A 45296-nucleotide genomic window follows, 5' to 3' on the forward strand; every position below is an offset into this window, starting at 1 on the left:
CGCGAAGAGACCTCCGAAGGCGCCGATGAAGCCGCGCAGCTCGTGGGTGAAGTGGGTGCCGAAGACGCCGGAGAGGACGCGGTCCACCACGGCCTGGGCGCCGTGCCACAGCCGCCCGCTCCGGGCGTGCCGCTCCGGGGCGAAGAGCGACACGATGCGGTCGTCCAGGAAGCGCGCCAGTCGGCCCGGGGCGTCCAGGAAGTCCAGCGCGTGCCGGCTGGGGGGCGTGTCGAGGAGGATGAGCTCGTAGCGGTGTTCGGAGAGGAAGGCGTCCAGGGCCTCGGCGGCGGCGTACTCCTGCACGCCCGCGACGAGTTCGGAGAGGAAGCGATAGAGGCGGTGTTCGACAATCGCGCGCGCGGCGTCGGGGGAGGGCGCGAGCCGGAACACCATGCGTTCGAAGACGGCGCGCGGGTCGAGCATCCACACGTCCAGTCGTCCCGGGCCTGGGGGCTCGTGGGGGAAGAGGCGCTCGGGAGGGACGGGGGTGGGCTTCGTGCCGCTCTCTTGCAGGCCCATGGTCTCCGCGAGCCTGCGCGCCGGGTCGATGGTGAGCACCAGCACCTTGCGGCCCGCGCGCGCGGCGGCGACACCCAGGGCCGCGGCCGTGGTCGTCTTGCCCACGCCGCCCGCGCCACACAGCACGATGACGCGTTTGGTGAGCAGCAATTGGCGCAAGTCTCCATCGCTCATGGCGTCTGCCTCGCGGAGGCACAGGGGTGCTCTCCTGGTTTGTGCGTGCCGCCCGAGTGAGTCAGTCCGCGGATGCGCGCATCCATCAACTCGCCCAGGCTCACGGCAGCGCCTCCTGCCACAGTGCATCCTCACGCCGTGGCGCGAAGGTCTCCGCGAGCGCCTCCGCCAGCGCCGGACCCGTAACGGACAGCTCCGGCAACGTCAGCAGCGGCGCGCGCAGCTCGCGGCGCAAGCGAACCGACGCGGCGTGCGCGCGGTCCAGCCGTGCCAGTGCATGCGCGCCCTGATGCGGCCCATGCACCGCGAGCAGCCGGTTCAGCGCGGCGCGCGACTCCACCGTGAAGGGGTCTTCCGGCATCCGGTTGAGGACCGCGACGGACAAGGGCAGCTCCAGTCGCCGCAGCTCCGAGGCCACATGGAGCGACTCGCTGACGGGCAGCGGCTCCGGCAGGCTCGTGAGCACCACGGCGGTGCGCACCGGGTCCTGGAGGAAGTCGAGCCCCTCACGCACATCACGCCCGATGGGCCCTCCGGGCATCAACGCCAGCACCCGCTGGGGCAGCGCCGCCAGCGCCAGCGCATGGCCCGTGGCGGGCAGGTCCACCACGGTCAGCGGGTGCGCATACCGCCCATCCGGCCGCGTGTGCCGCAGCAGCGTGAGCATCTGGTACATCAAGCCCATCTCCCGCAGCGCGGGGCCCGCCTCCAGGAAGCGGCGCAAAGCGCGGGTGCGCAGGGCGGCCTCGGCCAGCCACCGCGCGGGCAGGGCCTTCTCCAGGAAGTGCCGGTGGCCCTCGGCCGCGGACAGCCTCACGAAGTTCAACCCGGGCCGCACGCGCGTCACGCGGGGCCCCACATCGCGAGCGCCCACGAGCGCGGCGAGCGGCGACGGCCCGTCCTCCTCGGGCGACAGCTCCGCCAGCAGCACCGTGCGTCCTGCCCGGGCGGCGGCCACGGCGAGCGCCGCGGCCAGGGTGGTCTTCCCCACGCCGCCCTTGCCCGACACGAGCAGGACACGCTTCTCCCAGAGGGCTTCGAGCACCGGCCACCGTCCCATCGCAGCGCCGGCACCGCGCGCTGGTCTCAACACGGTGAGGAAGGCCCGGCCTGGGGACAACCGTGGCCCCGGTGGGGAGGCCACGGGAGCGCGTCCGCTCGCGTGCCTGGCCGGCGCGCCGGCCTACAGCGCCTCGATGACCTTCTTCACCCGCTCGAACGCCCAGTCGAGTTCCTCCTGCGTGACGACCAGCGGCGGCGTGAGCCGGATGACGAAGTCATGCGTCTCCTTGCAGAGCATGCCCTCCGCCATCAACGCCTCGCACGCGGGCCGGGCGGGAATGTCCAGCTCGATGCCCACCATCATCCCGCGCCCCCGCACCTCCACGATGTGCGGACTCTGGAGCGTCTTCAGCCGGGCGAGGAACGCCTGGCCCAGCGTGGCGGAGCGCTCCACCAGCTTCTCGTCGCGAAGCACGTCCAGCGCCGTGCGCGCCACCGCGCAGCCCAGCGGGTTGCCGCCGTACGTGCTGCCGTGTTCACCGGGCTGGAGTACGCCCATGACCTCGTCATCCGCCATCACCGCGGAGACAGGGTAGAAGCCGCCCGACAGCGCCTTGCCCACGACGATGGCGTCGGGCCGGACGTCCTCGTGCTGGAACGCGAACATCTTCCCCGTGCGCCCCAGGCCCGTCTGGATTTCGTCCACCATGAACAACACCTTGTTCTCACGGCAGAGCGCGGCCACCTGCTTCAGGTAGCCGTCCTTCGGAATCAGCACGCCGGCCTCGGCCTGGATGGGCTCCATCAGCACGGCGCAGGTGTTGGGCGTGATGGCGCGCCGCAGGGCCTCCACGTCGTCGTAGGGCACCACGGTGAAGCCCGGGGTGAAGGGGCCAAAGCCCTTCCGGTAGCGCGGCTCGCTGGAGAAGCTGATGAGGCTGATGGTGCGGCCGTGGAAGTTGTTCTCGAAGACGATGACCTCCGCGCGGTCCTCGGGGATGCCCTTCACCGTGTGGCCCCACTTGCGCGCCAGCTTGATGGCCGTCTCGCACGCCTCCGCGCCGGAGTTCATCGGCAGCGCGCGGCTCAAGCCGGAGATGTCCCGCAGCGCCTTGTACAGGTGCGGAAGCTGGTCGTTGCGGAAGGCGCGCGACGTCAACGTCACCTTCGCGGCCTGCTCGCGCAACGTCTCCAGGATGCGCGGGTGGCAGTGGCCCTGGTTCACCGCCGAGTACGCGCTCAGGCAGTCCATGTACTTGCGGCCCTCCACGTCATGCACCCAGACGCCCTCGCCACGTTCGATGACGAGGTCCAGCGGGTGGTAGTTGTGGGCGCCGTAGCGTTCCTCCAACTCGATGTACTCGCGGGTGGAGAGATGGGGCGTGGCGTGCTCGGCGCTCATGGCGGCCTCGGGGGCATGAGGTGGGCGCGACGGGGCGGGAGAGCCAGGCTCACCACACCCCGTGTATCGGAGTGACTGCGCGGCGTGCGCGAGTCCACGGGTCCGACACGGACGCGGACATCCGCGTCGCGATGATGGCCGCGTCACTCTCGATGATGTGCCCCACCATGTCCACGACTGGCTGGCCCTCGGCGGGCCTCCCACCAAGACGTGGCGCGTCATCCCGTTGCGGAGTGGACACACGCGCCACGCCCGCCGCACCGCGGCCGCACGCTCAGTGGACGGACCAGCGCTCGGCGATCTCCTCGCACGCGAGCACCACGTCGCTCAGCCGCCGGATGTGCGCGCGCGGCGCGGTGAAGACGGTGCCCGCGAACACGTCCACCACCTGGATGAGGCGGTGGTCGCACGGACCGAGCGGACACAGGTGTTGCTCCGTGAAGCGCTGGAGCAGCGTGCCGATGTATTGCCCCGAGCGCTCGTCCAGGGGCTGGTGCTTGGAGAAGTAGAGCTTCATCAGCCCCACGCGCGCGTTGCCATGTCTGTCCATGCGCTGGAGCACGACCTCCGGCCGCACGCTGATGGTGACACCCGCCACCTCCAGCACCGGGGGCTCGGCGCCCACGGCGCTGATGAGCGTCTCCTCCAAATCCAGCCAGGGCACCAGGTCCGCGAAGCGCTCCAGCGCCTCCGAACACAGTTGCAGCCGCTGCGCCTCGAACTCCGTCTGGGGCACGCTGCACGCGAAGCGGCGCTGATGCTCGCGGAGGATGGATACATCCAGTCCCCGGCAGAGGAAGTCCGTAATCGCATGCGACGCCTCCGGATAGCGCAGGTACTGCTGCTCCGGCGGGTGCTTCTGGTCATGGATGATGCGTTTGCGACGCGCGGGCGTGGCGGTGAGGTACTCCCCAGCTTGTTCACGGACACGCGCGGCAGTTCACGGATTTCCGCCATGGAATCGCTCCCCCTGGGTGCTGGCGAATGAGCACACAGTACAGAGGGGGGCTGACATGGAATGGGCCGCGTGAGTGCTTGAAATCAGGGAGACAACGGGCCGCGTAGGTCGGCACCGCGCGAGGTGACGTCTCGCGGTGGGTACGGGTTCCGGGATGGGCCGGGGCGGGGGCCGCTCGAAGCGTGTGAGGCTTTCGAAGCGGCCCCGCGCGCGCGCTCATTCCCTGCTGGGTTCGCCTTCGGGGTAGGCGCTCCAATAGGTCTCGGGAAGGGGGTTGGTGCCCGCGTCGCTGCGCGGTCCATCGCCGTCGCCAATCTCATCCAGGATGGCGCCCGGCGTGCGCTCCGTCGGGTCGATGGTGCGCATGTGCCCCGGGGACGCCTGTTCCTCGCTGTCCGCCGCGTTGCGTTCCTGTTCGTTCGTTTCCTGCTCCGGAGTGGGGTGCCGCGGTTCCTCCGTACGGCCGTAGTAATCCTCGGGTGGCTGGATGCCCGGCTGGTGCTGCTTGTCGCGCTGAGCCATGGTGGATTCCCTCCGTCAGGGTACGTTCGGGACGAGGAATGCTGGAGGCAACCCGCCTCGCGCGTCCGTATCTCCGGAAGGCGAGCAGGCAAGCGGGCGGACGGCATGGACCTTCCCGCCCGGATGCGCCAAGACTCCGGCGATGGCCGAGCCCACGCAGACCCGACAGCCGTCTTCCTCCCTGACGGAGCCGCTGCTCCACCTGGGATGCCAGTCCTGCGGCGCGCGCCTGGTGTTGGAGCCCGCGCTGCGGACCACCCGGTGCCCGTATTGCGCCGCGCCCGCGGTGGTGGAGCGCCCGCCCGTGGCCGGCGTGCCCGAGCCCGTCTTCGCCCTGGGCTTCGCGCTGACGCACACCACGGCGAAGGAGCATGTGTCGCGGTGGTTGCGTTCCCGCAGCCGCTTCACGCGGTCGGGCATCCGCTCCGCGTCACCGGGCGAGGTGAAAGGCGTGTACGTGCCCGCGTACCTCTACAGCGTGCTGGCGCAGGCGCGCTACCGGGCCTCCATTGGTGAGAACTACCAGGAGACGGAGACGTACACGGCGACGGAGAACGGGAAGACGGTGACCCGCACGCGCACGGTGACGCGCACCGAGTGGCGCCCGCTGGAGGGCGAGCTCTCCGGCTACGTGGCGGACGTGCTCGTCACCGCGTCGAAGGGGTTGCAGAACGCGGAGCTGGAGGCGCTGGAGCCCTTCGACCTGCGCGCCATGGCCCGCTACACGCCCGCGCTCATCTCCGGCTGGATGGCGGAGGAGCCCTCGCTCACCCTGGCGGAGTGTCAGGCGTTGGCCCGGAAGGAAGCGGTGGACCGCGTGGGCGTGAAGCTGACGCGCTTCATGCCAGGGGACTCGTATCGGGGATTGGAGCACCAGGCGCGCCTGGAGTGGGAAGCGCTCGACGTGTGCCTGCTGCCGGTCTGGGTGTTGGCGGTGAAGTACGCGGAGGACGCGCCGCCGCTGCGGGTGCTGGTGAATGGCCAGACGGGCGCGGTGCACGGCAAGGCGCCCAGCTCTCCCTGGAAGGTGCTCGTCGCGGTGTTGGGGGTGCTGTTGGTGCTGGCCATGGGGTGGCTGCTCACCTCGGGAGGTGGGTGATGAGCGTGCTGGCCGTGAAGGTGGAGCCCTGCCAGCGCTGCGACAGCGCCCTGGAGGTGGAGGACCTGCGCTGCCCGGTGTGTGGGCTGACGGCGCCGCCCCCGCCCCAGGTCGCGGTGGAGCGCGCGCGGGCCCGCGTGGTGCGGTGCGACAGTTGCGGCGCGGCGGTGGAGTACTCGGTGGAGGCGAAGGCGCCCCGGTGTGACTACTGCGGCTCCGTCACGCACGTGGAGACGACGGCGGACCCGGTGGAGCAGGCGCAGGCGTGGCTGCCCTTCACGGTGGACCCGGAGGCCGCGCGCGGCGCGCTGATGGGCTTCCTGGGGCGGGGTGGCTTCTTCCGGCCGTCGGGGCTGGCGCGGGAGGCCTCGCTGGAGTCGCTGCGTCCGGTGTGGTGGCCGGCGTGGATGTTCGACGCGGGCGTGGACGTGAGCTGGACGGCGGATTCGAATGCGGGCGCGCGGCGGTCGGAGTGGGCGCCGCACGCGGGGCGCACCCGCTTCGACTTCGAGGACATCCCCGTTCCGGCGTCGCGTGGGTTGAAGATGAAGGAGTGCGAGGCGCTCGCGCCCCATTACCAGCGCGGTTCGGCGCGGGACACGCAGGTGGGCCCCGAGGGCGCGCACGTCGAGCGCTTCGAGTCGACGCGTTCAGGCGCCCGGCGGAGCGTATTGGAAGCGGTGGAGCGGCTGTCCCTCGAGCGGCTCAAGCAGGGCGTCATTCCCGGTCGCATCTTCCGGAACATCCACGTGGCGGTGGCGCTGTCCAGCCTGCGCACCCGGCGGCTGGCGCTGCCTGTGTATGTGATGGCGTATCGCTACCGGGAGAAGCCGTACCGGGTGCTGGTGCACGGGCAGGACGCGCAGGTGGTGTTGGGCGAGGCGCCCATCTCCGCGTTGCGCGTGGCCGCCGTCGTGCTGGCCGTGGTGTTGGTGCTCGCGGGCCTGCTGTTCGCGGCGGAGATGCACTGAGCGCCCCGTGACGGAGGAGGCGTCACCGCAGGCCAGGTGGCTCCCCCTGCGCGGCGGAGGCGCTGGCGGGCCGTGACGGCGACGGGGCGGGCATCACGGAACGCTGGGTTTCCCCTGCGCGGCGGAGGCGCTGGCGGGCCGTGACGGCGACGGGGCGGGCATCACGGAACGCTGGGTTTCCCCTGCGCGGCGGAGGCGCTGGCGGGCTGTGACGGCGCCTCGGATGCTTCGTCGGCGGGGCGAGCCTGCTCGGGGGCAAGGGCGCGTGGCGGCGAGGTCCGTGCCTGCTCCGGCCCCGCGGCATGCGACTCCGTCAATGGCTGACGCGGTTGTGACTCAGGCTCCAGCCCGGCGGCACTCGAGTCCGCCAAGGGCTGAAGCGGCTGTGACTCAGGCTCCAGCCCAGCGGCACGCGGCTCCGTCAATGGCTGACGCGTCTGGGATTCCGACCCCAACGCCTCGGCACGCGAGTCCGTCATCGGCCGCCGCGCGTGGGCCTCGGTCTCCACCGCCTCGGCGCGCGGCATGGCCTCGGGCGGCTCCACCGTGAGCGTGAGTTTTGCCTCCAGCGTCAGCTCCGCGACCTGGGACAACCGAACGGCGGACCCCGCGTCTTCACCCTGTTCCGCCTCGAGCGCGGGCTCTCCGGCCAGCGCCGCCTCTTCCGCCGTCAGCCCCTCGGGCTGCAACCCTCCCTCGAGCAGCTCCGCCTGATTCCGCCGCACCGTCGCCTCCACGGCGGCGAACTCCACCTCCTCGGCGATGGCCTGCCGTCCCCGCTGAAGCCCTTGTCCCTCCAGCCACGCGCGCAGCGCCGCCGCCATCTCCGCGCCCGTCTGAAATCGCTCCCCGGGTGCCTGCCGCAGCGCCCGTTGCACGATGGCCAGCAGCGGCGCGGGGACGCCCGCGGCCAGCCGCTCCACCTGCTCCGGCCCGAGCTGCGCCATCCGCGCGGCCACCTCCTTCACGGGCATCCACGTCGGCCCCTGGGCCTGGAGCTCCATCACCTCCGGCTCCACCACGGGCAGCAGGTCATCCACCATCAACGGATGCCGGCCCGTCAGCAGCTCCAGCAGCACCAACCCCAGGGAGAACAGGTCCGACCGCGCATCCACCTTCCGCCGCCGCAGCGCCTCCGGCGAGGCATACGCGATGTCGCCCTTCACCAGCGCGCGGCTCGTCACCTCGCGCCCGGAGAGCGACGACGCGGCCACCGTGAAGTTCGTCAGCTTCACCTCGCCATGCACGCCCACGCGGATGTTCCGGGGGCTCACGTCCCGGTGGACGATGTGGAGCGGGCGGCTCCACTCGTCGGTCAGCACGTGGGCATGGTGCAGGGCCTCCGCCACCTCCGCCGTCACGTGCGCCGCGAAGGCGGGAGACAGGGGCCGCCGCCGCATGGCCGCCAGATTCAGCACCGTGTCGAGCGACCGGCCCTCCACGTACTCCATCACCACGTGCGGCGCTCCGCGGTACAGCTTCAGCAGTATCACCTTGGCGATGCCGGGGTGGTTGAGGCGGAACGTCAGGTCCACCTCCTCCACCAGCCGGCGCCGCTCCACGAACGTGGCGGGATTGCGCAGCCGCTTCACCACCACCGGGCCGCCCAGCCCGTTCCGGTAGCGCCGCTGCGCCAGCATCAGCAGCTCGCCCGTGGAGCGCATCTCCAACTTGCGGACGAACTCGAACACCGTGCCCGCCACGGTGAACAGCACGCGTGGCCTGCGAGGAGCTCCGGGAAGCTCCTCCGTCGTCGTATCCGGCGTCATCATGGGGGATGGACCTCTGAGGTTGTGAGGCATGTGAAGGATTCCCGAGGTAACACGAACGTCTGCCCACGGGGAACGTCCCAGGTTGAATGCAGTTGAGTGGATGTCAGGGGTTCAGGCACTCGGGGGGACGCGTCAGCGCCACCACGAAGCCAGTGACGCCAGCCGCTGCTTCAGCCAGTCCCACAGGCGCCGGGGCCAGCGAGGGCACACCACCGGGGCCGGCGCGCTCCAAGGGGGCCCTGGCTCCGTGGACGACGAGGACGCGGCGAACGCCCGTCCCTCCGCGTAACCCGGCCACTCCGGCACGCGCATCCAACGGCGCAGCTCACGGGCCTCCTCGTCGCCGTCGAAAAGTTCCACGGCCTCCTCGGTGACGGCGTCCTCGGGCGCGCGCGGCGGGAACAGCGGCGCATCCCAGGACGCATCCGCGCGGCCAAGGGCGTCACTCAGCGCGTCGAACAGCGCCGCGCCCGTGGGGTGACGGTCCGCGGCATGGGGAGACAGCAACCGGGCCACCACGCCGTCCAGCGCGGCCGGGACGCGAGGGTTGCGAGCGGAGGGCGGAGCAAAGTCCGCCGCCTCGATGCAGGCCAGCAGCCCGGCGGGCGGCAGGTGCGCGGGGTAGGGGAAGCTCCCGGTGAGCACCTCGTAGAGCACCAACCCCAGGGAGTACAGATCGTCCGTGGGCGCGAACGCATAACGCGAGCCCGACGGGCGCGGCTGCATCCAGAAGCGCAGGGCCTCCGGGCTGCGGTAGCTGGGCGTGCCCGGCGGCAGGGTGTCCTCGGTCAGCACGGGCGAGCACGCATGGTCCCCCGAGCCGAAGTCCACCAGCACGGGCTGACCGTCCGACGCGCGGATGAGGATGTTGTTGCCCTTGATGTCCCGGTGGAGCACGCCCTCGCGGTGGATGGCATCCAACGTGAGCGCCAGGCGCTGGAACACCTGCACCGCGCGCCGGGGCGTGGGCTGGGCGTGCAGGGCCCATTCGGACAGGGTGGGGCCCTCCACGTAGCCCATGATGAGGACCAGGTAGCCATCGCGCGCGTCGGGCCACCGCCGGTAGCCCAGGAGCTGCACGACGTTGGGATGCGCCAGCCGCATCAGGACGTGGGCTTCCTTCCACGTCCGGGCATCCGCGCCCGGCGCGCTGTCCTCGGGGGATGGGCCCTGGAGCGCGAACTTCAGGGCCACCTGCCGGCGGGTCTCCGACTCGGCCAGGAAGATGGCGCCAAAGCCTCCCGTGGCCAGCCTCCGGATGATGCGGAAGGCACCCACCTCTTCCGAGTCCTGGAGCATCAACGGGTGCAGGTCCTGACCAGACGTCACGGTTGGACTCCTATAGGACCTCTGAGGTCCAACTCAGACGGGGGATTCGCGGCAGTCATTGAAAGGGGCGTCATGACTCAACCTTGGAGGTCCATAGCATGACGTTTGCCCTTTGAGGTAGTGTCCTGACGTAAGAGGTAGGCAGTGGGATGGGGAATGTGCTGGGAGGGCGGACGGAAACTTGCAGGACCCGCCGGCCATGCAACCCTCGGCCGCCATGCGTGAGCCCGTAGACCACAAGCTGGCCACCCTCCTGGGGGCGGCTGCCCGCGACGCCCGTCTGCGTCTGGGGCTCACCCAGGGCGACGTCGCCGAGCGCATCGGCATGGCCATGGAGGTCTACAGCCGGCTGGAGCGCGGGAAGATGCTGCCCCGCACCCAGACCCTGCGACGGTTGTGTGACGTGCTCCAGGTCTCCGCGGACACGCTGCTGGGCGTGGGCCGCGCGGACAGCACGCCCGCCACGCCCCGCAAGAAGGTGCAGGAGGACCCGGTGGAGCTGCGCCGCATGACGCGGAAGCTGCGGGAGCTCGAACCCGGACAGCTCCGCGCGGTGTCCCGGGTGGTGAACGCCGTCGTCACCGTGCTGCCACGGCCCGCGCCGCCGGCGCCCGCCGCCCCGGTGAAGCCCGCCGCGCGTGCGGCTCGCAAGCGGCGGGCAACCGGCTAGGTCGTCACGCTGGTCTCGGAGGTGGGGTGTGCCGGAGGGCGCCGGGGCAGCCACGCGATGAACGTCGTGCCCTGGCCCTCGCGAGACGTCACGTCGACCGTGCCCCCGTGGGACTCGACGATGTGCTTCACGATGAAGAGCCCCAGGCCAATGCTGCGTCCCGCGTTGGCGCCACCCGTCCGTGCCCGCTGGAGCGGACGGAAGAGCCGCTCCTTGGCATCGTCGGGGATGGGAGGGCCCTCGTTGTGGACGCACAGCATGACCTGCGGCGCATCGCCGTGGACGCGCACCGTCACTCGGGAGTCCGCGGGGCTGTACTGAAGCGCGTTGCCCACCAGGTTGCTCAGCACCTGCGCGATGCGGTCCGGGTCCCACTCGCCTAGGGCGTCCCCGTCCGACTCCACGCGGAACTCGCGCTCGGGGTGGCTCATCCGCAGCTCTTCAATCACCTGCTGCGTCAGCTCGTGCAGGTCCACGGGCCGCCGGTGGATGGGCATCCCTCCGCCCAGCCGCACCTGCGTGAAGTCCAGCAGGTCGCGCGTCATCCGCACGGCGCGCTCCGCGGAGGTCTGGATGCGCAGCACCGAGCGCAGGCTCCGCTCGTTCAGCTCCTCCCGGCGCGCCAGCACGGAAGCGCCCAGTTGAATCGCGCTGAGCGGGTTGCGCAGGTCATGGCTGACGATGCCAATGAGCTGCTGCTCGAACTCCGCGCGTCGGCGGGCCTCGGCCTCCTGCTGCTTCTGCGCGGACAGCTCGCGGCCGGCGGCCGCCATGCCCACCGGCTGACCCGTCCGGGTGTCGGTGAGGGTGGACACGTTGTAGTGGACGGGGACGCACACGCCCGTCTGGAGGTTGCGCAACCGGAGCTCGCCCTCCCAGCGCCCCTTCGTTGCCACGGTGGGCAGCAGGGTGTCCCGGATGAAGGGCTGGTCCTCCTCGGGGAAGTAGTCCAGGAAGACGGTGCGGCGCGCCGCGTCCTGTCCGGGCACGCCCAGCATCCGCTGCGCGGCCTCGTTGAGGAAGGTGACGCGGCCCTCGGTGTCCGCGATGCCAATCGCATCCGGGCTCTGCTCCACCACGACGGCGAGCGCCTGCCGCGCCTGTTCGATTCGGCGTTGCTCCTCGCGCACCCTGGACACGGCGAGGTTGCCCTCCACGCGGGCCAGCAGCTCCCGCGCGGAGAAGGGCTTCACCAGGTAGTCGTTGGCGCCCGCGCCCAGGCCCTCGACGGTGGCCTCCTCGCCCGCCCGGGCGGACAGGAGGATGACGGGGATGTCCGCGGTGAAGGGGGACGCGCGCAGCGCGCGCAGCAGCCCGAAGCCGTCCAGCCCCGGCATCATCACGTCGCTGAGCACCAGGTCCGGCCGGCGGGCCCGCACCGCCTCCAGCGCGGCGACACCGTCGGAGGCCGTCTCCACCGTGTAGCGCCCGCTCAGCATGCGCTGGACGTAGTCCCGCATGTCCGCGTTGTCGTCCACCAGGAGCACCGTGGCGCTCGGGTGGGACGGCCGGGGTCCCTCGTGGAGGGGCGGGGTGGCCTCGGTGGCGGAGAACGCGGCGGGAGGCCGCGTGCTGAGCCAGGCCTCCGCTTCACTGACGAAGGTGGGAAGGCTGGTGGTGTGGCGCGGCTCCGCCGTCGTCAGGTGGTCGGCGGGCAGGTGCGCGTTGCCGCGCGGCAGCCGGACCGTGAAGGTGCTGCCCTGGCCCTCGGTGCTGCGGACGGAGATGACGCCCCCGTGCAGCTTCACCAGGTCCTGCACCAGCGCCAGGCCAATGCCGCTGCCCTCGTAGCTCCGGCCCCGAGCGCCCTGCACCCGGTGGAAGCGCTCGAAGATGCGCGGCAGCTCCGCTTCGGGGATGCCGGTGCCGGTGTCCGTCACCGACACCTCCATGCCGTCGTCGCGCGCGGCGCAAGCGACGCGAATCTCCCCGGTGAAGGTGAACTTGAAGGCGTTGGAGAGCAGGTTGAGGATGACCTTCTCCCATTGCTCCCGGTCCACCCAGACGGGCTCATGGCTCGGCTGGCACGACACGACGAGCTTCAGGCCCGCGCGCTCCACCGTGGAGCGGAAGGCGCTGGCCAGGTCCGCGGTGAGCGCGCCCAGGTCCGTGGGGGCGAAGGCGGCCCGTGTCCGGCCCGCTTCGATGCGCGAGAAGTCGAGCAGCGTGTTGACCAGCTTCAGGAGCCGCAGTCCGTTGCGGTGCACCGTCTCCTGGCGCTGACGCTGGCGCGCACCCAAGGGCTCCTCGGTGTCCTGGAGGCCGTCCTCCACGGGCCCCAGCATCAGCGTCAGCGGCGTGCGGAACTCGTGGGACACGTTGCTGAAGAAGGCCGTCTTGGCGCGGTCCAGCGCGGCCAGCGCCTCCGCCCGGCGGCGCTCCTCCTCGCGGGCGCGCGCGGTGGTGACCGCCGTCGTCACGCCGCTGGCCACCAGCTCCAGGAAGCGGAGGTAGGCGTCATCCAGCACCCGGCGCGGACTGATGCCCAGCACCAGGAAGCCCAGCGGCCGTTCATGTCCGGGCCGGGGCATGGGCAGCACCAGCACGGAGGTGGTCGCCTCCAGCCAGGGGCCGCCGGGCAGCCGCCCCAGGGCCTCGGGGACCTGCTGCAACCGCAGCGTCTCGCCCGTGCGCGCCACGTGCGCCAGGGGCCACGTGTCCGGGGCGTCCTCCGTCTCCAGCGAGACGGAGGGAGGGGCCGCGCGGTCACCCGGCGCGACACCGCCGGTGGCCACCAGCCGCGCCGTCTTCTCCGTGGCGTCGGTGAGGTACAGCAGCGCCAGGGGGACGTCGTTGGGGTTGGCCGAAAGCACGCGCGCCGCCTCGACGCAGGTCGCCTCCGGCGTCTCCTGGCCCAGGGTCGCCGCGCCCAGCGCGGACAGCGTGCGCAGCCGCCGCTCGTTGAGCACGCGTTCGGTCGTCTCGGTGAGGGCCGCGAAGATGCCGCCCACGCCGCCGGACTCGTCGCGGATGGGGCTGTGGCTGTAGGAGAAGTAGCACTCCTCCACGTAGCCGTTCCGGTCCAGCGGCATCATCAGGTCTTCCACGCGGATGGGCTCGCCGGTGGCCTGGATGCGCTCCCAGCCGGGCGCGAGCATGGTGCCCCACACCTCCGGCCAGGTGACGGCGGTCTCCTGGCCCAGGGCGGCGGGGTGCTTCGTCGCGCCGCAGATGGGCCGGTAGGCGTCGTTGTACATCTGCACGTACTGGGGGCCCCACGCCAGGTAGAGCGGGTAGTTGGACGCCAGCACGATGCCCACCGTGGTGCGCAGGGACTGCGGCCACGTCTCCACGGGCCCCAGGGCCGTCTTCGCCCAGTCGATTTCCCGCAGCAGCGCGCCACATTCGCCGCCGCCGCGCAGCACTTCCTCCACCACCTGGGAGCGCTTCATGACGCCTGTTCCCGCGTCGCCTTCGCGTGGGTCACCTGGCAGGGCATGCGCACCGTGAAGGTGGCGCCCTGGCCCAGCGTGCTTTGCACGTCGATGGTTCCCCCCATGGCCTGGACATTCTGCCGCGTGACGTACAGCCCCAAACCCAAGCCTCCATAGTGCCGTTCAGAGACGGCGCGTTCGAACTTCTCGAAGATGCGGACCACGGCGTCGGCGGGAATGCCAATCCCCTCGTCGCGGACGCTGAACCAGGCGTGCTCCGCGGTCTTGCCGGTCTCCAGGTGGACGGGGTGGCCCACGCCGTACTTGAGGGCGTTGGAGAGGAGGTTCGACACCGCTTGCTCCAGGCGCACCCGGTCCCACTGGCCCACCACCACCTCCGCGTCCAGTGCCGCGTGGATGGGCGTCCCGGTGCGCTGCGCTTCGCCTTCGAAGCGCGCGGCCACCTCGGAAATCAAGGCGCCCAGGTCCACCGGCTCCAGCTCCAGCCGGAGCTGGCCGCCGCTGATGAGCGTGACGTCGAGCAGCTCGCCCACCAGCGCCGACAGCCGCTTCACCTGCCGCTGCATGACCTCCAGGTCCGAGGGAAGCCGCTCCAGCAGCTCCGGTCCCCGCCGCGCCTGGGCCGCGCGGGCCAGCGTCTGCAGCTTCAGGTTGAGCGGCGTCAGCGGCGTCTTCAGCTCGTGACTGGCCACGGCGAGGAACTCGTCGCGCAGCCGGATGGCTTCATCCATGCCGGCCAGCAGCCGCTCCCGCTCCTGCTCGACCTGCTTCCGGTCCGAGATGTCGATGACCGAGCCGATGTAGCCCAGGAACTCGCCATCCGGTCCGAAGCGGGGGCTGGCCGAGTCGATGGCCCAGCGGTACTCGCCGTCCTTGCGGCGCAGCCGGTAGTCGAGCCGGAAGGGACTGCGCCGCGCATTGGCGGCCAGGAAGATGTCGCCCGAGCGCTTCGAGTCCTCCGGGTGGACGGCGTCGAGCCAACCGAAGCCCAGGCCGAGCTCCTCTGTCTGCCCGGTGAACTCGTACCAGCTCCGGCTGAGGTAGAGGCAGCGGCCGGTGGGGTCCGTCACCCACAGCATCACCGGGGCGTGGTCCGCCATGTTCCGGAAGCGGGCTTCGCTCTCCTCCATCGCGGCCTGGGACGCCTTGCGCGCGGTGACGTCCGTCATCGTGATGAACACCCGGTCGCTGCGGTCCTTGGACGGCCGGGTCAGGGTGAGCACCACGTCGATGCGGCGGCCCTTCAGCGTCTGGAGCACCGACTCCAGCTCCAGGCGGGTGCCGCCCTCCCAGAACATCAGGAGCTCCGCGTGGAAGGCGCGGGTCGTCTCGGGGACGAAGACGCGGGACAGTGCGCCCACCACCGCGTCCCGGTGGGGCGCCTCGAGCAGCCGCACCGTGGCCGCGTTCACGTCCACGACCTTCACCTGTTCGGCGGCTTGCAACACGAATCCCGGGTGTTCCGTGAGCCAGGCGCGCAGGTCCTGGACGCCGGAGGCACGCAGCGCGTCGAGCGCCGCCGTCACGGCCGAGAAGTCCTCCTCCCAGAGGGAGACGTCCGCCCCGTTGAAAAGCTCCTGGTAGCGTGTCTCTCCGGCTGTCTCAGCCCCACCCAAATGTGCCTCCTCCGTGCCCGCCTCGGGACGGACGAGTTAACAGCGTGGACGCGTTCCGCGCGTCACAAAGATTCTGGAGTCGCCAGGAGTCAACGAACAGGCGTCTCCCTGAGGACGGACGCTCGTTCGGCTTCCTGGTGGGTGAGTCATGGACGCCCTTCCGTCTGTCCGCCCGCTTTCCACGTCAGCACCGTCAAAGCGGGCAGACATGAGGAAAAGACAGACGCACGCCCGCCGTCCCACGGGCGTTTCGCGGGAGCAGGCGTGAAGGCTTGTCAGACGGGCATGGACTCGCATAGGACGCCGCGCATGTCTCGCAAGCCTTTGCTCGCCCTGCTGCTCGGTGCGTCTGTCCTTTCCGCCGCGTGCTCCGACGACCCGAAGCCGGACCCGGCCGTGCTCATCATCGACCGGGATGCGGTCGACTTCGGTGAGCTGGAGCTGGGCCAGTCCTCCCCCGAGGTCCTCTTCACGGTGCGCAATGCGTCTCCGTGGGCGGTGGAGTCCGTCTCCGTCAAGGTGGAGGGCAGCGGGTTCACCATCGCCGCCAGCACCTGCGAGCGCTTCCTCGACGCGGGCCGGGAGTGCGAGGTGCGGGTGCGGTTCTCGCCCCTGCTGGCGGGACCGAGCGAGGCCCACCTCCGGGTGGAGGGCGCTCCCGAGGTGGACAGCGCGGTCCTCAAGGGCATGGCCGTTGGTCACGTGGAGGTGCGGAGCCTGCCCGGTGGAGGCGTGCGCGTGGTGGCCGAGGGTGAGGATTGGTCCTGCGACGGGCCGTGCCGGGTGCCGGTCCGCAAGCCGCGGTTGACGCTCCGGACCGAGCCCGCGGGGTTTCCGGAGTGGGGCGGGGACTGCACCGTGGTGGCGGGTGGCGGCTGTTCGCTCGTCATGGACGGGACGAAGGTCGTCTCCCTGAGGGAGCTCGCGCCGTTCGTGTTGTGGGAGGTGCGGCGGGACGCACATCCTCGGAGCATGGCGGTGACGCCCGGCGGCGACATCGTCGTCCTGGAGTACGGGCATTTGCTGCGGTTCAGCGGCACCGGGGCGCTGCGCTGGTCGGTCTCCCTGAGCGGCGGCGTGAAGATGGCCATGGACGGCGAGGGCAATGCCTACGTGGTGGACGCCTCCGGGTGGGTGACCCGGTACGACGTGAACGGGCAGGTGGCGTGGACCTTTTCCCCGCAGACCGTCGGACATTTCCGCGAGCACTTGCTCGCGGTGAACGCCAGCGGGCACGTCTACGTGCTGTTGAACCAGACCCTCGGTGAGTCCAGGCATCAGCTCCTGCTCATCGCCATCTCGCCACAGGGGGCCGAGCGCTGGAGTCAGCGCATCGACGAAGGGGATAGCAACCTCGCAGCGGGACTGGCGGTGGATGCCCAGGGAGAGGTCTATCTCTCCTTCCAGGTGTTCCGCCAGGGAGAGACGCCTCAAACGATGGTGTTCATGAAGGACGTCTTCCGGAAGTACAGCGCCGAGGGTTCCCTCGGGTGGGAGACGCAGGAGGGCTGGAACCTCTTCGCCGTCAACGCCGAGGGCGCGACGAGCACCTTCAGGCCCGAGTTCCAGGGCACCACCGTGGGTTACTCCCACCGGTGGATTGGCGCGAACGGGGCGACGCAGTGGACCGAGACGCGCCCCAGCGGGCCGGGCGTGCTCACCCTGCAGACCTTCGCGCCCACGGGGACGTTGCTCGTCGGCGGACACGAGTTCTTCGCGGGCGAAGCGGCGGCTGGCCGAGGCTTGTTCTTCGCGATGAACCTCGCGACCCGCGCTGCGGGCCCGGTGACCTACGTCGAGGGTGACCTGGGGATGGGAAGCATGTCTCGTATCAATGGGCTCGCGCTCACCCCGGCGGGCCATGTCGTGGTGGTTGGCGGCCTCAGCGCCATCTGGGGCCAGGGTGAAGGCTACATCCGCTTGTACGACAGGCGTGTCCTCACGGGCGTGCCGTAGCGTCCTCGCGGCGCGGGACCCGGCCTCCGCCTGCCGCTCCGCGCCCCGTCTTCACTTCGCGCCACATGGCTCGGGCAAGCCCCCCGGACCATGCGGGCTGGGGTGTCAATTTCCGTTCGGACTCCACTTGACCACGGCGTGAGCACCCAGCCCCTTGGCCTGTCGTCCGCTCGGCCGGCGCACTGTTCTGCAATCGCACCCGGCCCGCGCCTGACGCCGTTGTGCCTGCTGCCGGGCACGGTCGCCCTGGTAGAGTCCCGCCAGCCATGACGACCCTTCGCAAGGTGATGCTCGTCGACGACGAAGAGGACATCCGCACCATCGGCAACCTCAGCCTCGGCCGAGTCGGCGGATGGCAGACGGTGCTGGCCGCCTCGGGCGCGGAGGCGCTGGAGAAGGCCCAGGTGGAGAAGCCGGACCTCATCCTGTTGGACGTGATGATGCCCGGCATGGATGGGCCCACCACCTTCGGCAAGCTGCGCGCGCAGGAGGCCACGGCGCACACGCCCATCATCTTCATGACGGCGAAAATCCAGAAGCAGGAGGTGGCGCGCTACCTGGAGCTGGGCGCGCTGGGCGTCATCGGAAAGCCCTTTGACCCGATGACGTTGCCCCAGGAGATTCGCAAGCTGGTGCCAGGATGAGCCAGGGGCTTCGCCTCTCCCGACGCTCGGGGGTGGTGGCGGCGGGCGCGCTGCTCTTGCTGTGCGGCCTGTTCGCCATGGGCCGCCCCTGGGCCACCTCCGACAATGACCGTTACCGCAGCGCGCTGCGGCACTTGCGCGTGGCCAGCGGCGACCTGGAGATGGACGTGCTGCGCGAGCGCATGGGCCTGCGCACGCTCCACGGCACGGACGCGGAGGACTTCGCCGCGCTCAGGGCCCGCGCGGACGCGCTGCGCGTGTTCCCTTCCTTCCTGTCCGACATGGACCGCCGCACGATGAACGCGGCGTTGGACATCTTCGTGGGCGCGCTGGATGAGAGCGCCGCGCTGTTGGCGCGCGCTCGCGCCGCGGATGCGAAGGGCGCCAAGGAGGAGGCGGACGCGGCCGTCCAGGCCCTGCTGGAAAACACCGCCAGCTCGCGGGCCGACCGCGTCATCAACACCTACCTGGCGCTGTTCGAGCGCACGCAAGCCAGCAACGAACGCTCCCGCATCGTCTTCTTCGTCGTCTCGCTGTCGCTGGTCGCCTACGTGCTGGTGGTGATGGTGCGCCTGTCGAGCGCCACCTCCGACCTGGCCTCGCTCAACTCGGACCTGGAGCGGCGGGTGGACGAGCGCACCCGCGCCCTGTCCGCGGCCAACGGCGAGCTGCGCGCCAACGAGGCGCGCAAGGCGGCCATCCTGGAGGCCTCCCCGGACGGCATCCTCCTCCTGGACGAGGGCGGAGGTCTGCTGGAGCTGAACCCCGCGGCGCAGCGCACCTTCCAACTGCAGGCCACGGACGTGGTGGGGCGCAACTTCCTGGCGCTGGCGCTGCCCGCGTCGTTGCCGGAGGGCGCCCGCAAGCGGGTGCTCTCCGCCGCCCGGGACACCGCCCCGGGACACGCCACCCGGCTGGAGTCGCCGTGCCTGCGCACGGACGGAAGCACCTTCCCCGCGGAGCTCACCATCGCTCGCGTGCCCGGAGAGGGCCCGCCGCGCTTCACCGCCTTCGTGCGCGACATCACCGAGCGCAAGGCCGTGGAGCGGATGAAGAACGAGTTCATCTCCACCGTCAGCCACGAGCTGCGCACGCCGCTCACCTCCATCCGCGGCTCGTTGGGCCTGCTGGAGGGCGGCATCATGGGCGACCTGCCCCCGCAGGCGCTGGACATGGTGCGCATCGCCCGCACCAACACCGAGCGCCTCATCCGCCTCATCAACGACATCCTCGACCTGGAGAAGATGGAGGCGGGGAAGCTGGAGCTGAAGGTCGTCACCCTGGAGTGCTCGGAGCTGGTGGACGCCACCTTCGCGGGCGTGCGGGGCATGGCGGATTCGGCGGGCGTGTCGCTCCACGGGGAGGTGACGGACTCGCCGCAGGTGAAGGGCGACCGGGATCGGCTCATCCAGGTGCTCACCAACCTGGTGTCCAACGCGGTGAAGTTCTCGCCGCAGGGTGCCTCGGTGACGGTGCGCGTGGAGGTGGAGGCCGGCAGCCAGGTGCGCTTCAGCGTGGTGGACCAGGGGCCCGGCATCTCCGCGGAGCAGCGCGCGCGCCTCTTCGGCCGCTTCCAGCAACTGGACAGCTCGGACACCCGCTCCAAGGGGGGCACGGGCCTGGGCCTGGCCATCTCGCAGGCCATCGTGGAGCAGCACGGCAGCCGCATTGGCGTGGAGAGCGAGGAGGGCCATGGCTCCACCTTCACCTTCACGTTGGAGGCGGTGAAGCCGGCGCCCGTCGCGGTGTCGCCCTTCGTGCCCGAGGACCCCTCCCGGTACGACGTGCTGGTGACCACCGCGGACGCGGAGCTGGCCACGCGCATGCGGGGCCTCCTGGCCGACGAGGGCTACCGCGTGTTGAGCGCGACGAGCCTCATCGAGGCCGCGAAGCACCTGGACGAGGCCCTGCCGGACGCGCTGGTGGTGGACATGCAGCTCCCGGATGGCCAGGCCCTGGACTGGGTGCGCCGCCTGCGGGAGCAGCCGCGCACGCACGAGCTGCCCGTGCTGGCGGTGTCGGGGCGCTCGGACAATGGCGAGGGCGTTCCCTACTGGGTGGACTGGATGCCTCGGCCCCTGGAGGAGTCGCGGCTGCTCAAGTCCCTGCGCTATGCCACCCGGCAGCCGGGACAGGCGCGGGTGCTGGTGGTGGATGACGACGCCAGCACGCGGCGCACGCTCTGCGCGCAGATGGAGCGGCTGGGCGTGCAGGTGTTCGAGGCGGCGGACGGCGAGAGCGCGGTGGAGCTCGCGCGCGAGACGACGCCGGACCTCATCGTCCTGGACGTGGGGCTGCCCCGGCTGGACGGCTTCGAGGTCGTGGACATCCTGCGGCAGGGCAAGGGCCGCGCCACGCCCCTCATCGTCTTCACGGGCCGGGATTTGACGCGCATGGATGAGCGGCAGCTCACCTTGGGCATCACCCGGCACTTCACCAAGTCGCGCGCCTCGGAAGAGGAGCTGGTCTCCTCGGTGCGTGACCTCCTCAACGGCCTGCTGGCGAGAAAGGCACATCCCTCATGAGCAGCAGCAGGACGCTCCTGTTCCTCGAAGACGACCGCGACCTCCAGACGCTGGTGGGCACCTTCCTGCGGGAGAAGGGCTACCGCGTGGAGCCCGCGCGCAGCGCCGCCGAGGCGCAGTCGGTGTTGTCGCGCATGCCGGTGGACGCGGCCATCGTGGACGGACTCTTGCCGGGCATGACGGGGGCGGACTTCATCCGCGAGCTGCGCAAGACGCAGCCGAAGCTGCCCATCCTCTTCGCCTCCGCCTTCTGGAAGGACCTGAAGAGCCACGAGCTGCTCACGCGGCAGCTCGGCGTGGTGCGCATCATCCACAAGCCCTACAAGCCGGAGGAGCTGCTCGTCTGGGTGAACCAGCTCTTCCCCGCCACCGTCCCGCCGCCGCCACCGCCTGAAGCCTTGGAGGAGGCCGAGGAAGTGGAGCTGGAGGTGGACGACCTGGCCGCCAGCCTCGCGGCGCTCAACGCGGAGTACGGCGCCCGGCTGAAGGAGAAGGTGGCGGAGCTGGAGGCGCTGCTCGTCCGGGGACGCGGCGGCGACGCCGAGGCGCTGGAGGCGGCGTACACGGTTGTCCACAAGTTGCACGGCACCGCGGGCAGCTACGGCTTCGCGGAGGTGAGCATCCGCGCGGGGCGGCTGGAGGCGGTGCTGCTGCCGGCGCGGGCCGGGGCGCCCCTGGACGTGGCGGCGCTGGACGCGGCCTTCCGCGAGCTGGCCACCGCGGCCGCCGTGCCGGTGAAGCCCGTCTCCGCGCCGCCGCAGCGGCCGTCCGAGGGCGTGCTGCTGGTGGTGGACGAGGACGCGAAGTTGCTGGCGGACGTGGAGCGCCTGGGGCGTCAGTTGGGCGTGGGCGTGGTGACGGCGCGCACGTCGGACGCGGCGCGCGAGGTGGTGCGCCAGCGGTGGGTGGACGGGGTGTTGATTCACGTGGACCTGGGCGGTCCGCTGGGCGGCCTGACGGCGGCCCATGCCCTGCGCGCCGAGGAGGGCCTGCCCGTGTTGCCGCTGGCCGTCACGGGCGCGCGGGACGTGCTGGAGGAGCGGGTGGCGGCGGCGCACGCGGGTGCGTCCCTCTTCCTGCCTCGGCCCTTCACCGCGCAGGACTTCTCCGCCGCGGCCGAGCGCATGGTGGCGGCGCGGCGCCCGGAGCGCGCGCGGGTGATGGTGGTGGACGACGACCCGGACGCCATCACCGCGCTGTCGCAGGCGCTGGCCAGCGACCAGGTGGAGGTGGTGGGGCTGAACGACGCGCACGGGCTGATGGAGGCGCTGGCGCAGCACCGGCCGGACCTGCTGCTGCTCGACGTGCAGATGCCGGGCCCCAGCGGCTTCGACTTGTGCCGGATTCTGCGCTCCACGCCGGAGTGGCAGGAGCTGCCGGTGCTGCTGATTACGGCGCACCTGGGCCTGGAGTTCCGGCTGGCGGCCTTCCAGGCGGGGGCGGATGACTACCTCTCCAAGCCGGTGCTGCGCGAGGAGCTGCGGGCGCGCGTGCAGGCGCGGCTGGACCGCACGCGGCTGTCGCGGGAGCGGGCGGAGCGTGACGCGCTGACGGGGCTGCACTTGCGCCGGCCGTTCCTGGACGGGCTGCGCTCGCGGCTGGCCGAGTCGAAGCGCCAGGGCCGGCCGCTGGCGCTGTGCTTCATGGACGTGGACCACTTCAAGAAGGTGAATGACCGCTATGGCCACCTGGCGGGAGACCGCGTGCTGATGTGGATGGGCCGGCTGCTGGGCGCGCGCTTCCGCCGTGAGGACGTGCGAGGCCGCTGGGGTGGCGAGGAGTTCGTGGTGGGCCTGCTGGGGGAGGACGCGGGGAGCGCGTCGGAAATCCTCGCGCGCACCGCGGCGGAGCTGTCGGCCATGACGTTCGAGGGCGACACCGGCGAGCCCTTCCACGTGACGTTCAGCGCGGGCATCGCGGTGTCGACGAAGGACGGCGACACCGTGGAGGCCCTGCTGCGCGCCGCGGACGCGCGGCTGTTGCGCGCGAAGGAGAACGGCCGCAACCGCATCGAGGCGTGAGGTGGGCTAGGGCTGCTCGAAGATGAGCAGCCCCCGGGCGGACTCGGCGACGTAGATGAAGCCGTCGCCGGGGACGCGCACCCCGAAGGCGCCCTGGAAGAGGCCGTCGGTGCGGCCCGGGTCCGTCTCGCGGTAGGTGTTGAAGTGCGCCACCTCGCGCGGGCGCGTGGGGTTGGACACGTCCAGCACGCGCAGGCCCTCGTGGTACCAGGCGATGTACAGCCGGTCGCCCTGGAGAATCAGGTTGTGGATGGAGGTGGCGGGCCGCTTCCGGTGCTCGCCAATCTTCACGATGTTCGCCGGGTCGGTGACGTCCAGCACGCGCAGGTGCGAGGACTCGAACTCACCGCCCTCGAAGGCAATGGTGCGGCCCGCGAACGTGCCCACCGCGCTGTGGTGCGAGTAGACGTCCGGGTAGCTGTACTGGCCCAGGTGGCGCACGTCCTCCAAATCAGAGATGTCCATGATGGAGTACCCGCCCTGGGCATTGCTGATGTAGAGGCGGTCCTCGTGGACGAAGAGGTCATGCGGCCCACCGAAGGAGTATTCCTCCGCCAGGGCGATGCTCGTGAGCTGCACGGGCTCCAGCGGCACGCGCACGTCGAAGACGTCCGTGCGGCCCTCGTTGTTGGTCGTGTACAGCCGCTCGCCGTGCACCAGCACGGTGTGGACGCCAAAGAGGCCCGAAGGCAGGCTGCGGATGAAGGCGGGCGCGCCGGGCTCGGTGATGTCGTAGACGATGACGCCCGAGACGCTGCTCGCGATGTACAGCGCGTCGCCTTGTGCCCACACGCCGTTCCAGTACGAATCCCCGGGGATGTGGATGGACGTCTTGAAGACGGGGTGGGCCGGGTCGCTCACGTCGAAGACGGTGAGCCCTCCGCCGACGCCAAACTGGGAGATGGAGACGACGTAGGCGTGCGCCTTGGTGACGTAGACGTCCGCGACCATGCCCCCCACGGAGACGGGCGCCTCGGCGCGCAGCGTCAGTCCTCCGGAGGATTCGGATTCACCCTCGGGCCACGTCATGCGGTGGGCCTCGAAGGTGCCGCTGCGTGAGAACGCGCCCTGGTTGCAGCGCACATAGCAGCCGGTGATGACGCCGGGCTTGGGGGCCTGGCATCCCGCCAGGGCCATCGAGGCGCCCAGCGGAGGCGTGGCGCGGCGCATGGCGAGGAAGAACTGGCCGTCCCCGGTCTGCTGCGTGACGAGCGGCTGATTCGAGAGCGTGCTGGCTTCCCCGTTGTCCCAGAGCCCGAAGCCAATGGAGGCGAGGCTGACCTCGGTGCCGCCGTCGGTGAGTCCGCGCACCTCGCGCGTGAGGGCCCGGTAGATGCCCACGGAGGGCACCTGCGCGAGCGCGGCCGGGTCGCACGCCGACAGGTCGAAGCCCGAAGGCTCCAGTGTCTCGCACGCCTGTGCGCCGTTGCCGACGTGCGCGCACGGCGCATAGGGCCCCTCGTCCACCCGGTTTCCGTGCTCCTCCAGCGGAATGGCCGTTCCATCCCAGGGCTCAGTGCCCGCATCGGCGGTGCCCGAGTCCACGGGAGGGGGTGGCACACCGCCATCGGGCGTGGGGCCTGGGGATTCGGCGCAGCCTGTCAGCACGCAGGCCCACAGGGTGCAGACCACGTGCAGCGCGCGGAGTGTTGGAGCGGAGGACGGCGGCAAGTCGGACCTCGTGGGAAGCGCGCCGGCTGGAAGAGCGCGGCGGCTGTCTTGCCTACGAGGCGATGCGCGAACCTTGGGCGGGCCTCCGGGAGATACTTGCGCCGTGAAGGAGGACTCGCGTGCCACGGGCACCGGAAGCGCGCGGTGGCGCCTCCGGGCCTTGGGCTTGCAATGACTACGGCTCGTTGAAGATGAGCAGGCCGCGCGATGTGTCCACGACGTAGATGCGGCCGTCGCCCGGCACGCGGATGCCGATGGCGCCTTCGGTGAGCTTGTCTCCCCGGCCCGGGTCTGACTCACGGAAGGTGTTGTAGTGCGCGATTTCGCGCGGCTGGGCGGGGTTGGACACGTCCAGCACGCGCACGCCCTCGTGGTAGTACGCGACGTACAGCCGGGTGCCGACCAGCAGCATGTTGTGGACGGAGGTGAGGCCCCGCAGCTTGTACTCACCAATCTTCACGATGTTGGCGGGGTCGGTGACGTCCAGCACGCGCACATGAGAGCCCATGGTTTCGCCGCCCTCGAAGGCGACGGTGCGGCCGTTGAAGGTGCCCACCGCGTTGGCGTGGCTGAAGATGTGAGGGTAGGTGTATTGGCCGAGCAACTCCGGCGTCTCGCCCTCCAGCCCCGCGATGAGGAAGCCATCATCCAGGTGGTTGACATAGAGGCGCCCCTCATACGCAAAGGCGTCATGCGGGTAGCCCTTGCTTCTGGGATACGTGAAGTTCGTGAGGAGCCGGGGTTCCAGCGGTTCGGTGACGTCGAAGATGAGCGTCTGCTTGTGGGAGGGCGACATGGCGTAGAGCCGGTTCCCCTCCACGAAGACGGTGTGTACGTCGATGCGGCCGTTGCCCGGGTGGCTGCGGATGAAGGCGGGCTGCGCCGGGTTGCTCAGGTCGAAGACGAGGACGCCGGAGTCACCGCTGGCGACATAGAGCGCGTTGTCCTTGGCCCAGACGCCATTCCAATACTCGTCGTTGGGGAACCGGACGACGGCCCGCTGGACGGGCATGGCGGGATTGCTCACGTCGAAGACGACGAGACCGCCGTGGAGCCTTCTCCGGTTGATGCTCACGACATAGGCGTGGCCGTGCGTGACATACACGTCCGCGGGCGTGTCCATGTTCACGAAGGACTCGGACAGGAGCTGGAGGTTGGCGGACTCGGGCTCACCTTCTCGCCACGTCATGCGCTCGGCGCGGAAGCTGCCGCTGTAGCGCAGTGTGCCGCCGCGGCACCAATGGACGCAGCCGGTCAGGCTGCGTGAGCCCTGGGCGTGACAGCCAATGAAGGTGTAGCGCTCGTGGACCCCGTAGGAGGCCGGGGCCCTGGAGGAGATGATGAACCGCCCGTCCGTCACGGAGGTGGAATGAGCCCCGTTCCCCATGACGGACACGGGCTGGCCCGCGGCATCGAACTGGAAACCACCGTTCCCCGGGAAGGCCTGGACCCGGTCGGGTGCCATCTGGCTCTCGTAGCGAAGCTCCGCGCGGTAGATGGCGCCCTGCCGCTCCAGGCCCGAGAGCGAGCCGCCGTCACAGTCTGCTGGCATCACCAGCGTCTCCGGCGCGATGCACGCGGCATGGGACGTCTGCGCGGGGCACGCTTCGAACGCCCCCGGGTCCACCCACTCCCCCAGCTCCGGAATCACCTCCCAGGGGCCGCCATAGGCCGGTGGCGTGGTCGGTGGTGTGGGGTCTGAGGAGGAACAGGCGGACAACGACACGGCACAGATGAGCGCCAGCAACGGACGCGCGGGACGAACAGACAAGGAGACCTCTGCATCGGAAGGCAGCGCCCGCGTTGCTTCACGGGCGCTGGGTGTTCAACAAGATGAATCATCAGGAGCGCCGCGAAGTGGCGCCCTTCGTCAGCTCAAGGCGCGTCGAAGATGAGCAATCCGCGCGCCGTGTCCACCACATAGACGTGTCCATCCCCGGGCACGCGCATGCCAATGGCGCCCTCGTACATGCCGTCGGTGCGGCGTGGGTCCGTTTCACGGAAGGTGTTGAAGTGCGCCACCTCGCGCGGCTGGGCGGGGTTGGCCACGTCCAGCACGCGCACGCCTTCGTGGTAGTGCGCGACGTACAGCCGCGTGCCCACCAGCACCATGTTGTGGACGGAGGTGAGGCCGCGCAGCTTGTACTCCCCCACCTTCACGATGCCGGCGGGGTTCGTGACGTCCAGCACGCGCACGTGGGCGCCCAGCGTCTCGCCACCTTCGAAGGCCACGGTGCGTCCCTGGAAGGTGCCCACCGCGTTGGCGTGGCTGACGTTGTAGGCATAGGCATACCGGCCGAGCAGCGCCGGTGTCTCGCCCTCCAGCCCGACGACGAGGAAGCCGTCGGTCATGTGGTTGATGTAGAGGCGCCCGCCGTACGCGAAGGCGTCATGCGGATACCCGGTGGCGCCGCTGCCACGGTACGCGTAGCGGGCGAGCAGCCGGGGCTCCAGCGCGTTGGCGACGTCGAAGATGAGCGTCTCCTGGTCGGGGGAGGGCGACATCGCGTACAGCCGGTCTCCCTCCACGAACACGGTGTGCACGTTGACGGGGCCCGTGCCCGCCGGGAGGTTGCGCACGAAGGTGGGTCGCGCCGGGTTCTCCAGGTCGAACACGAGCACGCCCGCATCCCCGCTGGCGACGTAGAGCGCGTTGTCCTTGGCCCAGACGCCGTTCCAGTACCCGTCGCTGGGGAGCTGGAAGGTCGCCGTCTGCACTGGGGCGCGGGGGTGGCGCACGTCGAAGACGGTGAGCCCGCCCGGATTCCCCGCCGCGTTGATGGACACAACGTAGGCGTGGCCGTGCGTGACGTACACGTCCACGGGCGTGCCCCGGTCCACGAAGGACTCGGACAGCAGCGCCAGGCCGGAGGCCTCGGGCTCGCCCTGGCGCCACGTCATGCGCTCCGCGCGGAAGGAGCCGCGGTAGCGCGGCGTGCCGTTCCGGCACCAGGTGAAGCAACCCGTGAAGCGTTGAGGCCCCTGGGCGTGGCACCCGGTGAAGGTGTACCGGTCCGCTTCGTTCGGGGTGCGGGCGTACTCCGAGGAGAGGACGAAGCGCCCGTCCTCCACGGAGGAGGCGCTGGGCGTGCGCCCCATGACGGACGTGGGCCGGCCCGAGCCATCGAACTGGAATCCGCCGCTGCCCGGAGCGGCGCGGGTGCCACCGCCTTCCACGGAGAGCTCGTAGCGAATCTCCGCGCGGTAGATGGCGCCCTGCCGCTCCAGGCCCCTGAGCGAGTTCAAGTCGCAGCCCGCCACCACGAAGGTCTCCGGCGCACCGCACGCGGCCTGGGCGTTCAGAGAGGTGCACGTCTCGAACGGACCCGGGTCCACCCACTCCCCGCGCTCCGGCAGCACCTCCCAGGGCCCGTCATAGGTCGAAGGTCCCGGGGGTGGTGGCGGGGTGGGCTCCGGCGAGGAACACGCGGACAGCGACAAGGCGCAGGCGAGCGCCAGCAACGGACGCGCGGCACGACGGAGCATTCAGGAAGCCTCTGTGAGGGGAGGGTGTGGACGCCCGCTTCAGTCACGGGGCGTCCACGTCCAGCTTAAGGGTCGTCCCGCGCGCCGGGAAGAGACGCGCGGGACGGGCTCAGGGCTCGTTGAAGATGAGCAGGCCGCGCGAGGTGTCGACGACGTAGACGTGCCCGTCCCCGGGCAGGCGGATGCCAATGGCCCCCTCGAAGACGCTGTCTCGCCGGTGCGGGTCGGTCTCCCGGAACGTGTTGAAGTGCGCCACCTGCCGGGGCTGGGTGGGGTTGGCCACGTCCAGCACGCGCACGCCCTCGTGGTACCAGGCGATGAACAGCCGGGTGCCTTGGCGGATCATGTTGTGGATGGAGGTGGTGTACCGCATGCGGTGCTCGCCAATCTTCACGATGTTCGCCGGGTGGGTGACGTCCAGCACGCGCAGGTGCGAGCCCCCGAACTCGCCACCCTCGAAGGCGATGGTGCGGCCCGCGAAGGTGCCCACCGCGCTGTGGTGCGAGAAGCCACCGAACCCCGGGTAGACGTAGTGCCCCAGTTGCTGCACGTTCTCCAGGTCGGTGACGTCCAAGACGGTGTAACCCCCATAGGCGTTGCTGACGTAGAGGCGGCCCTCGTACGCGAAGAAGTCATGGGGGCCGCCCAGTGAGTACTGCTCGGGCAGGGTGATGACCTGCAGCAGGACGGGCGCCAGCGGCGTGCTGATGTCATAGACGCGGGTGCTGCCGACGAACTCGGTGACGTCGGACGCGTACAGCCGGTCCCCGTCCACCAGGACGGTGTGCACGTTGCTGTAGCCGTTGCCCGGCAGGGCGATGATGAACTCCGGGGACGCCGGGTTGGAGATGTCGAAGACGGAGACGCCGGTGTCGGCGCTGGCGACGTACAGCGCGTCACCCTTGGCCCACACGCCGTTCCAGTACGAGTCCCCCGGCAGGCTGACGGACGTCGTGAAGACGGGGACCGCCGGGTTGCTCACGTCGAAGACGGTGAGCCCGCCGGTGCGGACGCCCTGGTTGATGGACACCACGTAGGCGTGTCCCTTGGTGACGTAGACGTCCACCGGCGTGCCCAGGTCCACGAAGTACTCGGACACGAGCTGCATCCCGCCGGACGACTCGGCCTCACCGCGCCGCTCCGCCCGCTCGGCCTCGAAGGTGCCCGTGCTCGACGAGAAGCCGCGGGGCGCCTGCGTGCAGCGCACGTAGCAGCCGGTGATGACGTTGTCCCGGGGCGTCTCGCAGCCCGCCAGCGTCACGACGCGCTCTCCGCTGAAGGGGTTCGAACTCTGGCCGGAGATGAAGAAGGTGCCGCCCGTCGTCTGCCGGGTAGCGAGGGTCATGCCGAGGAGCAGGTCCGTGCCCCCATCCGAGAAGAGCTGGAAGCTGGCGCTGCCCGGCGTGACGGACGTGCCGCCATCCGCGAGCAGCCGCTCCGCGCGGGCATCTCCCATGTAGATGCCATGCTGCTCCACCGCCGCGAGCTGGTCCGCGTTGCAGGACGACATGTCGAAGTTCGCCGGGTTCACGCAGTCCTCCAGCGTGGGGTTCTCCACGGTGAACCGGCAGGCGGAGAACGCGCCCCGGTCCACCCAGTCGCCCGGGTCGTCCAGCACGGTGTAGCCGCCGTCCCAGGGGGCCTGGGGCCCGGCGTCCGTCGTTCCTCCGTCGTCATCGGCGCCGGCGTCCGTCCCGGCGTCCACGGGTTGCTGTGGCCCCGCGTCGGGTGTGGGCCTGGGCGGGTTGTCCCTGCAGCCGGTGGCGGAGGTCAGCAGCAGGACGAGCGCGGGCAGCAGCACCCTGCCTGAACGGAGCGAAGACGTCATGGTGGAGCACCTCATGTGGGGGCGAAAGGCATTGCGGGGAAGGGTGATTCTGCGCCGGTACGGATGGAGACATCCGGCACGGCGTCGCCGTTTCCGGATGGTTGCCGGATGGAAGGCACTTCGTCGCCACGGCTCGGGCCGGGGCTGTCTGACGATGCCATGGTCTTAGCCTTGCAATGCTGTCGGGGCTTGTCCAAGCGCGTCTGGATTGTCTTTGCCAGCGCACCGTCCCGTGCGGGGTCGCGCTCCCGCCCTCCCACAAGCGGGGTAGGCTGGAGGCACAGGAGGGTCGAGGTGGGAGGGAAACTGAGTCCGGGCATCTACCGGGTCCACAAGCCGGTGGGCGCCACGAGCTTCTCGGTGGTGCAGCAGTTCATCGCGGAAGCGCAGGCCGCGCAGCCGGGCAAGCGGATACCGGTGTGCCATGGTGGAACGTTGGACCCCTTCGCGGAGGGGCTGCTGCTGGTGCTCGTGGGGCAGGCGCCGCGCTTGTTCGAGCTGCTGCACGCCGTCCCCAAGACGTACGAGGCGGAGGTCGTCTGGGGCACGGAGATGGACACGGGCGACCTGCACGGCCGGCCCGTCCACCAGGGGGACGCGGCGGGCCTGACGCCGGAGCGCCTGGACGCGGCGCTCGCGTCCTTCGTGGGGTGGCAAGCGCAGGTCCCCCCCACCACCAGCGCGAAGAAGGTGGGCGGCGAGCCCGCGTACCGGAAGGTGCACCGGGGCGAGCACGTGGAGCTGCCGCCCTCCCAGGTGTACCTCCACGCGGCGCGCTGGCTGTCCCATGACCTGCCGGGCCGCAGCCGCCTGTGGCTGAGCTGCCGCGGGGGCTACTACGTGCGGGCGCTGGCCCGCGACGTGGGGCGCGAGCTGGGCTGCGGCGCGCACCTGTCCGCCCTGAAGCGCACGGCGATTGGTCCCTGGGAGGACCCGGGCCCCACGGGCCCGCGCGGATGGCTGCACGGGCGAGCGTTGCTCCCTTGGGCCCGGGTGCGGACGCTCACGGACGCGGAGGTGGGGGAGCTGCGCCGGGAGCGCGCCATCTCCGCCAGCGGCGTGCAGCCCCCGGACTGGGCCCTGCCCAAGGGCTTCCCCGACCCGGAGGCCCCCATCCGGGGCTTCCACCAGGGGCGCCTCACCTTCCTGCTGCGGGAGCGTGACGGCGCGCTGTGGCGCGAGCTGGAGCTGCGCGGCGGACTCTGAGGCGCGCACCGCGGCGCGTCAGGAGGCCCCGGACGCGCTCGCCGCGAGGCCACCGATGACAGCAGTCACCACCTCGAAGCCGTCCCGGTGGTGACGGTTGTCATCGGTGATGACTGTTGTCACCACCCCTCGCCGCGCTGCGCAAAAGGCCCTCGGATTCGCCAACCCCTTGAAAAGACGTGGAGGCCCCTCGCGGAGCCTCGAAGCCGAGCGCTGGCACGCCACGCGCAATAGGCCAAGTCATCACGCTTCAGCACGAAGCGGGGCTCGACGCACGGGGGACCTGGCCGGGGGGCCAGGACGTCGGGGGGCGAATCTCCCGGGCGGAGAGTCAGTCGGACCTGAAGGACCTGACAACGCGAGCGGAGGCCGGTTCGGGGGAACCGGCGTGCGACCGGGGGGACGCAACGCTCGAAGCGGAGTCGGCTGGAGGGAACGACGTTGAAGAGACCTGATGGGCTCATGGCGCGGGGGAACCCGGCCGGGGGGCTGGGATGCGACGGGGGTCGCACCTTCCGCGCCATGGGCCTTGTCAGGACGAGAACCTGGATGCCGAAAAGGCCCGAGGGCCTCGGACCGTTGGGGGACGGTCCGGGGCCCTTACTTTTTGCGGGCTACGGCCGCGACTTCGTCTTCTTCAGCGAGTCCTTGGCCTGGGCGGCCACGTGGTCCGCCGTGAAGCCGAACTTCTGCTGGAGCGCCTTGATGGGCGCGGAGGCGCCGAAGCTGCGCATGGCGACGATGTTGCCGTCATGCCCCACGAAGCGCTCCCACCCGAAGGCGGCGCCCTTCTCCACCGCGACGCGGGCGCGCACGGACGGAGGCAGCACGCTGTCGCGGTACTCCGGGGTCTGCTCCTCGAACAGCTCCCACGAGGGCAGGCTGACCACGCGCGCCGCGATGCCGTCGGCCTTGAGCTTCTCCTGCGCGTCCAGGCACAGCGACACCTCGCTGCCGGTGCCAATGAGGATGACCTCGGGCTTGCCGCCCTCCGCCTCCGACAGCACGTAGCCGCCGCGCGCAACGCCCGACGCGGGCGCGTACTTGCTGCGGTCCAGCGTGGGCACCGGCTGCCGCGTGAGCACCAGGACCACCGGGTGCTGGCGCTGCTGGCCAATCACGCGCCACGCCTCCACCACCTCGTTGGCGTCGCCGGGGCGCATCACGATGGTGCCGGGGATGGCGCGCAGCGACGCGAGCTGCTCCACCGGCTGGTGCGTGGGGCCGTCCTCGCCCACGCCAATGGAGTCGTGGGTGAAGATGTGGATGGCGGGCAGCTCCATCAGCGCGGACAGGCGGATGGCGGGGCGCTCGTAGTCACTGAAGATGAGGAACGTGGCGCCGTAGCCGCGCAGCTTGCTCAGGCACAGGCCGTTGACGATGGAGCCCATCGCGTGCTCGCGCACGCCGAAGTGGATGTTGCGCCCGGCGAACTCGCCCGGCTTCATCGGGTCCGCGCCGGTGATGTACGTCTTCGTGGACGGGTTCAGGTCCGCCGAACCGCCCACCAGCCACGGGTGGTGCTTGGCGATGGCGTTGAGCACCTTGCCGCTGGAGTCACGCGTGGCCAGGCCCTTGGCGTCGGCGGGGAACGTCGGCAGCTCGGAGTCCCAGCCCTGGGGCGGGTCACGGCGCAGCATGCGCTCGACCTGGTCGCCCAGCTCGGGGAACTGCTTGCGGTACTCGGCGAACTTCGCGTCCCACTCGGTGCGGAGCTGCTGGCTGCGGGCGCCCATGCGCTCCTGGAAGCGCTCGCGCACGCCTTCGGGCACCAGGAACTTCGCGTCCTCGGGCCAGCCGTAGGCGCGCTTGGTGCCTTTGATCTCCTCGTCGCCCAGCGGCTCGCCGTGGGCCTTGGACGAGCCCTGGAGCTTGGGCGCGCCGTACGCGATTTGCGTGGTGACGATGATGAGCGTCGGCTTGCCCCGCAGCGTCTTGAAGGTGCGCAGCGCCTCACCGACCGCGTTCAAGTCATTGGCGTCGGGCACGCGCAGCACGCGCCAGCCGTAGCCCTCGAAGCGCTTGCCCACATCCTCGGTGAAGGCCAGGTCCGTGCTGCCGTCGATGGAGATGTGGTTGCTGTCGTAGATCCAGCAGAGGTTGGGCAACTGGAGGTGGCCGGCGATGGACGCCGCCTCGGACGCCACGCCCTCCATCAGGTCGCCGTCGCCGCAGATGGCGTAGACGTCGTAGCCGAACAGCTCGAAGCCGGGGCGGTTGTAGTGGCTGGCGAGCCAGCGGCTGGCCATGGCCATGCCCACGCTGTTGGACACGCCCTGGCCCAGGGGGCCGGTGGTCGTCTCCACGCCGCTGGTCCACCGGTACTCGGGGTGGCCCGGGGTGGACGAGTCGAGCTGCCGGAACTTCTGGATGTCCTCGAGCGACACGGACGGCGCGTCCTCGACGGTGTACTCGCGCGTGACGCGCTTCACCCCGGCCAGGTGGAGCAGCGCGTACAGCAGCATGGAGGCGTGGCCGTTGGACAGGATGAACCGGTCGCGGTCCGGCCAGATGGGGTGGGACGGGTCATACCGGAGCTCCTGCTGCCAGAGCTGGTACGCCACGGGGGCCAGGGACATGGGAGCCCCCGGGTGGCCCGAGTGGGCCTGCTGCACCGCATCCATGGCGAGGGTGCGGATGGTGTTGATGGCCAGCACGTCCTGCTTGTCGGTTGTCATGGTGTCCTCGCGGTCCCGCTCGCGTGCGGGCGCACCATGCCGCAACTGACGCTCCAGGTGCTGCACCAAATGCGAGGAGGCTCGCCTGGCCGTCCGCCAGTCCACGCGCCCCCAGGGAATTCCGGCCCTGGAGGGCACGGGAATGAAGCCCGCGCGCCGTCTAACGCCGCGCGGCCAGGCCCCTCACGGTCCGCCCCCGCGTCAGGTGCGCGACGGCTTCACCCAGCCCCTCCACCGTGAGGGCGAACATGGGGAAGATGCGCGCAATCACGGAGATGGTCCCCGTGCGCCAGGTCCCCATGGGCTCCGGGTTGAGCCACACGTTGCGCTCGAAGTGCTGCGCGAGCTGCATCAACCACGTCAGCCCTTCCACGCCGTCGGACTTGAAGTGCCCGTTCGCGTCGGTGCGGATGGACAGCTCATACGGCGCCATGGACGCATCGCCCACCACGACGAGCTTGTGGTGCCGTCCCACCTGCGCCACCAGGTCCGGCACGGTGATGCCGCCGGTGAGCTGCGGGGTGGCGTACAGCTTCCCGTAGACGCAGTTGTGGAAGTAGTAGGTGCGCAGCTCCTTGAAGTGCGTCGCCTGGCTGGCCACGCTGAACAGCCGGCTCACCAGCGCCGCGTACGGGTCCATGGAGCCGCCCACGTCCATGGCCAGCACCACGCGAGTATTCGGACGGCGCGGAGGCCGCGTCACCACCTCCAACTCACCCGCGTTGCGCGCGGTGGCGGCGATGGACTCGTCCACGTCCAGCTCGTCCGGCGCGCCGTCGCGAGCGAAGGCCCGCAGCTTGCGCAGCGCCACCGCCATCTGCCGCGTGTCGAGCACCACGTCATCGCGGTAGCCCGCGTACTTCCGGGCACCGGCCTGCATCAGCGCGCGGCCCTGCCGGTTGCCCGCGCCGCCGCCCACGCGGATGCCCTCGCGTCCAAAGCCATTGTTCCCGAAGGGCGACGTGCCGCCCGTGCCCACCCAGCGGTTGCCGCCGTCGTGGCGCTCCTTCTGTTCGCGCAGTCGCTCCTCGAGCATCCGGCGAATCTCCTCCGGGTCCAACTGCTCCAGCAGCGCGATTTCCTCGGGGCTCAGGTCGGGCCGCTCGCGCGCATCCTCCAGCCAGTTGAGCAGCTCTTGCGTCAGCTCCAGGCTCGCCGTCTCCACGCCCTGGAAGTGCGCGAGGAAGGCCTGGTCGAACGCATCCAACTGCGTCTCCGAGTGCACGAGGAGCGCCCGGGCCACGTGGTAGAAGCCGTCCAGGTGGCTGTCGTGGAGGCCCGCGCGCAGCGCACCCGCCAGCGCCAGCGCCTCCTGCGCGCCGACCTTCAGCCCGCGCCGGCGCAGCTCGTAGAAGAAGGGCAGGAACATGGCAGTGCCTCGCTAGGCCCGGGGACGGCGGCCGCGGCCGAAGGCCTCCGCCACGGAGACCAGGTCCTGCTCCTTCTTCAGCAGCGCGCCCAGGAAGGGGAGCTGCTCGTCCATCTTGATGTCATGGACGCCCTGCGCCTTGAGCACGGCGATCCAGTCGATGAGCTCGCTGGTGGAGGGCTTCTTGCGCAGGCGGGTGAAGCTGCGCAGCTCGTAGAAGATTTTCATCGCCTGCTCCGCCAGCGCGCCATCCAGGCCCGGGTGGTGCACGTCGACGATACGGCGCATCAGCTCCGCGTCCGGGAAGTCGATGAAGTGAAACACGCACCGGCGAAGGAACGCGTCCGGCAGCTCCTTCTCGTTGTTGGACGTGATGACCACCACGGGGCGGTGTTTGGCCACCACCTCGTCACCCGTCTCGGTGACGCGGAAGCGCATCCGGTCCAGCTCGTGGAGCAGGTCGTTGGGGAACTCGAGGTCCGCCTTGTCCACCTCGTCGATGAGCAGCACCACGCGCTCGGGGGACGAGAAGGCCTCGCCCAGGGGGCCCTGGCGGATGTACTTGCGGATGTCTCGCACGTCGCCGTCGTTGAAGCGCGAGTCATACAGGCGCTGCACGGTGTCGTAGACGTACAGGCCGTCCTGCGCGCGGGTGGTGCTCTTCACGTGCCAGGTGAGGAGCCGGTGGCCCAGGGCCTCGGCGATGGCCTCCGCCAGCAGCGTCTTGCCGGTGCCGGGCTCGCCCTTCACCAGCAGGGGGCGCTGGAGGGTCAGCGCGCAGTTGACCGCGGCCTGGAGGCTTTCGTGCGTCAGGTAGGTGTCAGTGCCTTTGAAGCGGACGGGAGTGGGCGCCTGGCTCATGGGGCGTTCCTTTAACACCCGAGGCTCCATCGTGGGGGGCGGTGTACCGGGGCCCCGAAACGTCAGACCCAAACGGCAGGCTCATCCGTATGTATCGGTCGAGGGCGCTCGGCGGACCGGCGGGGGAGTGGACCCGTGGGGTTGGCCGGGCGTCGGACCATCACCTGCTTGGAGGAGGCGTCGTGGGTCACCTGTTCGTTCCAGCACTGTTGCTCGTAGGCGCGGTCTCCCTGGCGGTGCGCACCTGCGGGACGGTGTCCGTCACGCCCTCTCCCGAACTGCGGCGGGAGTCGCCCGTGCCCGCCCTCCCCGAGCGCGAGCCTCCGGCCACCGTCAGCAGCCGGGGTTAGAGGGTTCTCTGGGGGCAGGGGCCGACCTCACGGGATGTATGGCTTCGCCCGCCGGTCAACGATTGGTGTGAGCCAAGCACAGGTTTTCACACCGGTTTCCCGGGGCCCCGTGTATTCTCCCAAGCAATGTCCATTGCGAATGCTCTTGGCGAAATCTTCCGGCGCGAACTCGATGCGCAGTTGGTCCCTCTGCAGGAGGCGGTCCGGCGCATGGAGGAGAGCTTGGAGGCCCTGGAGTTGCTGCGTTCGGTGACGCACCGGCTGGCGCCGTTGACCAGCCGCCTGGGCTCCATGGCGGGAGTGAGGACGACCACGCCAGCGCCCGCTCCGGCGCGGCGAGGCCGCCCGCCGGCGACCGTCACGGTGAAGGGCCGGGCCGCCACGGGCCGGGTCGCCGCGGCGAAGCCGGTGAGCGCGTCCACGGACGAGGGCACCCGGGCCTGCGCCGTCATCGGCTGCGACCGGCCGAGCCGTTCCAAGGGCTATTGCTCGGCGCACTACCAGAAGCTGCGGCTGCTGATGCGCACCAACCGCCGTCCCGCGGCGTGGGTGGATGACGCGGCGGCGCAGTCGGTGGATGACGTGACGCTGCCGCGCGGTCGCGCCGCCAGCAAGGCGCTGCGTGAGACTGTCGAGAAGCCGGTCGTGGAGCCGAAGGCCCCCGCCGCCGCGAAGCAGGCCGCGGCCAAGGGTGGGCGCAAGGCGAAGACCGCGGCGGTGAAGAAGGCGCCGCAGGCCAAGGGCAAGAGCGCGAAGAGCGCGGGGGCCAAGGCCGCGCCCAAGGCCAAGAAGACCGCGGCGAAGAAGGCCTCCGCGAAGAAGGCGCCAGCGAAGAAGGCCGCCAAGGGGCCGAAGGCCAAGGCGGGCAAGCGCAAGAAGGGCGGCTCCTCGCAGGGCTCGCTGTTCTGAGCGGTCAGCAGTAGCGCACCGATGGGGGCTCGGGGCGGGCGGAACAGGATTCCCCCGCCGATGGCCCGGTCGGTGTCCCATGGCCCGCGCCCCCTGAGGGCCAGGGCTGAGTGTCTTTTTTGAGGTTCGTACCCGGGCCACTGAAGCGGTTTGGACGCGGCTCCCGGCGCGAAGGCTGAGCCTCCGGATGGCTCGCTGGTGAACCACCCTGGCGCCACCCGTACCCGGTGCCGAGCAAGCCGGGCGGCCGGCTGCCGGACGGCCCGCGAGTTCGTTGCCACCCGTGCCCGGTACAATCCACTCGGAGGGCAGGGCGACGGTCGGACGTCTCGCCCCATCACCTCCACACGCCCTTCGCGCCGAGCACCCCGAGCGGGCGGAGGGATGCCGGACACCCCAGGTCGCGTCTCCGTTGACAGGCGCCGGGCAGGATGGGATTCGGCCCCGCATGAGCGAGCAAGGTTATCCGGTCACCGTGGCGGTGCGTCGTCCCGACGGGCGCGTGGAGCAGGTGCGTGTTGGCACGGCGTTCAAGAGCGGCGAGGGCTTCACGCTGACGCTGGGAGAGATGTCCATCGGCGGCACGCCGGATGCGGCGGCTCCGGTGCGGCGTTCGGCGCCCGCGAGCAGCGGTGGCGGCGGCGGTGGCGGCGACGGAATCGTCTTCCCCAACTACGGCCGCAGCAAGGGCGGGCCCATCGCCGGCGCCAGCATGGGCGACCTGGAGTTCTACGCCAACGGCGCGCGCCGCACGCTGAACGACGCGAGCAAGTCGCGTTGGCACGACAAGGAGCGCCAGCTCCTCGCGGCCATCGAGGCTGAAATCGCGCGTCAGCGCGGCGGCGATGCCGGTGGCAGTGACGGCGGCTACGGCGGCGGTGGCGGTGGCGGCTACGGGGGTGGGGGTTATGGCGGCGGGGGAGGCCGGGGTGGTGGGGGCTACGGTGGCGACGACATCCCGCCGCCGACCGACGACGACAACATCCCGTTCTGAGCTGCACCTGCGGGTGAGTGGCCGCCCCCAACGGGTGGGCGGCCTTCCCCGGATGTTGAATTCAGCACGAATGTCTCATCCAGACAGGCAGTGCTGACGCTTTGGCTCGAAGACAGACACTCACAGTGAGATGCTCAGCCCCTGTGTATCGCATGGGTCTGTCTTAACCCAGCCACACCCTCCCTGTCTTCACTCTGCGCGAAGTCCGAGTCGACACCCCTGGTGACATGCTCAGTCACCCGGAGAGAATTTTCGCCCGCGCGTGCTTCATTCTCACGAGGCGCTGCTTCATTTGTGAAGCGCCGAAAATGTCCAGTAATCCTAAGTATTTCCCCGGAGTGTCGCCCGGGTGATGATTCACGGGTGAATCCACCCGCGAGGCCATGGGCAGTCGTTTCAATGACTTCGTAAGTGGCCTGAATCCTGCTCAACCCCGTATGCCAGGGAATCTCTCCCATATGGCGAGGCTGTGAAAAAACGGGGCCATTAAATGACACCCAATGTCTGTGTCGCCGGAGCTGGTGCCTTCGTTCCTTCACGCGTTGTGAGCAACGAGCGCATCGCCAGGGCCATCCCGGGATGGTCCGCGGCGCGCATCGAGGAGAAGATTGGGATTCGCGAGCGCCGTTTCCTCTGGGACATCGACGAAGCCACGGGCCGCGCGGTGCCGCCCCCGGAGAATGACGGGCACATCTACCCGGCCAGCAACACGGACATGTGCGAGGTGGCGCTCCGCAAGGCGCTCGCGCAGTCAGGGGTGGACGCCAAGGCGCTGGACGCGGTCTTCGTGGTGACGTGTACGCCGGACGCGCCGCATTTCAACCATGACGCCATGGAGCTGCACCGGCGGCTGGAGATGCGCGAGGACGCCTTCGCGTTGGTGGTGGACGACGGGTGCGGTGGCACGCCGTACGTGTTGGACCTGGTGAAGAAGATGATGGAGGGCGGGCGCTTCCGCACGGTGGCGGTGGTGGCCTCGGCCTTCACGTCGCCGCTGGTGAACCGCGAGGTGTACACGGACGAGCTGCCCCCGGGACCCGGCCGCGCGAAGACGCTGCAGGGGTACCTGTCCATGTACGTCTTTGGAGACGGCGCCGGCGCGGTGGTGCTCCAGGCGAAGCCGCAAGACGAGGGGACCCAGGGCATCCTGGCTTCGTTCTCGGGTAACGCGTATGCAGACCTGGTCATCCGCAAGGGTGGCGGTTTGTTGAAGCTGCCGTATCAGCCGGGACGGATGCGTCCGGCGGACATGGCCTTCGTGGTGGATGGCTTCCGCGTGGCGCGGAGCTATCCGGAGTACATGCAGAAGTGCCTCGACACGGTCCTCGGACCCCATCCGGAGCTGCGTCCCCAGGTGCGGCGGTACTACTTCCATCAGCCGAACAAGCGGGTGATGGATGCCTTCGTGGAGCGGGCGGAGCTGCCGCGTGATGCGGTGGCGTGCAATGTGGACCGCTACGGCAACACCTCGGCTGCGGGGATGCTCATCCTTCTGGCCGAGGACCTGGAGGCGGGCCGCGTGCGTCTGGGAAGTGGCGACCTGGTGGTCGTTGCCGCGGTGGGCGCGAACGTCCACTACGGCGCTCAGCTCGTGAGGTTGTAATGGACAAGCTTGATGCGAACATCGCCAGGGAGTTGGAGTCGCGGTTGGCCCTGGCGACGCAGGACGATACGGCCCGTGGCCTGTTCTTCAATGGCGTCGTCTCCGCCGTGCGCATTCTGGGCGGTGACGCGGCGGTGGCGCGGTGCCTCTCGGCGAGCGGCGAGACGCGCTTCATCGACTTCTTCAACTACCCGGTGGCGGCCTTCTTGAAGATGTCCTTCACCGCGGCGCAGGTGATGGCCCCCGAGCATGGCGGCTTCGACGGTGCGCTCCGGCGCATGGGTGTCGTCGCGACCACGGACTTCCTCTCCTCCGCGGCGGGGAAGACGCTGTTGCTGTTGGCCTCGGACAGTCCGAAGCGGCTCGTGGGCAACCTGCACTCGGGCTACCGGGCGGCGGTCAGCTACGGCGAGCGCGGCGTGAAGTGGACGGGGGACACCACCGGCGTCTTCACGATGAAGCGGGACTTCATGCCGCCCGCGTACCATGAGGGCACGCTGCAGGCGGTCATCGAGGCCGTGGGTGGCAAGCAGGTGCAGGTGCAGGGCCGCCAGACGGGGACACTCGACACCGAGTACACGCTGTCCTGGCAGTAGCCACATCCCCGGCCCCCCCGGTCTCCGGCCCTGTCGGGTCGGAGGCACGGGAGGGGTGTGTCCGGGTGTCGAAGCCGAGGTCGCTCGAGGTCTGGACGGAGGGGTGCATGTCGCGTCTGCAGGGGAGTGCGCTGTGGGGGCTGGGGCTGCTGTGCCTGACGGCGGAAGCGGGCGCCAGCGAGGTGGTGATGCAGTTCCGCACGCAGGAGGACGCCGCGGTGCAGGCGGACGCGGCGGTGTGCGCGGCGGCGCCCTTCGCGGCGAACGTGAAGCTGGGCGCGAGCGTGTTCGCGCCCCAGCACCAGCCAGGTGACGTCAAGGTGGTGTATCCGGGCGGCAAGCGCGTGGGCACGGCGACGGCGTGCATCCAGGTGACCGACCCGGCCTTCCCCGCTGGGCAGCAGTTGAATGTCTACATGCGCTACAACCTGCCGGAGGGTGGCTTCACGGCGCGGGGCACGTGCACGGTGGTGAGCAACGACGTGCCCGCGGCGGGACTGGTGCTGGCCGGGTGCGCGATGCAATTGGTGGACGTCCCCAAGGGCTTCGTCGGCGGCACGGTGTCGAGCACCAGTGTCTTCAACCCCCGGAAGCTGCCGGGCTATGCGACGGGCTCGTACTACACGCTCTACGCCTACCGTGACGGCGGCCCGCGGGACGCGCGGAAGCCGAAGGAGGCGCGAGACGCCACGGCCGCCGACCGGGCGCGCGAATAGCGTCGTCGCGGTGCACGGGCTGAGCTCGTGCACGCCAAGGCGCCCAGCCAGTGGGCCGCTGGGCATCTCTGCACGAGCCTCGGCGTCCTTCGCGGGGCGCCATTCCCGGCGTCGGGCCACCGGGCGATGATGGGCCCATGGACCGCAAGCGGATGGAGTTCTACGCGGCGCTGGGATACCGGGCGCCCACTGTCGCGAACGCGGAGACTGGATACTCCAGCACCAAGCCCGTGCCGCCTCAGCCCGCGAGCCCGGAAGCCTGGGAGCTGTCACCCCTCGGACTGGAGGAGATGAGCGCCCTCCGCGAGCGTTTCCTGCGCGAGCCTGACGCCGTGATGGCGCTGGTCCGCGAGGGATTGGGAGCCCCCGTCTCCGAAAGCACCTTCGTGCACGTCCTCCAGGACGTCGAGCAGGCCCTGCGCGAGCCCGAAGCGGCGCTCCAGGCATTGCGACAGCCGGCATTCCGGGCCCGGGCGTCGGCGTCGTTACCGCCGGACTTCCGCTTCCCGTTGATGACGCCGGAAATCCCCATCGACCCGTCGCGAACGAAGTTCGAGCCAGTCGCGGACCTGCGAGGCTGGCTGCTCTTCAGCGGCAAGGCCTGGCTGCACGGAGTCTCACGCCAGGCGCCGTTTCGAAGGCACGGCGACGCACTCTCGGCCAGCGGGTTCCGTTATGCGCTGCGAGAGCCCACGCCAGGGCACCCGGTGGAGGTGGCGTTGTTCTCCCATTTCGGAACGGGGGAGTACCCCGCGCGCTACATCGCGAGGCAGTTCGTGATGCGAGGTGAGCGCCTCGACTGCGCGGTGCATCTGGGCGGCGTGTCCTACGCGGGACGACAGGGCGAGTTCGACGCGCACGTGGCCGAGCCCCTCGAACCGCTGCTCCCAGTCACGACGCTGATGACCTTGAACGCGAGCGCGGAGATGCGCTCGGGAGGAATGCCCTTCTTCCGCTACCTGGACGAGCGTCGAGGCGCCTCGCGAGCGAAGCAGGTCCAGGAGGGCAGCTACTTCTGCCTGGCCTCGGAGCGCTGCCAGCTCATCGGCCTCGACACGGCGTATTTTGGACCAGGGAGACACCAGGAGCCCGCGTTGCTGGACTGGCTGGAGTCCGTGCTGGAGGAGGGCCGAGCCCGAGGGGCAACGAACATCCTCCTGAGCCACGATGCGCCCTACCGTGACGGGGCCCCGAGGCACACCGAATTGCTCGAAGACCTTCGGGCCTTGGCCGTCCACCGGTCACTGGTGGACCTCTGGTGTTGGGGGAGCACGCCCTACGGCGCATTGTTCGACCGGACCCAGGCGCTCCCCTTCGTGGGCGTCAGCGTGGGACACGCGGGCCTGCCGGCGCCCAGGGTCTCGTCGGGGCTCACTGCCGTGGCACCCCTGCGCTTTCTGGAAACACGCGCCCGTTTCCCAGAGGAGACAGGTCTCCGGCCTGAGCTTGGCAACAACGGCTACGGCTCACTGCTGCTCCACGCCAACGGCACGCTGGAGCTCCAGTTCCTGGACTGGATGGGCAACGTCCGGTGCACGGTGTCGCTGGCCGGAGGGGGCACGGGGCCTCTGCGGCTCGAAGCCCTCGATGCATCGGAATGAGGGACCCGAGCACCTCGAGCCCAGCGCATCCCAGGGGGCGGACGTGAGAGCCGCCCCACCGTCACCCGTTGCGGCCGGTGTCAGCGCGCCGTCGAGGCAGGCTCGGTGCCACCGGGCGTCGTCACCGAGGGAATCCCGCGGTCTCGCATGAAGGCGTGCAGGGACTTCCGCGCCTGCGATTGAACCTTCTTCCGCAGCAGCGGCGTCCAGCCGAGCACCAGCCCCGCGGGCCCGAGCGCCTGCCGGGACCACGCCCAGAAATTGAAATGGTCGCGGTGGCGGACAATCTTGCCGTCGCGGAACTCGAACTTCGCGTCGATGCGGTTGAGCACCTTCCTGCCGGTCGCGCCGAAGGTGTAGCGCGCGTCCCAGTGGGCGCTGCCCTGCCGGTCATCGGCCTGGACGTCACGGAAGGTGAGCTCCAGGTCCTTGCCGCGCTCACAGAGCATGAGCCACATGGCGGCGGGCTCGTGGTGTTGGAGTTCCACGAAGGCCTCATCGGTGAACGACACCTCCGGGTGGTAGCAGGCCGCCATGGCCTGGGCGTCGCGGCGCTGGAATGCCGAATAGAAGTCAGTGATGAGTTGGGCGTGCGGGTGCATGGGCCCGATGTAGCAGACCTGTCAGTGGGATTGCGCCCACTGTCCGGCGCCCATCGCTCACGGTTGGGGACGCACCGGAGCCGCATGGTGGTGGCGAGGACGTCGCGCTACCCCGGCCCGTCCGCGCCGAGTGACGAGGCGCTGGGGGTGAGGAATGCGCAGTCCGACTCGGGGCCTCGCGGTGGTGCGGATGCTGTTGGCGGCAGGGGGGCTGGTGACGCTGCCTGGGAGCGCCAGCGCACAGGCGTTCACACCGGCGCAGACGCTGACCACGACCGCGGTGGGCTACCAGGTACCCCAGGTGTGCACGTGGGAGGGGGATGTGCACGTGGTCTGGGTGGACGGTGAGGCCGGCGGTGTGCGGTACCAGCGCAGCCTGGACGGCGGCGCCTCCTTCCGTCCCGAGCGAGGCCTCGGCCCGGAGCGGTCGATTCCCGGCGTGAATGCCCGAGGTGTCAGGGTGCTGGCGAACGGAGAGCGCGTCTATGTGACGTGGTTGGAGGGCGGTCTGCGTTTCCGTTCCAGCAGCGACCGGGGCGAGACCTTCGGCCCGGTCCTCGAGCTGACCCAGGAGCGGGAAGGGGGGCTGAGCCTCGCGGCCACCACGAACCATGTCTACATGGGGTGGTTTCGTTCGAGCCAAGACGAGCGCGGAGGGATTCACTTCGTCCGAAGCCCCACGGGCAGCGTCTTCGAGGAGGTCGAGGAGCTGAGTGGCTCGGATTACGGGGACGTGGTGCTGGCGGCGCAAGGTGCGCACGTCTACGTGCTGTGGAACGGCTCGGGCGGTGACGAGAAGTCGAGCCTCTTCTTCCGGAGGAGCACCGACGGAGGCCGCACCTTCGAGCCACCGCAACAGCTCTCGGGGCTGGGTGAAAGCTCGAGGGACCACACGCTGACGGTGCAGGGCACGGACGTCTACGCGGTGTGGACCGAGTGTGGCACGGGACTGTCGACCTGCGAGATTCTGCTGCGCAAGAGCACGAACGCGGGGCGGTTCTTCGGGCCGGTGGTGAATGTCAGCCGGGACGCGAAGGCCTCCACCCGGCCCCAGGTGGTGGCGCGGGATTCGCGCCTCTTCGTCGCATGGCAGGACCTGCCGCTGGAGGCGCTGGGGCCGGACATCGTCCTGACGATGAGCGTCGACGGTGGCTTCACCTTCGAGGAGCCTCGGATGGTGTCGCGAACCCGCGTGCAATCCCTGTCGCCACGAATGGTGGCGGCGGGAGCGGGGGTCCGGCTGGTCTGGACGGATGGATTCAATGGGGAGCGGGAGGTCATGACGCGCGCCACGGTGGGGTTGGGCTTGAGCCTGGGGCGGCTGGAGAATTTGAGCATCAGCCAGGGTGACTCCGGCGAAGCCGCGATGGCGTCCTCCTATTGTGGCGCGCAGGTCCACGTGGCCTGGTTGGAGGGGAATGCCGCGCAGGGCAACGCGGTGCTGTACCGGAGCGCCACGCTGCCGTTCCCCGGGATGTATTGCCTTATGTGGCCGGAGCCGCGCTGAGTCCGGGCCGGCGGAGGGCACGAGGACTGCTCCCGGGTGTACGCCGGTGGACCGTTGGGGTGCGGAATCGGGCGGCGTTGGGCGGGCGTGCATGGCAGATTGCGGACCATGGCTCGCGACATCGTTATCTGGCCCCACAAGGTCCTCACCTCGTCCACCAAGCCCGTGACTGACTTCGGCCCCTCGCTCGAGAAGCTTCTTGAGGAGATGGCCGAGTCCATGAAGGAAGCGGAAGGCATTGGCATCGCCGCCAACCAGGTCGGCGAGCCCCTCCGCGTGGCCCTGGTGGGACGGGAGGACGGCACGTCCTTCGAAATCGTCAATCCGCAGATTCTGGAGAAGACGGAGAAGGTGACCCTGGAGGAGGGCTGCCTCTCCGTCCCGCGCGAGTGGGAGAAGTGCCCGCGCTTCCACAAAGTGAAGGTGCGCTACCAGGACAAGACGGGGGAGTGGCACGAACTCGAGGCGGAAGGCCGGCTCGCGCACGTCCTCCAGCATGAAATCGACCACCTGGACGGGCACGTCTTCGTCGACCACCTGTCGAGCCTCAAGCGCACGCTCATCCTGGACCGGATGAAGAAGCTCCAGAAGGTGAAGGCTCGCCAGAAGGACTAGACAGGGAGCGGCATGGACCAGGGCCACCAGACCACGCGCCCGGTTCCCACACGGGTGGCGGTATTCCGAGAGGAGTACCGCCGCCGCCAGGTGGGGCCTCGCTACTCCGGGCGGGTGCACTTCGCGTTC

The 45296-nt window shown here is 70.2% G+C and carries 34 protein-coding genes and 1 pseudogene (2 of these 35 running past the window's edge); 18 read left to right on the top strand and 17 right to left on the bottom strand.

The annotated features are described in order from the left end of the window. From A176_RS34670 to A176_RS34690, 5 genes and pseudogenes are all read right to left on the bottom strand, one after another. Nucleotides 1-693, bottom strand: partial view of an ArsA family ATPase gene (locus A176_RS34670; protein WP_044890292.1) — the 5' portion only. 432 nt of this gene lie to the left of the window's left edge; only the first 693 of its 1125 coding nucleotides appear in the window; its start codon is at nt 691-693; its stop codon lies off the left edge, out of view. Between the two features lie 100 nt (nt 694-793). After that, a complete protein-coding gene (locus A176_RS34675) occupies nt 794-1738 on the bottom strand; it encodes an ArsA-related P-loop ATPase (protein ID WP_002638143.1) in 945 nt (314 codons plus the stop codon). A gap of 138 nt (nt 1739-1876) precedes the next feature. Then, nucleotides 1877-3097 carry an ornithine--oxo-acid transaminase gene (gene rocD, locus A176_RS34680; RefSeq protein ID WP_002638142.1) on the bottom strand — a complete coding sequence of 407 codons (1221 nt, stop codon included), beginning with the start codon at nt 3095-3097 and terminating at the stop codon, nt 1877-1879. Between the two features lie 274 nt (nt 3098-3371). After that, nucleotides 3372-4054 (bottom strand): annotated as a pseudogene (locus A176_RS34685) (hypothetical protein). A gap of 217 nt (nt 4055-4271) precedes the next feature. Beyond that, nucleotides 4272-4577 carry a hypothetical protein gene (locus A176_RS34690; RefSeq protein WP_002638139.1) on the bottom strand — a complete coding sequence of 102 codons (306 nt, stop codon included), beginning with the start codon at nt 4575-4577 and terminating at the stop codon, nt 4272-4274. Between the two features lie 142 nt (nt 4578-4719). Here A176_RS34690 and A176_RS34695 point away from each other — a divergent pair, with 142 nt between their 5' ends. Together A176_RS34695 and A176_RS34700 are read left to right on the top strand one after the other, a co-directional pair. After that, entirely contained in the window at nt 4720-5676 is a 957-nt protein-coding gene (locus A176_RS34695) for a TFIIB-type zinc ribbon-containing protein (RefSeq protein ID WP_002638138.1), read from the top strand. Then, a complete protein-coding gene (locus A176_RS34700) occupies nt 5676-6647 on the top strand; it encodes a zinc ribbon domain-containing protein (protein ID WP_002638137.1) in 972 nt (323 codons plus the stop codon). The genes A176_RS34695 and A176_RS34700 overlap by 1 nt, the downstream gene beginning before the upstream one ends. 161 nt (nt 6648-6808) lie before the next feature. Here A176_RS34700 and A176_RS34705 read toward each other — a convergent pair whose 3' ends face one another. Next, a complete protein-coding gene (locus A176_RS34705) occupies nt 6809-8419 on the bottom strand; it encodes a serine/threonine protein kinase (protein ID WP_002638136.1) in 1611 nt (536 codons plus the stop codon). A gap of 132 nt (nt 8420-8551) precedes the next feature. Beyond that, complete coding sequence (locus A176_RS34710; RefSeq protein WP_002638135.1) at nt 8552-9748, bottom strand: serine/threonine-protein kinase; 1197 nt, start codon at nt 9746-9748, stop codon at nt 8552-8554. 199 nt (nt 9749-9947) lie between these two features. Between A176_RS34710 and A176_RS34715 the strand changes: the two genes are divergently transcribed. Beyond that, nucleotides 9948-10418, top strand: coding sequence for a helix-turn-helix domain-containing protein (locus A176_RS34715; protein WP_002638134.1), 471 nt, complete (start codon nt 9948-9950; stop codon nt 10416-10418). Here A176_RS34715 and A176_RS34720 read toward each other — a convergent pair. Next, a complete protein-coding gene (locus A176_RS34720; RefSeq protein ID WP_021781333.1) occupies nt 10415-13810 on the bottom strand; it encodes an ATP-binding protein in 3396 nt (1131 codons plus the stop codon). The two genes, A176_RS34715 and A176_RS34720, sit on opposite strands and share 4 nt — an antisense overlap. After that, entirely contained in the window at nt 13807-15429 is a 1623-nt protein-coding gene (locus A176_RS34725; RefSeq protein ID WP_002638133.1) for a sensor histidine kinase, read from the bottom strand. Before A176_RS34725 ends, A176_RS34720 begins: the two co-directional genes overlap by 4 nt. A 309-nt stretch (nt 15430-15738) precedes the next feature. Here A176_RS34725 and A176_RS34730 point away from each other — a divergent pair, with 309 nt between their 5' ends. The 4 genes from A176_RS34730 to A176_RS34745 all read left to right on the top strand — a co-directional run bounded on the left by A176_RS34730 (nt 15739) and on the right by A176_RS34745 (nt 22575). Continuing rightward, the gene (locus tag A176_RS34730) at nt 15739-17385 is read left to right on the top strand and encodes an outer membrane protein assembly factor BamB family protein (protein WP_002638131.1); all 1647 of its coding nucleotides are present in this window, start codon (nt 15739-15741) and stop codon (nt 17383-17385) included. Nucleotides 17386-17651: 266 nt separating this feature from the next. Next, nucleotides 17652-18029 carry a response regulator gene (locus A176_RS34735; RefSeq protein WP_002638130.1) on the top strand — a complete coding sequence of 126 codons (378 nt, stop codon included), beginning with the start codon at nt 17652-17654 and terminating at the stop codon, nt 18027-18029. Further along, on the top strand, nt 18026-20554 hold the full coding sequence (locus A176_RS34740; protein ID WP_002638129.1) for an ATP-binding response regulator: 2529 nt from the start codon (nt 18026-18028) through the stop codon (nt 20552-20554). Before A176_RS34735 ends, A176_RS34740 begins: the two co-directional genes overlap by 4 nt. Next, complete coding sequence (locus A176_RS34745; RefSeq protein WP_002638128.1) at nt 20551-22575, top strand: response regulator; 2025 nt, start codon at nt 20551-20553, stop codon at nt 22573-22575. Before A176_RS34740 ends, A176_RS34745 begins: the two co-directional genes overlap by 4 nt. Before the next feature lie 6 nt (nt 22576-22581). On the opposite strand, the gene A176_RS34750 is transcribed toward A176_RS34745, so the two are convergent. The 4 genes from A176_RS34750 to A176_RS34765 form a co-directional block, all read right to left on the bottom strand. Beyond that, on the bottom strand, nt 22582-24246 hold the full coding sequence (locus A176_RS34750; protein ID WP_193409818.1) for an LVIVD repeat-containing protein: 1665 nt from the start codon (nt 24244-24246) through the stop codon (nt 22582-22584). Between the two features lie 175 nt (nt 24247-24421). Continuing rightward, on the bottom strand, nt 24422-26017 hold the full coding sequence (locus A176_RS34755) for an LVIVD repeat-containing protein (RefSeq protein WP_144429672.1): 1596 nt from the start codon (nt 26015-26017) through the stop codon (nt 24422-24424). 104 nt (nt 26018-26121) lie between these two features. Further along, on the bottom strand, nt 26122-27732 hold the full coding sequence (locus tag A176_RS34760) for an LVIVD repeat-containing protein (protein WP_002638125.1): 1611 nt from the start codon (nt 27730-27732) through the stop codon (nt 26122-26124). Nucleotides 27733-27841: 109 nt separating this feature from the next. Then, a complete protein-coding gene (locus tag A176_RS34765; RefSeq protein ID WP_002638124.1) occupies nt 27842-29560 on the bottom strand; it encodes an LVIVD repeat-containing protein in 1719 nt (572 codons plus the stop codon). Nucleotides 29561-29854: 294 nt separating this feature from the next. Between A176_RS34765 and truB the strand changes: the two genes are divergently transcribed. Further along, complete coding sequence (gene truB / locus A176_RS34770; protein ID WP_002638123.1) at nt 29855-30766, top strand: tRNA pseudouridine(55) synthase TruB; 912 nt, start codon at nt 29855-29857, stop codon at nt 30764-30766. Nucleotides 30767-31380: 614 nt separating this feature from the next. On the opposite strand, the gene tkt is transcribed toward truB, so the two are convergent. The 3 genes from tkt to A176_RS34785 form a co-directional block, all read right to left on the bottom strand. Then, the gene (gene tkt, locus A176_RS34775; RefSeq protein ID WP_193409819.1) at nt 31381-33444 is read right to left on the bottom strand and encodes a transketolase; all 2064 of its coding nucleotides are present in this window, start codon (nt 33442-33444) and stop codon (nt 31381-31383) included. Nucleotides 33445-33604: 160 nt separating this feature from the next. Then, nucleotides 33605-34813 carry a vWA domain-containing protein gene (locus A176_RS34780; RefSeq protein WP_002638121.1) on the bottom strand — a complete coding sequence of 403 codons (1209 nt, stop codon included), beginning with the start codon at nt 34811-34813 and terminating at the stop codon, nt 33605-33607. 12 nt (nt 34814-34825) lie between these two features. Beyond that, nucleotides 34826-35674, bottom strand: coding sequence for an AAA family ATPase (locus tag A176_RS34785; protein WP_002638120.1), 849 nt, complete (start codon nt 35672-35674; stop codon nt 34826-34828). Between the two features lie 182 nt (nt 35675-35856). Here A176_RS34785 and A176_RS39475 point away from each other — a divergent pair, with 182 nt between their 5' ends. The 7 genes from A176_RS39475 to A176_RS34815 all read left to right on the top strand — a co-directional run bounded on the left by A176_RS39475 (nt 35857) and on the right by A176_RS34815 (nt 42443). Beyond that, the gene (locus A176_RS39475; protein ID WP_002638119.1) at nt 35857-36024 is read left to right on the top strand and encodes a hypothetical protein; all 168 of its coding nucleotides are present in this window, start codon (nt 35857-35859) and stop codon (nt 36022-36024) included. A gap of 210 nt (nt 36025-36234) precedes the next feature. After that, complete coding sequence (locus tag A176_RS34790; RefSeq protein ID WP_226994080.1) at nt 36235-36933, top strand: cell wall protein; 699 nt, start codon at nt 36235-36237, stop codon at nt 36931-36933. Nucleotides 36934-37381: 448 nt separating this feature from the next. Further along, on the top strand, nt 37382-37927 hold the full coding sequence (locus A176_RS34795) for a hypothetical protein (RefSeq protein WP_044890294.1): 546 nt from the start codon (nt 37382-37384) through the stop codon (nt 37925-37927). Nucleotides 37928-38417: 490 nt separating this feature from the next. Further along, on the top strand, nt 38418-39530 hold the full coding sequence (locus A176_RS34800; protein ID WP_044890295.1) for a 3-oxoacyl-[acyl-carrier-protein] synthase III C-terminal domain-containing protein: 1113 nt from the start codon (nt 38418-38420) through the stop codon (nt 39528-39530). Further along, nucleotides 39530-40126, top strand: a complete 597-nt coding sequence (locus A176_RS34805) for a DUF2378 family protein (RefSeq protein WP_002640856.1) — start codon at nt 39530-39532, stop codon at nt 40124-40126. The genes A176_RS34800 and A176_RS34805 overlap by 1 nt, the downstream gene beginning before the upstream one ends. Before the next feature lie 107 nt (nt 40127-40233). Beyond that, nucleotides 40234-40842, top strand: a complete 609-nt coding sequence (locus A176_RS34810) for a hypothetical protein (RefSeq protein ID WP_002640857.1) — start codon at nt 40234-40236, stop codon at nt 40840-40842. Nucleotides 40843-40979: 137 nt separating this feature from the next. Beyond that, nucleotides 40980-42443, top strand: a complete 1464-nt coding sequence (locus A176_RS34815; RefSeq protein WP_002640858.1) for an immunoglobulin domain-containing protein — start codon at nt 40980-40982, stop codon at nt 42441-42443. 80 nt (nt 42444-42523) lie between these two features. Here the strand turns inward: A176_RS34815 and A176_RS34820 are convergent, their stop codons facing one another. Beyond that, entirely contained in the window at nt 42524-43045 is a 522-nt protein-coding gene (locus A176_RS34820; protein ID WP_002640859.1) for a nuclear transport factor 2 family protein, read from the bottom strand. A gap of 154 nt (nt 43046-43199) precedes the next feature. Here A176_RS34820 and A176_RS34825 point away from each other — a divergent pair, with 154 nt between their 5' ends. From A176_RS34825 to A176_RS34835, 3 genes are all read left to right on the top strand, one after another. Next, nucleotides 43200-44552, top strand: coding sequence for a WD40/YVTN/BNR-like repeat-containing protein (locus tag A176_RS34825; RefSeq protein WP_193409820.1), 1353 nt, complete (start codon nt 43200-43202; stop codon nt 44550-44552). Nucleotides 44553-44660: 108 nt separating this feature from the next. Then, nucleotides 44661-45167 (top strand): peptide deformylase, encoded by a 507-nt coding sequence (gene def / locus A176_RS34830; RefSeq protein WP_002640862.1) that lies wholly within the window; start codon nt 44661-44663, stop codon nt 45165-45167. 12 nt (nt 45168-45179) lie between these two features. After that, nucleotides 45180-45296 carry the 5' portion of a sterol desaturase family protein gene (locus tag A176_RS34835; protein WP_002640863.1) on the top strand. Its footprint extends 606 nt past the window's final position, so the window shows 117 of its 723 coding nt (coding positions 1-117); its start codon is at nt 45180-45182; its stop codon lies beyond the right edge, outside the window.

Source organism: Myxococcus hansupus, assembly GCF_000280925.3.
In the GTDB taxonomy this organism is placed as follows: domain Bacteria; phylum Myxococcota; class Myxococcia; order Myxococcales; family Myxococcaceae; genus Myxococcus; species Myxococcus hansupus.

Coding starts and splice junctions, on each gene's coding strand:
- A176_RS34700 (WP_002638137.1), top strand. CDS start 5,676: ATGAGCGTGCTGGCCGTGAAGGTGGAGCCCTGCCAGCGCTGCGACAGC.
- A176_RS34825 (WP_193409820.1), top strand. CDS start 43,200: ATGCGCAGTCCGACTCGGGGCCTCGCGGTGGTGCGGATGCTGTTGGCG.
- A176_RS34810 (WP_002640857.1), top strand. CDS start 40,234: ATGTCGCGTCTGCAGGGGAGTGCGCTGTGGGGGCTGGGGCTGCTGTGC.
- A176_RS34790 (WP_226994080.1), top strand. CDS start 36,235: ATGGAGGAGAGCTTGGAGGCCCTGGAGTTGCTGCGTTCGGTGACGCAC.
- A176_RS34715 (WP_002638134.1), top strand. CDS start 9,948: ATGCAACCCTCGGCCGCCATGCGTGAGCCCGTAGACCACAAGCTGGCC.
- A176_RS34785 (WP_002638120.1), bottom strand. CDS start 35,674: ATGAGCCAGGCGCCCACTCCCGTCCGCTTCAAAGGCACTGACACCTAC.
- tkt (WP_193409819.1), bottom strand. CDS start 33,444: ATGACAACCGACAAGCAGGACGTGCTGGCCATCAACACCATCCGCACC.
- A176_RS34690 (WP_002638139.1), bottom strand. CDS start 4,577: ATGGCTCAGCGCGACAAGCAGCACCAGCCGGGCATCCAGCCACCCGAG.
- A176_RS34805 (WP_002640856.1), top strand. CDS start 39,530: ATGGACAAGCTTGATGCGAACATCGCCAGGGAGTTGGAGTCGCGGTTG.
- A176_RS34815 (WP_002640858.1), top strand. CDS start 40,980: ATGGACCGCAAGCGGATGGAGTTCTACGCGGCGCTGGGATACCGGGCG.
- A176_RS34695 (WP_002638138.1), top strand. CDS start 4,720: ATGGCCGAGCCCACGCAGACCCGACAGCCGTCTTCCTCCCTGACGGAG.
- rocD (WP_002638142.1), bottom strand. CDS start 3,097: ATGAGCGCCGAGCACGCCACGCCCCATCTCTCCACCCGCGAGTACATC.
- A176_RS34795 (WP_044890294.1), top strand. CDS start 37,382: ATGAGCGAGCAAGGTTATCCGGTCACCGTGGCGGTGCGTCGTCCCGAC.
- def (WP_002640862.1), top strand. CDS start 44,661: ATGGCTCGCGACATCGTTATCTGGCCCCACAAGGTCCTCACCTCGTCC.
- A176_RS34765 (WP_002638124.1), bottom strand. CDS start 29,560: ATGACGTCTTCGCTCCGTTCAGGCAGGGTGCTGCTGCCCGCGCTCGTC.
- A176_RS34780 (WP_002638121.1), bottom strand. CDS start 34,813: ATGTTCCTGCCCTTCTTCTACGAGCTGCGCCGGCGCGGGCTGAAGGTC.
- A176_RS34720 (WP_021781333.1), bottom strand. CDS start 13,810: ATGAAGCGCTCCCAGGTGGTGGAGGAAGTGCTGCGCGGCGGCGGCGAA.
- A176_RS34745 (WP_002638128.1), top strand. CDS start 20,551: ATGAGCAGCAGCAGGACGCTCCTGTTCCTCGAAGACGACCGCGACCTC.
- A176_RS34820 (WP_002640859.1), bottom strand. CDS start 43,045: ATGCACCCGCACGCCCAACTCATCACTGACTTCTATTCGGCATTCCAG.
- A176_RS34800 (WP_044890295.1), top strand. CDS start 38,418: ATGACACCCAATGTCTGTGTCGCCGGAGCTGGTGCCTTCGTTCCTTCA.
- A176_RS34705 (WP_002638136.1), bottom strand. CDS start 8,419: ATGATGACGCCGGATACGACGACGGAGGAGCTTCCCGGAGCTCCTCGC.
- A176_RS34730 (WP_002638131.1), top strand. CDS start 15,739: ATGTCTCGCAAGCCTTTGCTCGCCCTGCTGCTCGGTGCGTCTGTCCTT.
- A176_RS34735 (WP_002638130.1), top strand. CDS start 17,652: ATGACGACCCTTCGCAAGGTGATGCTCGTCGACGACGAAGAGGACATC.
- A176_RS34760 (WP_002638125.1), bottom strand. CDS start 27,732: ATGCTCCGTCGTGCCGCGCGTCCGTTGCTGGCGCTCGCCTGCGCCTTG.
- A176_RS34740 (WP_002638129.1), top strand. CDS start 18,026: ATGAGCCAGGGGCTTCGCCTCTCCCGACGCTCGGGGGTGGTGGCGGCG.